The sequence below is a fragment of the Gellertiella sp. DMC107 genome (genome assembly GCF_056313605.1).
Genome location: NZ_JBQUZZ010000003.1, coordinates 566,424 through 622,299, shown reverse-complemented (window position 1 = coordinate 622,299; position 55,876 = coordinate 566,424). Strand labels below are relative to the sequence as shown.

The 55,876-nt window shown below is 60.6% G+C and carries 54 protein-coding genes, 1 tRNA gene and 1 riboswitch (2 of these 56 only partly in view); of the genes, 23 read left to right on the top strand and 32 right to left on the bottom strand.

What is annotated here, in order from left to right; translation table 11 throughout:
- From ribH to ACT54B_RS13715, 4 genes are all read left to right on the top strand, one after another.
- Positions 1–181, top strand: the final stretch of a protein-coding gene (gene ribH, locus ACT54B_RS13730) for a 6,7-dimethyl-8-ribityllumazine synthase (protein WP_476045565.1). 275 nt of this gene lie to the left of the window's left edge; 181 of the gene's 456 nt are visible here — the last part of the coding sequence; its start codon lies beyond the left edge, outside the window; its stop codon occupies positions 179–181.
- A 3-nt stretch (positions 182–184) separates the two neighbouring features.
- On the top strand, positions 185–682 hold the full coding sequence (nusB, locus tag ACT54B_RS13725; RefSeq protein ID WP_476045564.1) for a transcription antitermination factor NusB: 498 nt from the start codon (positions 185–187) through the stop codon (positions 680–682).
- 24 nt (positions 683–706) lie between these two features.
- Positions 707–1,924: an MFS transporter gene (locus ACT54B_RS13720; protein WP_476045563.1), complete on the top strand. Its 1,218-nt coding sequence runs from the start codon at positions 707–709 to the stop codon at positions 1,922–1,924.
- Between the two features lie 211 nt (positions 1,925–2,135).
- Positions 2,136–4,274, top strand: coding sequence for a sodium-translocating pyrophosphatase (locus ACT54B_RS13715; RefSeq protein WP_476045562.1), 2,139 nt, complete (start codon positions 2,136–2,138; stop codon positions 4,272–4,274).
- A 136-nt stretch (positions 4,275–4,410) separates the two neighbouring features.
- On the opposite strand, the gene ACT54B_RS13710 is transcribed toward ACT54B_RS13715, so the two are convergent.
- On the bottom strand, positions 4,411–4,917 hold the full coding sequence (locus ACT54B_RS13710) for an outer membrane protein assembly factor BamE (protein ID WP_476045561.1): 507 nt from the start codon (positions 4,915–4,917) through the stop codon (positions 4,411–4,413).
- Positions 4,918–5,159: 242 nt separating this feature from the next.
- Between ACT54B_RS13710 and ACT54B_RS13705 the strand changes: the two genes are divergently transcribed.
- From ACT54B_RS13705 to ACT54B_RS13675, 7 genes are all read left to right on the top strand, one after another.
- Positions 5,160–5,705 (top strand): ubiquinol-cytochrome C chaperone family protein, encoded by a 546-nt coding sequence (locus ACT54B_RS13705; protein ID WP_476045560.1) that lies wholly within the window; start codon positions 5,160–5,162, stop codon positions 5,703–5,705.
- Positions 5,706–5,707: 2 nt separating this feature from the next.
- Positions 5,708–6,271, top strand: a complete 564-nt coding sequence (locus tag ACT54B_RS13700; protein WP_476045559.1) for a DUF177 domain-containing protein — start codon at positions 5,708–5,710, stop codon at positions 6,269–6,271.
- A 101-nt stretch (positions 6,272–6,372) separates the two neighbouring features.
- Entirely contained in the window at positions 6,373–7,419 is a 1,047-nt protein-coding gene (plsX, locus tag ACT54B_RS13695; RefSeq protein ID WP_476045558.1) for a phosphate acyltransferase PlsX, read from the top strand.
- Positions 7,420–7,438: 19 nt separating this feature from the next.
- The gene (locus ACT54B_RS13690) at positions 7,439–8,410 is read left to right on the top strand and encodes a beta-ketoacyl-ACP synthase III (protein ID WP_476045557.1); all 972 of its coding nucleotides are present in this window, start codon (positions 7,439–7,441) and stop codon (positions 8,408–8,410) included.
- 109 nt (positions 8,411–8,519) lie between these two features.
- Complete coding sequence (locus ACT54B_RS13685; RefSeq protein ID WP_476045556.1) at positions 8,520–8,858, top strand: integration host factor subunit alpha; 339 nt, start codon at positions 8,520–8,522, stop codon at positions 8,856–8,858.
- Positions 8,859–9,037: 179 nt separating this feature from the next.
- Entirely contained in the window at positions 9,038–9,574 is a 537-nt protein-coding gene (locus ACT54B_RS13680; protein WP_476045554.1) for a MerR family transcriptional regulator, read from the top strand.
- Positions 9,574–10,065: a GNAT family N-acetyltransferase gene (locus tag ACT54B_RS13675; protein ID WP_476045552.1), complete on the top strand. Its 492-nt coding sequence runs from the start codon at positions 9,574–9,576 to the stop codon at positions 10,063–10,065. Before ACT54B_RS13680 ends, ACT54B_RS13675 begins: the two co-directional genes overlap by 1 nt.
- Before the next feature lie 129 nt (positions 10,066–10,194).
- On the opposite strand, the gene ACT54B_RS13670 is transcribed toward ACT54B_RS13675, so the two are convergent.
- The 7 genes from ACT54B_RS13670 to ACT54B_RS13640 form a co-directional block, all read right to left on the bottom strand.
- Positions 10,195–11,313 (bottom strand): ABC transporter substrate-binding protein, encoded by a 1,119-nt coding sequence (locus ACT54B_RS13670; protein WP_476045551.1) that lies wholly within the window; start codon positions 11,311–11,313, stop codon positions 10,195–10,197.
- A gap of 123 nt (positions 11,314–11,436) precedes the next feature.
- A complete protein-coding gene (locus ACT54B_RS13665; protein WP_476045550.1) occupies positions 11,437–13,587 on the bottom strand; it encodes a bifunctional diguanylate cyclase/phosphodiesterase in 2,151 nt (716 codons plus the stop codon).
- 211 nt (positions 13,588–13,798) lie between these two features.
- Positions 13,799–13,875 (bottom strand) — tRNA-Pro (locus tag ACT54B_RS13660).
- 96 nt (positions 13,876–13,971) lie between these two features.
- Positions 13,972–15,213: an O-antigen ligase family protein gene (locus ACT54B_RS13655; RefSeq protein WP_476045548.1), complete on the bottom strand. Its 1,242-nt coding sequence runs from the start codon at positions 15,211–15,213 to the stop codon at positions 13,972–13,974.
- Positions 15,210–16,760, bottom strand: a complete 1,551-nt coding sequence (locus ACT54B_RS13650; protein ID WP_476045546.1) for an undecaprenyl-phosphate glucose phosphotransferase — start codon at positions 16,758–16,760, stop codon at positions 15,210–15,212. The genes ACT54B_RS13655 and ACT54B_RS13650 overlap by 4 nt, the downstream gene beginning before the upstream one ends.
- A gap of 122 nt (positions 16,761–16,882) precedes the next feature.
- On the bottom strand, positions 16,883–18,019 hold the full coding sequence (locus ACT54B_RS13645) for a glycosyltransferase family 4 protein (protein ID WP_476045544.1): 1,137 nt from the start codon (positions 18,017–18,019) through the stop codon (positions 16,883–16,885).
- A gap of 6 nt (positions 18,020–18,025) precedes the next feature.
- Positions 18,026–18,601, bottom strand: a complete 576-nt coding sequence (locus ACT54B_RS13640) for a polysaccharide biosynthesis/export family protein (protein WP_476045542.1) — start codon at positions 18,599–18,601, stop codon at positions 18,026–18,028.
- A gap of 163 nt (positions 18,602–18,764) precedes the next feature.
- Between ACT54B_RS13640 and ACT54B_RS13635 the strand changes: the two genes are divergently transcribed.
- A complete protein-coding gene (locus ACT54B_RS13635; RefSeq protein ID WP_476045540.1) occupies positions 18,765–20,960 on the top strand; it encodes a GumC family protein in 2,196 nt (731 codons plus the stop codon).
- 26 nt (positions 20,961–20,986) lie between these two features.
- Here the strand turns inward: ACT54B_RS13635 and ACT54B_RS13630 are convergent, their stop codons facing one another.
- Positions 20,987–22,204 carry a GNAT family N-acetyltransferase gene (locus tag ACT54B_RS13630; protein ID WP_476045539.1) on the bottom strand — a complete coding sequence of 406 codons (1,218 nt, stop codon included), beginning with the start codon at positions 22,202–22,204 and terminating at the stop codon, positions 20,987–20,989.
- An 87-nt stretch (positions 22,205–22,291) separates the two neighbouring features.
- The gene (locus ACT54B_RS13625) at positions 22,292–22,504 is read right to left on the bottom strand and encodes a DUF2842 domain-containing protein (RefSeq protein ID WP_476045537.1); all 213 of its coding nucleotides are present in this window, start codon (positions 22,502–22,504) and stop codon (positions 22,292–22,294) included.
- Between the two features lie 134 nt (positions 22,505–22,638).
- Here ACT54B_RS13625 and ACT54B_RS13620 point away from each other — a divergent pair, with 134 nt between their 5' ends.
- The gene (locus ACT54B_RS13620) at positions 22,639–23,736 is read left to right on the top strand and encodes a COX15/CtaA family protein (protein WP_476045535.1); all 1,098 of its coding nucleotides are present in this window, start codon (positions 22,639–22,641) and stop codon (positions 23,734–23,736) included.
- A gap of 63 nt (positions 23,737–23,799) precedes the next feature.
- Here ACT54B_RS13620 and ACT54B_RS13615 read toward each other — a convergent pair whose 3' ends face one another.
- The 9 genes from ACT54B_RS13615 to ACT54B_RS13575 form a co-directional block, all read right to left on the bottom strand.
- Positions 23,800–24,627, bottom strand: coding sequence for a DODA-type extradiol aromatic ring-opening family dioxygenase (locus ACT54B_RS13615; protein ID WP_476045533.1), 828 nt, complete (start codon positions 24,625–24,627; stop codon positions 23,800–23,802).
- A 99-nt stretch (positions 24,628–24,726) separates the two neighbouring features.
- Complete coding sequence (gene argC, locus ACT54B_RS13610) at positions 24,727–25,659, bottom strand: N-acetyl-gamma-glutamyl-phosphate reductase (RefSeq protein WP_476045532.1); 933 nt, start codon at positions 25,657–25,659, stop codon at positions 24,727–24,729.
- A 71-nt stretch (positions 25,660–25,730) separates the two neighbouring features.
- The gene (speB, locus tag ACT54B_RS13605) at positions 25,731–26,684 is read right to left on the bottom strand and encodes an agmatinase (RefSeq protein ID WP_476045531.1); all 954 of its coding nucleotides are present in this window, start codon (positions 26,682–26,684) and stop codon (positions 25,731–25,733) included.
- Positions 26,685–26,686: 2 nt separating this feature from the next.
- Complete coding sequence (locus ACT54B_RS13600; protein WP_476045530.1) at positions 26,687–27,040, bottom strand: antibiotic biosynthesis monooxygenase family protein; 354 nt, start codon at positions 27,038–27,040, stop codon at positions 26,687–26,689.
- A 53-nt stretch (positions 27,041–27,093) separates the two neighbouring features.
- Positions 27,094–27,888, bottom strand: coding sequence for a glycosyltransferase family 25 protein (locus tag ACT54B_RS13595; protein ID WP_476045529.1), 795 nt, complete (start codon positions 27,886–27,888; stop codon positions 27,094–27,096).
- Positions 27,889–28,045: 157 nt separating this feature from the next.
- Positions 28,046–28,798 (bottom strand): SDR family NAD(P)-dependent oxidoreductase, encoded by a 753-nt coding sequence (locus ACT54B_RS13590; protein ID WP_476045528.1) that lies wholly within the window; start codon positions 28,796–28,798, stop codon positions 28,046–28,048.
- 186 nt (positions 28,799–28,984) lie between these two features.
- Positions 28,985–29,449 carry a 30S ribosomal protein S9 gene (gene rpsI, locus ACT54B_RS13585; RefSeq protein WP_476045527.1) on the bottom strand — a complete coding sequence of 155 codons (465 nt, stop codon included), beginning with the start codon at positions 29,447–29,449 and terminating at the stop codon, positions 28,985–28,987.
- Between the two features lie 2 nt (positions 29,450–29,451).
- Positions 29,452–29,916 carry a 50S ribosomal protein L13 gene (gene rplM, locus ACT54B_RS13580; protein ID WP_476045526.1) on the bottom strand — a complete coding sequence of 155 codons (465 nt, stop codon included), beginning with the start codon at positions 29,914–29,916 and terminating at the stop codon, positions 29,452–29,454.
- A 200-nt stretch (positions 29,917–30,116) separates the two neighbouring features.
- The gene (locus ACT54B_RS13575) at positions 30,117–30,542 is read right to left on the bottom strand and encodes a PaaI family thioesterase (protein ID WP_476045525.1); all 426 of its coding nucleotides are present in this window, start codon (positions 30,540–30,542) and stop codon (positions 30,117–30,119) included.
- A 103-nt stretch (positions 30,543–30,645) separates the two neighbouring features.
- On the opposite strand from ACT54B_RS13575, the gene ACT54B_RS13570 reads away from it, so the two are divergent.
- Entirely contained in the window at positions 30,646–31,473 is an 828-nt protein-coding gene (locus ACT54B_RS13570; RefSeq protein WP_476045523.1) for an enoyl-CoA hydratase, read from the top strand.
- Between the two features lie 13 nt (positions 31,474–31,486).
- Here the strand turns inward: ACT54B_RS13570 and ACT54B_RS13565 are convergent, their stop codons facing one another.
- Both ACT54B_RS13565 and ACT54B_RS13560 read right to left on the bottom strand, forming a co-directional pair.
- Entirely contained in the window at positions 31,487–32,323 is an 837-nt protein-coding gene (locus tag ACT54B_RS13565; protein WP_476045521.1) for an EamA family transporter, read from the bottom strand.
- A 457-nt stretch (positions 32,324–32,780) separates the two neighbouring features.
- Positions 32,781–33,089: a hypothetical protein gene (locus ACT54B_RS13560; protein WP_476045519.1), complete on the bottom strand. Its 309-nt coding sequence runs from the start codon at positions 33,087–33,089 to the stop codon at positions 32,781–32,783.
- A 178-nt stretch (positions 33,090–33,267) separates the two neighbouring features.
- Between ACT54B_RS13560 and ACT54B_RS13555 the strand changes: the two genes are divergently transcribed.
- The gene (locus ACT54B_RS13555; RefSeq protein WP_476045517.1) at positions 33,268–33,696 is read left to right on the top strand and encodes a CoA-binding protein; all 429 of its coding nucleotides are present in this window, start codon (positions 33,268–33,270) and stop codon (positions 33,694–33,696) included.
- A 4-nt stretch (positions 33,697–33,700) separates the two neighbouring features.
- On the opposite strand, the gene ACT54B_RS13550 is transcribed toward ACT54B_RS13555, so the two are convergent.
- The gene (locus ACT54B_RS13550) at positions 33,701–33,982 is read right to left on the bottom strand and encodes a DUF6455 family protein (RefSeq protein WP_476045516.1); all 282 of its coding nucleotides are present in this window, start codon (positions 33,980–33,982) and stop codon (positions 33,701–33,703) included.
- Positions 33,983–34,258: 276 nt separating this feature from the next.
- On the opposite strand from ACT54B_RS13550, the gene ACT54B_RS13545 reads away from it, so the two are divergent.
- Both ACT54B_RS13545 and ACT54B_RS13540 read left to right on the top strand, forming a co-directional pair.
- A complete protein-coding gene (locus ACT54B_RS13545; RefSeq protein ID WP_476045514.1) occupies positions 34,259–35,542 on the top strand; it encodes an O-acetylhomoserine aminocarboxypropyltransferase in 1,284 nt (427 codons plus the stop codon).
- 53 nt (positions 35,543–35,595) lie between these two features.
- The gene (locus ACT54B_RS13540; RefSeq protein WP_476045513.1) at positions 35,596–35,940 is read left to right on the top strand and encodes a cupin domain-containing protein; all 345 of its coding nucleotides are present in this window, start codon (positions 35,596–35,598) and stop codon (positions 35,938–35,940) included.
- A 195-nt stretch (positions 35,941–36,135) separates the two neighbouring features.
- Here the strand turns inward: ACT54B_RS13540 and ACT54B_RS13535 are convergent, their stop codons facing one another.
- Complete coding sequence (locus ACT54B_RS13535) at positions 36,136–37,383, bottom strand: cytochrome P450 (RefSeq protein ID WP_476045511.1); 1,248 nt, start codon at positions 37,381–37,383, stop codon at positions 36,136–36,138.
- Between the two features lie 358 nt (positions 37,384–37,741).
- Here ACT54B_RS13535 and ACT54B_RS13530 point away from each other — a divergent pair, with 358 nt between their 5' ends.
- From ACT54B_RS13530 to ACT54B_RS13510, 5 genes are all read left to right on the top strand, one after another.
- Complete coding sequence (locus tag ACT54B_RS13530; RefSeq protein ID WP_476045509.1) at positions 37,742–38,371, top strand: ATP-dependent Clp protease proteolytic subunit; 630 nt, start codon at positions 37,742–37,744, stop codon at positions 38,369–38,371.
- 296 nt (positions 38,372–38,667) lie between these two features.
- The gene (clpX, locus tag ACT54B_RS13525) at positions 38,668–39,945 is read left to right on the top strand and encodes an ATP-dependent Clp protease ATP-binding subunit ClpX (RefSeq protein WP_476045507.1); all 1,278 of its coding nucleotides are present in this window, start codon (positions 38,668–38,670) and stop codon (positions 39,943–39,945) included.
- Between the two features lie 449 nt (positions 39,946–40,394).
- Positions 40,395–42,815 (top strand): endopeptidase La, encoded by a 2,421-nt coding sequence (gene lon, locus ACT54B_RS13520; RefSeq protein WP_476045618.1) that lies wholly within the window; start codon positions 40,395–40,397, stop codon positions 42,813–42,815.
- Between the two features lie 194 nt (positions 42,816–43,009).
- Positions 43,010–43,285, top strand: a complete 276-nt coding sequence (hupB, locus tag ACT54B_RS13515; RefSeq protein ID WP_183368382.1) for a DNA-binding protein HupB — start codon at positions 43,010–43,012, stop codon at positions 43,283–43,285.
- Between the two features lie 177 nt (positions 43,286–43,462).
- A riboswitch (FMN riboswitch) is annotated at positions 43,463–43,611 on the top strand.
- Positions 43,612–43,749: 138 nt separating this feature from the next.
- Complete coding sequence (locus ACT54B_RS13510; protein WP_476045505.1) at positions 43,750–44,658, top strand: DMT family transporter; 909 nt, start codon at positions 43,750–43,752, stop codon at positions 44,656–44,658.
- Positions 44,659–44,676: 18 nt separating this feature from the next.
- Here ACT54B_RS13510 and ACT54B_RS13505 read toward each other — a convergent pair whose 3' ends face one another.
- Complete coding sequence (locus tag ACT54B_RS13505) at positions 44,677–45,663, bottom strand: aldo/keto reductase (RefSeq protein ID WP_476045504.1); 987 nt, start codon at positions 45,661–45,663, stop codon at positions 44,677–44,679.
- Positions 45,664–45,806: 143 nt separating this feature from the next.
- Positions 45,807–46,760 (bottom strand): hypothetical protein, encoded by a 954-nt coding sequence (locus ACT54B_RS13500; protein WP_476045503.1) that lies wholly within the window; start codon positions 46,758–46,760, stop codon positions 45,807–45,809.
- A gap of 164 nt (positions 46,761–46,924) precedes the next feature.
- Here ACT54B_RS13500 and ACT54B_RS13495 point away from each other — a divergent pair, with 164 nt between their 5' ends.
- Complete coding sequence (locus ACT54B_RS13495) at positions 46,925–48,646, top strand: calcium-binding protein (RefSeq protein WP_476045502.1); 1,722 nt, start codon at positions 46,925–46,927, stop codon at positions 48,644–48,646.
- Between the two features lie 60 nt (positions 48,647–48,706).
- Here ACT54B_RS13495 and ACT54B_RS13490 read toward each other — a convergent pair whose 3' ends face one another.
- The 7 genes from ACT54B_RS13490 to ACT54B_RS13460 form a co-directional block, all read right to left on the bottom strand.
- A complete protein-coding gene (locus ACT54B_RS13490; RefSeq protein WP_476045500.1) occupies positions 48,707–49,738 on the bottom strand; it encodes a histone deacetylase family protein in 1,032 nt (343 codons plus the stop codon).
- 228 nt (positions 49,739–49,966) lie between these two features.
- A complete protein-coding gene (locus tag ACT54B_RS13485) occupies positions 49,967–51,001 on the bottom strand; it encodes an ABC transporter substrate-binding protein (protein ID WP_476045498.1) in 1,035 nt (344 codons plus the stop codon).
- Positions 51,002–51,024: 23 nt separating this feature from the next.
- Positions 51,025–51,828 carry an ABC transporter permease gene (locus ACT54B_RS13480; RefSeq protein ID WP_476045496.1) on the bottom strand — a complete coding sequence of 268 codons (804 nt, stop codon included), beginning with the start codon at positions 51,826–51,828 and terminating at the stop codon, positions 51,025–51,027.
- Positions 51,821–52,744, bottom strand: coding sequence for an ABC transporter permease (locus ACT54B_RS13475; RefSeq protein ID WP_476045495.1), 924 nt, complete (start codon positions 52,742–52,744; stop codon positions 51,821–51,823). Before ACT54B_RS13475 ends, ACT54B_RS13480 begins: the two co-directional genes overlap by 8 nt.
- 3 nt (positions 52,745–52,747) lie before the next feature.
- Positions 52,748–53,845, bottom strand: a complete 1,098-nt coding sequence (locus tag ACT54B_RS13470) for an ABC transporter ATP-binding protein (protein ID WP_476045493.1) — start codon at positions 53,843–53,845, stop codon at positions 52,748–52,750.
- A 113-nt stretch (positions 53,846–53,958) separates the two neighbouring features.
- Positions 53,959–55,638 (bottom strand): amidohydrolase, encoded by a 1,680-nt coding sequence (locus tag ACT54B_RS13465; RefSeq protein ID WP_476045492.1) that lies wholly within the window; start codon positions 55,636–55,638, stop codon positions 53,959–53,961.
- Between the two features lie 123 nt (positions 55,639–55,761).
- On the bottom strand, positions 55,762–55,876 hold the end of the coding sequence (locus ACT54B_RS13460) for a DUF2293 domain-containing protein (RefSeq protein ID WP_476045491.1). Its footprint extends 167 nt past the window's final position; only the last 115 of its 282 coding nucleotides appear in the window; its start codon lies off the right edge, out of view; its stop codon occupies positions 55,762–55,764.

Genomic DNA, 55,876 nt, shown 5'->3' with positions numbered 1-55,876 from the left:
CTCCCGCGCTCTGATGGATCTGGCCGTCGGCGAGAGCCTCGCCATCGGCAACGGCATCATGACGGTCGAGAACGAGGCGCAGGCCTGGGCGCGCGTCAAGCGCAGCGAGAAGGACAAGGGCGGTTTCGCCGCCCGTGCCGCGCTTTCCATGATTGCGCTGAAGAAGAAGCTGGGAGCCTGACCGATGACCGGCAACGACGATCGGACGCCCGCAGAAAAGCCTGCCGTAAAGCCTGCGAACCAGCGAGGCGCAGCCCGGCTTGCCGCCGTACAGGCGCTTTATCAGATGGAAATCGGCGGCGGCGGCGTGCTCGAAGTGGTGGCCGAATATGAAGCGCACCGGCTCGGCCAGGAGCTGGATGGAGACACCTACCTCAAGGCCGATCCCTCCTGGTTCCGTTCCATCGTCTCGGGCGTGGTCCGCGACCAGCTCAAGCTCGATCCGCTGATCAAGAGCGCGCTTCAGGATGACTGGGCTCTCTCCCGCATGGACAGCACTGTGCGTGCCATCCTGCGCGCCGGCGTGTTCGAGCTCCTCGAGCGCAAGGATGTGCCCGTTGCCGTCATCGTGACGGAGTATATGGAGATTGCGAAGGCTTTCTTCGAGGACGAAGAGCCCAAACTCGTCAATGCGGTGCTCGATCGCATTGCCAAGCAGGTTCGCGAGCCCGGCCGCAAATAAGTCACGCCAAGGAGAATTGAGGCCATGGACAGCGGTTCGAACGCCTTTGACGCCCAGTTTCGCACCGCCCGCTTCAATGTCTATGTCCTGACAGCCGCCCAGGCCGTGCTCGGCGCTGCAGGTCCCATCAGTTTCGCTGTCGGAAGTCTGGCCGGGCACCAGTTGCTCGGACTGGACAAGTCCTTGGCGACCGCCCCGCTCACCGGATACAATGTCGGCGTTGCCCTCGGTGCCGTGGCGATTGCGGCTGTCAGCCGCCGCTTCGGCCGGCAGGCGAGCTTCATGCTCGGCGGCCTGGCGCTCGCGACGGGGGGCGCCCTCGCGGCTCTGGCGCTCTACCGCACCGATTTCTGGATGTTCGCAGCCGCACTGGCCATGATCGGCCTCTCCTCGGGCTTCACCCAGAAAATCCGCTTTGCCGCTGCCGACGCGTCGCCATCGAACTACAAGGCGCGGGCGATTTCCTGGATCCTTGCCGGGGGGATTGTTTCCGCCGTCGTCGGATCGCAACTGGCTATTCTCGCCAAGAACCTGCTCGAACCGGTTCTCTTTGCCGGGTCTTTCGTGGCTCTCGTGCCGCTCGGGCTCATCGCGGTGGGCATTCTGTCTTTGCTGAAGCTGCCCCCGCTCGTTTCCGGTAACAGGAACGAAGCGCTGCCCAGTCGATCGCTCCGCGAGATCATTCTGACCCAGCGGTTCCTGACCGGCATGATCTGCGGCATTTCCAGCTATGCGCTGATGACCTTCATGATGACGGGCGCGCCGCTCGCCATGGTGATCGGCTGCGGCTTCTCGCCGGATCTCGCCACACTCGGCATCCAGTGGCACGTACTGGCCATGTTCGCTCCGAGCTTCGTGACGGGCATGCTGATCAGCCGTTTCGGAACGGAAAAGATCGTGGCTGCCGGCCTCGTGATTCTGCTCGGCTGTGCAATCGTCGCCCATATGGGCATCGAGCTCTGGAATTTCTGGGGCGCGCTGATCCTGCTCGGACTTGGCTGGAACTTCGGCTTCATCGGTTCCACCGCCATCGTCGCCTCGAGCTACAGGCCCGAGGAAGCGGATAAGGTGCAGGGTTTCCACGATATCATTCTGTTCGGCACCGTCGCGCTCTCATCCTTTGCTTCGGGCAAGATTTTCGCGGCTTTCGGTTGGACGGCGATGAACCTCGTCATCTGGCCGGTTGCCTTGTTGTGCCTTGTGCTTCTGGCTGCACTGGTGCTGCGCGAACGGCGCGCCTGAACCCGCCGTTCCCCTTCATTCGATCAGCGTCCCCACGGGGCTTGCGGAACGGCAAGCCCCGTATTTCCATGTTGTTAACGGGACTTGACGCCGCGTTAACCAGCACGCAATCTCACCGGCGACAGGGGGGCTTGGCTATCGCAGGCCAAGGCGGCACCTGACATTCACAGCCGGACAAGAACAGACCGGCGCTATGGGAGGACAATGCGAAATGACCATTCTATTTGGCGTTATCGCATGCGGGTTGCTTTCGGTGGTCTATGCCATCTGGGCAACGCGGTCGGTGCTTGCCGCCGACCAGGGCAACGCCCGCATGCAAGAGATCGCAGGCTATATCCGGGAGGGGGCGCAGGCTTATCTCACGCGCCAGTACAAAACCATCGCCATCGTTGGCGTTCTCGTCTTTATCCTCGCCTGGCTGCTGCTGTCGGGTGAAGCCGCTGTCGGCTTCCTGATCGGTGCGGTCCTGTCCGGCGTCGCCGGCTTCATCGGCATGCACGTCTCGGTCCGCGCCAATGTGCGCACCGCGCAGGCATCGGCAAACAGCCTGGCCGCCGGCCTCGAAATCGCTTTCAAATCGGGCGCCATCACCGGGATGCTCGTCGCAGGCCTCGCCCTGCTCGGCGTCTCGATCTACTATTACATCCTGACGGCCGTTCTCGGCCATGCAGGCGGTTCGCGGGAAGTCACGGATGCGCTGGTCGCACTCGGCTTCGGCGCCTCGCTGATCTCGATCTTTGCCCGTCTCGGCGGCGGTATCTTCACCAAGGGTGCGGATGTCGGCGGCGATCTCGTCGGCAAGGTCGAAGCCGGCATTCCGGAAGACGATCCGCGCAATCCCGCAACCATTGCCGACAATGTGGGGGACAATGTCGGCGACTGCGCAGGCATGGCGGCCGACCTGTTCGAAACCTATGCGGTCTCGGTGGTTGCAACCATGGTGCTGGCCTCGATCTTCTTCGCCGGCACGCCGGTTATCGATCAGGTCATGCTCTATCCGCTGCTGATCTGCGGCTTCTCGATCCTGACCTCGATCGTCGGCACCTTCTTCGTGAAGCTCGGATCCGACAATTCGATCATGGGTGCGCTTTACCGTGGCCTGATCGTAACCGGCGCGCTTTCCGTTATCGGCCTGGGGGGAGCAACCTCGCTCACCATCGGCTGGGGTGACATCCAGACCGCAACGGCCGGCTCGGTGGTCAACGGTACCTCGCTCTTCATCTGCGGCCTGATCGGTCTCGTCGTGACCGCCCTGATCGTGGTGATTACCGAATATTACACCGGTACCAACAAGCGCCCGGTGAACTCCATCGCCCAGGCTTCGGTCACCGGCCATGGCACCAATGTGATCCAGGGTCTGGCCGTCTCGCTCGAATCGACGGCGCTTCCGGCCATCGTCATCGTTGCGGGCATCATCGCAACCTTCCAGCTCGGTGGCCTGTTCGGCACCGGTATCGCAGTGACCGCCATGCTCGGCCTTGCCGGCATGATCGTCGCCCTCGACGCTTTCGGTCCGGTAACGGACAATGCCGGCGGCATCGCCGAAATGTCCCATCTGCCGCCCGAGGTCCGCAAGGTCACCGACGCGCTCGATGCGGTGGGCAACACCACCAAGGCCGTGACGAAGGGCTATGCCATCGGCTCCGCGGGTCTCGGCGCACTGGTCCTCTTCGCTGCCTATTCGTACGACCTCAAGTACTATGTGGCGAATTCCGCGCAGTTCCCCTATTTCGCGGATGTGAAGGAAGTCTCCTTCGATCTGTCCAACCCCTATGTGGTGGCTGGCCTGATCTTCGGCGGCCTCATTCCCTACCTCTTCGGCGGCATCGCCATGACCGCCGTCGGCCGGGCCGGCGGTGCGGTGGTCGAGGAGGTGCGCAGGCAGTTCCGCGAAAAGCCGGGTATCATGGAAGGCAAGGATAAGCCGGATTATGGCCGTGCTGTCGACATGCTCACCCGCGCCGCCATCCGGGAAATGATCATTCCTTCCCTGCTGCCGGTTCTGGCGCCCATCGTCGTCTATTTCGGCGTGCTCCTCATTTCGGGCTCCAAGGCTTCCGCCTTTGCGGCGCTCGGCGCATCGCTGCTCGGCGTGATCGTGAATGGCCTTTTCGTGGCGATTTCGATGACCTCTGGCGGTGGCGCCTGGGACAATGCCAAGAAGAGCTTCGAGGATGGCTTTGTCGACAAGGACGGCGTCCGCCACCTGAAGGGCTCGGATGCGCACAAGGCATCCGTGACGGGTGATACCGTCGGCGATCCTTACAAGGATACGGCAGGTCCTGCCGTCAACCCCGCCATCAAGATCACCAACATCGTCGCGCTGCTGCTGCTCGCAATCCTCGCCTGACGGTCAGGACGGTTGGCAATGAAATGAAGGGGCATGCCGGCAAACCCGGCATGCCCCTTTTCCATGCCCTGAAAGATGCATCAAAAACAAAGGGGAGCCGAAGCTCCCCTTTCGAATGTCAGGACCTCAAACCCGGTTACTGGGTCTGGAGACCGTTGATGGCGTTGCGCGCGGCAGCTGCGCCGGCGCCGCCTGCCAGCAGCTGCTGCAGGAAGGTCAGATCCTTGCCGCCCGTTGGCGTGGTGCGGCTGATCATGTCGAAGACCTTGCCGTCCTTCAGGGTGTAGTTGGAGCGCTGCTGCACCACCCCGTCCTTGTCGAAATAGATGGCCAGAACGCTCTGGTCCACCAGGGTCGGCTTCATGAAGGCCGCGACACGCTTGCGCTTCTGGGAAATGTAATAGAACACTTCATTGTCGAATGTGGCCGTGGTCGAGGGCGTGCCGAGCGACAGCAGAACCTGCTCGCGGCTCGACCCTTCCGGCGCCAGAGCGAGCGACTGTTCGTCGACCACGTAGCCATTGTTCATGACTTCGCCGACGGAGGAGCAGCTCTGAAGCCCCGTTGCCGCAATGGTCAGCGCAAGCACCGCCGTACCGAACCACTTCCTGTCAGTCCCGAAATACCGTCGCACGAACGACATCTCCCTTGTAAACGTAACACCGGCCCTTGCGGACGGCAGCCAGAAGTCCTCAATCACAGCAATGTGGCGTTTCGGCGATGCTTCGCCCCCATACCCTTGCCGCACACGGAACGCATCCGTCTTCCGCCTGGGGCAGAAACCGCATTGCAATTCATGCCTGCTTCGGTAAACCAGCTTTTCGGTTCATGCAACACGGGCTCCGCGCTGCAGGGATAAATGATGCTGCAAATTCGGGAAATTCCATGATTTTCGGACTGTTCCGCAACAGGAAACACAATCAGGCGATCATGAAGCGTCAGTACGACCTGCTGACCGCCGCATCCCGCAATCCCGCTTTCTTTCTCGACTACGGGGTCCCCGACACGGTCATGGGCCGTTTCGAGATGGTCTCGATCGTCATGATCCTGTTTTTCCGCCGCACCCGCACTTCCGATACCTCCGGCCAGGAACTGGCGCAGGAAATCGTCGACGCCTTTTTTCAGGACCTCGACCACGCGATTCGCGAGATCGGGATCGGCGATGTCGCGGTGCCGAAGCGCATGAAGAAATTTGCCGCCATGTTCTATGGAAGGCTGGAATCCTACGCCAAGGCGCTGGATGGCGGCGATGTGGATGCCCTTTCCGAAGCCCTTCGCCGGAATATTCATCCGCAGGCGACTGCTGGCCCCGACATGCAGGCGCTGGCGCGCTATATGGTGGAGACGGAAGCGGCGCTCGCCGCCCAGCCGGAAGACATGCTCAAGACGGGTAGCCTCGCGTTCCCCGTGCCGGGCAAGAAGGAAGACTGATCATGAAGAAGCCGCAGCATCCCGAGATGGACGTGCCCTTTTCTTACGTCGTGAAGGTAGGCCACATCTCCGCCAATCCGGTCACGGTAACGCTGTCCGCCGATGAGCGAGAACGCGGCGGGCTCGCCCGCCTCTGGCAGGTGGAGAAAGTGGAAAGCCTTTCCGCCGAGCTGCAGATCGCCCGCTGGAAGAAAGATGGCGTGCGGATCAAGGGCAGGGTGACAGCGGATATCGTCCAGGCCTGCGTGGTCACGATGGAGCCGATTGCCGCCCACATCGACGAGGCTCTCGATCAGATCTTCATTCCCGAAGGCTCGAAGCTGGCGCGGATCACGCTGGACGGGCAGGGGGAGATGGTCGTCGATCCCGATGGACCGGATGCACCGGAGCTTTTCCACGGCGATTCCATTGATGCCGGAACCGTGGTCGCGGAATTTGCGGCGCTCGCCATCGATCCCTATCCGCGCAAGGAGGGCATCGAATTCAAGGATCATATCGAGGACGATGGCGCCAATGACCGGCGGCCCTCGGCCTTTTCCGTGTTGAAGGACTGGAAAAAGGATTGATCTGGCTTTGAGTTCCGACACAATTTTGTTGTAAGGACTTCTCAGACGGCTATTTTGGCCCCATGGCGCCGGAATTGGCGGCGAACAAGGATCGGGACAGCGTGATCAGAATTTCTCTGGATGTCATGGGTGGGGATTTTGGTCCTGATGTGGTGATTCCCGGAGCGGCATTCGCGCTCGACAGGCACCCGGATATCGAATTCCTCCTGTATGGAGCGGAAGCGCAGATCGCGCCGCTGCTCGACAGATTTCCCAAGCTGAAAGCCAAAAGCACCATTCACGACTGCGAGATTGCAATCGGCATGGACGAAAAGCCCAGCCAGGCATTGCGCCGCGGCCGTTATGTCTCGTCCATGTGGCGTGCCATCGAAGCCGTTAAGACCGGAAGCGCGGATGTCGCGGTTTCCGCCGGCAATACCGGTGCGCTGATGGCTATGGCAAAATTTTGCCTGCGCACCATGGCCAATATCGAGCGCCCGGCCATTGCGGCCATCTGGCCGACGGCCAAGGGCGAAAGCGTGGTGCTGGATGTCGGCGCTTCCATCGGAGCCGACAGCCAGCAGCTCATCGACTTTGCCATCATGGGCAGCGCCATGGCCCGCGCCCTCTTCGAGGTGAACCGCCCGACGGTCGGTTTGCTGAATGTGGGCGTAGAGGAGGTGAAGGGGCAGGAAGAGGTCCGCGAAGCCGGCCGCCTGCTTCGCGAAGCGCAGCTTGAAACGCTGGACTACCAGGGTTTTGTCGAGGGCGACGATCTCGGCAAGGGCACGGTCGATGTGGTGGTGACCGAAGGTTACAGCGGCAATATCGCCCTGAAAACCGCCGAAGGCACGGCCCGCCAGATCGCCACCTATCTGCGGGCAGCCATGTCGCGCACCTGGCTTTCGCGGCTCGGATATGTGCTCGCCAAGGGTGCCTTCGACATGCTGCGCGAGAAGCTCGATCCGCGAAAGGTCAATGGCGGCGTGTTCCTCGGCCTTAATGGTGTCGTGATCAAGAGCCACGGTGGAACGGATGCGGAAGGTTTCGCAGCTGCCATCGATGTGGGCTACGACATGGTGCGCAACGGGCTGAACCAGAAGATCGAAAACGATTTGAAAATCTATCATGCAAAATACCCGCCGCGTGCCGGCCAGGGCGTGGCATGACCGGCGGAGACAGACAGGAATGATCCGGGCAGTAGTACGGGGTTTTGGCGCGGCCTTGCCGAAGCAGGTGGTGACCAATCAAGACCTCGAAAAGCGTGTTGAAACCTCCGACGAGTGGATCGTCCAGCGCACCGGAATCCGGCAGCGCTACATTGCGGGCGAGGGCGAGACCACGGCTTCGCTCGGGGCGGACGCCGCACGAGCCGCGCTCGAGAATGCCGGCATGACGCCTGCCGATATCGATCTCATCATCGTGGCGACGTCCACGCCGGATAACACCTTCCCGGCCACCGCCGTCAACATCCAGAACCGTCTCGGCATGCACCATGGCTTTGCCTTCGACATGCAGGCGGTCTGCTCGGGCTTCGTCTTTGCCGTGGCGACTGCCGATGGCTATATCCGTGGCGGCATGGCGAAGCGCGTGCTCGTCATCGGGGCGGAAACCTTCTCGCGCATCCTCGACTGGAACGACCGCACGACCTGCGTGCTGTTCGGCGATGGCGCGGGTGCGCTGGTGCTGGAGGCCGAAGAGCAGCCCGGCAACAACACCGATCGCGGCGTGTTGACCTCCAGCCTGCGTTCGGACGGCTCCCACAAGGAAAAGCTCTATGTCGATGGCGGACCTTCGACGACCGGCACGGTCGGCCATCTCCGGATGGAAGGACGCGAGGTCTTCAAGCATGCCGTCGGCATGATCACCGACGTGATCGTTTCCGCCTTCGATGCCACGGGAACCACGGCCGAGGATCTCGACTGGCTGGTGCCGCACCAGGCCAACCGGCGCATCATCGAAGGCTCTGCCAAGAAGCTTGGCATTCCGATGGAGAAGGTCGTGGTGACCGTGGATCTGCACGGCAATACATCGGCCGCCTCCATCCCGCTCGCCCTTGCGACCGCCGCTGCCGACGGACGCATCAAGAAGGGCGATCTGGTCATGCTGGAGGCAATGGGCGGTGGCTTCACCTGGGGGGCTGTCCTGCTCCGCTGGTAAGGGGTCGTGTTCATTACCCTAATACGAACAAGCGCTTGACCATGGATTGCAAGGGCAATAATCTTGCCACCGGTTTCACAATCAAAAGAACGAAACTGGGCGGGGAATCATGGCTGGAAAGACAGTAACACGGGCAGATCTTGCGGAATCGGTGTTCCGGAAGGTCGGTTTGTCCCGGACGGAATCGGCTGAGCTCGTGGAGACGGTTCTCGACGAAATTTGCGCGGCCATCGTGCGGGGAGAAACCGTCAAGCTGTCTTCCTTCGCAACCTTCCAGGTCCGCGACAAGAACGAGCGCATCGGCCGCAATCCGAAGACCGGCGAGGAAGTGCCGATCTCTCCGCGGCGCGTCATGACCTTCAAGGCGTCAAACGTCCTGAAGCAGCGCATCCTCAAGGCCCACGCCCAGCGCAAGGCCAAGCAAAAGCCGCAAAATCCGGCGGCCTGAACTCTCTTTGCCATCCATCGTCCGCTGTCTCGGCCACTGGCCGATACGGGCCGGTCGAGAATATTTGTCGAAACTCACGCAGCGTAAATCGTATTCCGCTTGAATTTTCGGCGGCAAACCGTTGAAATCAGTTCGATTCGACGGGATGCTTCGACATCCCCGCAGGCAGGGAGTGGGTGTTGGACAAGAGCCCGGATGCTTTTCGCACGATCAGTGAGGTGGCCGACGATCTCGACCTGCCCCAGCATGTGCTGCGTTTCTGGGAAACCCGTTTCCCGCAGATCAAGCCCCTGAAGCGGGGCGGGGGGCGTCGCTATTATCGCCCTGAGGATGTGGATCTCCTCAAGGGAATCCGCCATCTCCTCTACGATCACGGCTATACGATCAAGGGCGTTCAGAAGCTCCTGAAAACCAATGGCAACAAGTTCGTCGCGGCAATCGCCACCGGCGATCTGGCCACCGTCGAGGCGCTCGCTGCCGCCGGCGAGGAGCCGGCCGTGGCCGAACCGAAGGTGCATCTGCCGGAAGAGGATCAGATTGTCGGCCGCGCCAAGGCGCCGATTACCCGTCGCTTTTTCGGTTTCGGCGGTGGCGATGATGACGCGCCAGAAATCTCCGTTGGCAAGGGCAGCGTGAGCAAGGAAGACCGCGCCTTGCTCCAGGAGGCCCTTTATGACCTTCTGGAATGCAAGCGCCTTCTCGATCAGGTCCGGTAATGGTGATCGAGCTTCGAAGAGCCACGGCAGCCGATATCCCCTACATCCTGCAGGTGGAGCGGATGCCCGGCTACGAGAAACTGGTCGGTCGATGGGACGCGGGACAACACGAAGAAGCGCTGACGGATCCGGCCTACAGGACCTTCGTCGCCATGGATGGGGAAATCGCGCTCGGCTTCGTTCTCGTCAAGGGGTGGGATGCTGCCGACCATGTCACGCTCATCAAGCGCGTCGTGGTCGAGAAGCCCGGCCAAGGGGCGGGCCACCGCATGGTTTCGGCCGTCCTTGCCGAGATCTTCAGCCAGACATCAGCCTATCGGGTCTGGATCGGCTGCTTCCCGAGCAATCTCCGGGCGCGCCGCGCCTATGAAAAGGCCGGCTTCACCGTGGAAGGCATCGCCCGGGGCAATGCCTATTTTTACGGTGAGCATCATGACGAACTGATCCTCTCCATCCTCCGGCCCGAATGGGAGGCCCGACACCGGCTCTGAGGTGTCGTGCCGCACCCTCCGCTGGCGCGCTTGCGGCACGCATTCTTTGTCTCGTGCCGGACACGATCGAAATCCCGGATCAGGGCAGGGGCAGGCTTGCAGCCGACCCCTGCCGCTTGCTGAGAGGTCTTACTTGACCTCGGCGCCCACAACCGTGTCCCAGCCTTCGGAAACCATCTTCTTGTTGGCTTCCTGCTGTTCCACCGTGGGGAATACGGCCTTTTCGTAAAATTCGGCCGGGGGCAGTTTGGCGAGCAGATCGGCGGGGATCTTGCCAGCCTTGGACATGGCGTTGAAGCGGGCGGGATGGCAATAGCCCTTGAGCCAGCCGAGCTGGCCTTCGTCGGAATAGAGATATTCCATCCAGAGCTTGGCAGCGTTCGGATGCGGGGCATAGGCGGAAATGGCCTGGACATAGACGCCCGCGAGCGAGGTGGAGGCGGGGATCACCACTTCCATATCCGGATTACCCTTCAGATTGTCGCGCCAGGCCAGAAGGTTGTAGTCCCAGGCGGCGACGATCGGCGTTTGGCCCTGGGCGATGGTGGCGGTCTTGGCGGCTACGGGCACGAAGTTGCCCTTCTCGTTCAGCTCCTTGAAGAACTGCAGACCCTTCTCGCCCGAGGCCTGGCCCAATTCGCCACCACGGGCCGCGCCCGCGGACATGATCGCAAGGATCGCCTGGTTGGAGCTGCGGGGGTCGCCCGTCAGACCGAAAGCATTGGCGTAATCCGCCTTCAGCAGGTCTTCCCAGTCCTTGGGGCTTTCCTTGACCAGGTCCTTGTTGATTCCGAAGGCCATGACGCCGTAGTAGTCGGCATACCAGTAGCCGTCTGCATCCTTCACGTCGGCGGGAATTTCCTCCCAGGTCGCCACCTTGTACGGCTGGATCAGACCGTCAGCCTTGGCTTGCGGGCCAAAGGCAAGGCCCACATCGATCACGTCGGGAGCTTGCGGGCCCGTATTGCCCTTGTTGGCCTTGATGGCCTCGATTTCGTCGCCGGAGCCCGCATCCGGGTTCAGCCCGTTGATCTTGATCTCGGGATACTTGGCTTTGAAACCCTCGATCACGCCGCCATAGCCGCACCAGTCATGCGGAAGCGCGATGACGGTCAGCTCGCCTTCCTTTTTGGCTGCAGCAGCCAGTTCGTCCAGGGACTCGGCGCTGGCAGCGGGCGCAAGGGCGGTGGTGGCGAGCATGGCGGCGAGAAGCGCGGCAGTGCTTCTGGTGATGTCGGTCGGGGTCATGGAACATCCTCGGGGAGGGGAAAGGGAAGCGCGCCTTGAGGCAGCGCCTTGCCCCTATATCGAGGGTTCATAACAGGCACGTGACGGCCTGAGCGGATGGCAAAGCGGCAGCCTGTCCGCGGCTCAGGATGCCCGCGCCATGGAGGATTTGTCGGTCCCGTTTTCAAGAGCCCGCATGATCTGGGCGGGGGCCGCCGGGCGTCCGAGGAGATAGCCCTGCAACTGGTCGCAACCGTTCTGGGTGAGGAAATCCGCCTGTTCCTGCCGTTCGACACCCTCCGCCGTCACGGGCACATCCAGGGCCCGTGCGAGCGCAATGGTCGCCTTGATGACGGCCGCGCCGCTATCGGTCTCGTCCGCCGCAACCAGCAGAGACCGGTCGATCTTGATCCGGTCGAAGCCGAACTGACGCAGCACGCCGATGCTGGCATAGCCGCTTCCGAAGTCGTCCAGTGCAAAGGTCACGCCCATCAGCTTGAGGGCGTGGATGGCTTGCCGGGCCTGTTCCGGATGGGCGATCAGCGCCCCTTCCGTCACTTCCATGGAAAGCCGCGAAGGGTTGAAGCCGGTTTTCGCAAGAGCGGAGCAGACCTGCTCCGGAAAACGGGGATTGCAGAGCTGGAGTGGCGATACATTGACGGACAGCGTATAGGCCGGCCATTTTGCCGCTTCGAAAAGGCTCTGTTCCAGCAGGCTTTCGCCCAGCTGGTCCATGAGGCCCGCCCGCTCGGCCAGGGCGATGAAGCGGTCCGGCGAGACCGGGTTCTCCGGACGATTCCAGCGGGCAAGAGCCTCGAAGCCGACGACCTGGCGGCTCCGGGCATCGATCAGCGGCTGAAAATGCGGCACGATCGCTCCGTCCAGAATGGCCTGTCGCAGGTCCCGCTCCAGCCGCAGTTCGGCAGCCTTCTGCTCGCCAAGCACCGCATCGTAAAGGACGGCGCGTTCCTTGCCCTGTTCCTTCGCCTCATAGAGCGCAATATCGGCACGACGAACCATTTCATCCGTGCCAATCCCGTCGGCGGTATCGGCAACGCCAATGCTGACGCCCACCTTGATGGTGAGGCCGCGTATCGAAAACGGCTTGTGAAACAGCGCGAGGACCTTGTCCGCAATGGCTGCGGCCCGGTCCGCGCGGGAGGTGAAGAGCGCGAACTCGTCGCCGCCGAAGCGCCCGATCAGATCGATATCGGGGTCGCATTCTCCGAGTTCCGCAGCCACGACCCGGATCAGCGCATCGCCGACCGGATGGCCCCAATTGTCGTTCACCGCCTTGAAACCATCGAGATCGAGAAGCAGCAGGGCTCCAGGCGATGTCAGGCGATGCTCGCGCCTGCGCTCGACCATCTGCAAAAATCCACCGCGGTTGAAGAGACCGCTCAGCGTATCATGGGTGGCCAGAGCCCAGGCTTTCCGGGCGGACCGCCGTTGCATCCGCACTTCGTCATAGGCCAGATAGGCACCGCCGCCGGCAAAAAGCACCAGAACCAGGATGGTGAGCGCAATCAGCGGCTTTTCCCGTTCGTAAAGTCGTTCGCCGGGATCGGCGCTTTTCCAGGAAAGCGTCGCCACAGTCTTGCCGGTGGCGTCTGAGATCGGGACATGCAGCAGACCGGGCTCGATCCGGTCCCGGATGGAAAGACCGGTCAGATTTTGCTGGTGCTGGATTTCTGCAAGGACCTCGGCATCGATGCGCTTGAACAGGACCAAAGCCTTACGCTCTTCGAAGGGGTCCAGTGCGTCTTCCCTCTGAATGACCTGCATGGCGACCACCGTGACGCCATCGGGCGTTTCGGCAAAGGCGGAATGGGCCTTTTCGGGCGTATCCAGTGTCTGCTGAAGCAGCGACTGCAGCGGGGTACGGAAATAGGTGCTGGGTGCGAATGCCTTGCCCTTGCGCAGGCCGGCAAACACCGTCCCATCCGCGTTCAGCACGATCGTGCCGTCATACAGAGCATAGTTTGCCGAAGTGGCGCCCCATGTATTGTAGATCCAGCCGTACGGGTTCGGCCCCTTGATCGCCTCATGGGCATCGGTCCAGACCGCATTGTCCTGAACGGTCGCTGCGAGATGTTCGCGGAAGCCCGTCAGCGAGGTGCGGGCCGCAACGACGGCCCGGTTATCATCGATGCTGGTTGCCGTGCGGATGATGTCGGAGAACATCATGATGCCGATCGCGGTCAGCGCCAGAACGAAGGCAAAAAACATCGCGAGGCCAAACGCTATGCGCTTGAACCGCGGTCTTGGCCCCTCGTGGAAATCGCTGATCGCCATCCTGCTTTCCGACATTCACACAACCAGTCATGCGCTAAACTCTGCACGACTGGCGTATATTTCCATGAAAAGCATAACCCAGAGACGAAAACTCTAAATGAACAAGCGCGGTTAACGAGGCGTGAAAGCCAGTGATCTGCAGATCGCAGCCGCGAAGGGACATTTTGGAGAAAGGGACGGCGAGCTGGGGGCTCGCTCCGTCGGTATTTTTTGGTCGGGGTGGCCGGATTTGAACCGACGACCCCTTGACCCCCAGTCAAGTGCGCTACCGGGCTGCGCTACACCCCGACCCGCCTAAAAGGCTTGCATGCTTTAAGAGTTTGGCGATGGGAGTGCAAGCCCAAAATGCGATCTGCGGGCAAGAAAGACGTTGAAGACGGATCTTCAAACCATGGCCCGCGCGTGCTGCCGCTGCCAGCGGTTTTCCAGCGCAATGCTGCCCCAGATAATGCCCAGCAGGAGGTAGAAATGCCGCCAGTGATCGATATCGATCACGTTGCCGATGATCACATGCCCCAGGACCACGGTCCAGGCGATCATCAGATAGGGCTGCCACGGCCGCTCCCGCAAGAGAAGCCGATACCCCATGAGCAGGGAGGCAAGCAGCGTCGTAATGAAGGTCACGAAGCCGAGCCAGCCATAGGTCGTCAGCGTTTTCAGCCAGATATTGTGCTCGTCTTCGCCTAGGGTCTTGCCGAAAATCAACGGTCCTATGCCGAGCGGATGTTCGAGAGACAGCCTGAAGCCGATTCGGTGCCGCTCGAATCGCCCGAGATGCCCGCCATCGTAATCCTGCACCAGCTTGGTGCGGTTGGAGAAGAGTTCGGACACCTGCTTGAATTGCAGCGCAACGGCGAGGCCCCCCGCCATCAGCATGGCGGCCATCAGCGCGAGCGTAAGGATCTTCAGCCGGAAGGCCGTGGAGCGCTGCTTCATCAGCATGATGAAGACCAGCATCACGGCGCAGAACAGGAACAGGATCCAGGCGGCGCGGGAAAAGGACAGGAAGATGCCGAGCGCCAGAATGAGCAGGGAGCCGGCCCGCAACGGGATCATGGCCGCACGGCCGTTCAGCAATCCATAGATCAGATAGAGGGCAGGGGAGACCAGGAAGGGACCGAACACGTTCGGATCCTGAAAGGCACCCTTCGCGCGATCGTACAGCGTGAACTGCTCTGCCCCCGGGAAAGCATGGAAATAGCCGAGAATCCCGAGGATGGACGTGCCCAGCGCCGCCAGAACCCAGCCGGTAAACATGATATGCAGCCGCTGATGTCGATCCTCGATCACCGCGGCATAGAAGACGGAGGTCAAGGCCAGAAAGATCGAGACGGCCATGTAGATCGGACCGTCGGTCAGGTCTTTCAGCTGCGTCAGCGAGACGAGGCCACCGACGTTGAAAATGAGAAGGGCAGCGAGAAGCAAGGCAACGGTGCGCGAGATCTTGAGCCCGCTGAGGAAGAACACTGCAATCAGTGCCACCATCATCAGCTCATAGGGGGCCGGCTCGGAAATCACGAATCCGGAAAGAAACACGCCGAATGCCGTGAAGAAGGAGGCGATCTTCTGCCACGCCGCACGTTGCGGATGGAAAACGGCCGGCGAGGAGTTGGCAATCGCGCTCAATAGGCGTTTTCCGTGTTGAGCAGACGAATTGGCGTGAGCAGCAGGATCTTCAGATCGAACAGCAACGACCAGTTCTCGATATAGTAGAGGTCGTAGGCAGTCCGGAACTTGATCTTGTCGTCATTATCGATCTCGCCACGCCATCCGTTGATCTGCGCCCAGCCGGTCACTCCCGGCTTGACGCGGTGGCGGGCGAAATAGCCCTCGGCCACTTCGCTGAACCGGCGGTCCCGCGTCTGGGCTTCGACCGCATGCGGACGCGGGCCGACAAGCGAAAGATCGCCGCGCAGCACGTTGAACAGCTGGGGAAGCTCGTCGATCGACGTCTTGCGGATGAAACGTCCCACTTTCGTGACCCGAGGGTCGCCCTTGGTAACCGCCAGTTTCGCGCTGGGATCGCTCATGTTCGTATACATAGAGCGGAACTTGAGGACGTTGATGACCTCGTTGTTGAAGCCGTGGCGCTTCTGAACGAAAAGAACCGGGCCAGGGGAGTTCACCTTGATGGCAATCGCGGTCGCCAGCATGACCGGCCACAAAAGGGTAAGGGCGATCAGGCTGAACACGATGTCGAAAACGCGCTTGGCTACGGAATCCCAGTCCCGGATCGGCTTGTCGATAATGTCGAGCATCGGCACGTTGCCGACATGGGAATAGGCGCGCGGCCGGAAATGCAGCTTGTTGGCATGGGCGGCAAGGCGGATGTCGAGCGGCAGGATCCAGAGCTTCTTCAGCAGATGCAGAATGCGGCCTTCGGCAGACAGGGGCAGCGAAATGATCAGCATGTCCAGCCGGGCCAGACGGGAGAATTCCACGAGCTCGTCGACCGTGCCGAGCTTCGGATAACCGGCAACGATGACCGGCGAGCGGCTGTCGTCGCGGTCATCGAAGATGCCGCAGATGCGGATATCGTTTTCCGGCTGCTGTTCCAGCGAGCGGATCAGCTGCTTTGCGGGCTCGCCGCCGCCGACGATGACGGCCCGGCGCTCCATCGTTCCGTCGCGCGCCCAGTGCTTGATGGCGAAGGCAATGGCAAGGCGCTCGATGGTGAGGAAGATCATTCCGGCCGAGAACCAGGTGAGCAGGAACGCCCGGTCCGGCAGATTGCCGGAGCTTGAAAAATAGAAGGCGATGGCCACGAGCCCCATGACGATCAGCCATGTGGTCATGACGCGCGGCAAGGTGCGCCGCGCCGCGCGCATCGACGGTACCTGATAGGCATCGATGATCTGCAGGAGGAACACGATGATGGACGGCACGAGCAGCAACGTGCCGAGAATATGGGGTGTGAAAATCGATCCGTGGGTGCCGGAGAAAAACTGGGATATGGACCCGATCGCCAGAAGCGACACGCCTTCGAACAGGCGGATTTCGCCGAGCAGCAGGCTGGGCGAATGGCTGTGTTCGCGGAACTGTTCGGCGATCTGGCGGGCAAACGGATTGAGTTCGACACGGACGCGTTCTGTGTTGCCGGAAGCCTGGGCTTCGGACATGGAACGTCGGATCTGATCGATGTCGATCGAACTCTTGGGTTGCGGCTGGCTCATATCATGGACCCTTGAAAGTGGTCCGAAACTAGCAGCAAGCCCCTAAGAAACGTTTACGGAAATGGTTCAATCGCCTCATCATTCGAGGCACTTGCGGCCGGTTCTGGCACAGATGGGCTATTTCAGGAGGTCAGACGCCGGTAGAGCTGCATGATATGACGCGCCATGGTCACAGAAGAGAAGGTTTCGCGAAAGCTGTCCGCCCGGGGCATGTTGCGGGCATGCCAGCCCGCATCGGCCAGAGCCTCCGTCATCACCCGGGCGAGATCGGCCGCGTCTCCGGGCGTGACCAGAGCGCGATTGTCTTCCCCGAGCACTTCCGGAATGCCGCCCACCCGGCTGGCGATCAGGGTCTTGCCGGCAGCAAGCGCCTCCAGCACGATGTAGGGCATCGCCTCCGCGCGGGAGGGCACCACCAGGATTCGCGAGGTGCGAAAAGCTTCCCGGGCCGGCATCGGCGGCAGCATGCCGATCCGGTTGCCGAGCCCCAGCCGGTTGATCTGTTGCTGATACTTGTCCCGATCCGGTCCATCGCCCACGATCAGTGCGACGAGGGGCCTGCCGAGCGCCCGCTCCGTGGCCGCAAAGGCTTCGATGAAGACGTCCGGCCCCTTCAGGTCCCGGAGCATGCCCACATAGAGGAAATCCACGGAATCGGACTGGGCCGGCACGGGCACGAACTCGGGCTCGCTGATGCCGTTATAGACCATCTGCCAGGGCACGCGCGGCACGCCGAGCTTGGCTTCATAGGTTCTTCGCTCGTAGTCGCAGACAAAAACGAGGGAATCGGAGAAATGCTCGAGGAACCGGTCGATGCTGAGGGAAACGAAGCCCACGGGGCTCCTGCGCGAATAATGCAGGGTGCCGCCGTGGGGTGTGTAGAGGCGGGCTACGCGATACCTGTTGGCCCGCAGGACTGAGCCGATGAGACGAGCGATAGCGCCACCCTTGGCGCCGTGCCCGTGCAGGACATCAGGCTTCAAACTTTTGATTTCTTTATAACTTCTGTACAGCGCGCCGAGGTCGCTGAAGGTAATGGACCGCTGGATCGGCATCCGCACGATGCCGAGCGAGAGATAGGGCAGGAGATCGCGGATCTGCCGCTCCTCGTATTCGCCTCCGGTGTTGTTGTCGAAAAGCAGGCCAATCTCGTGCCCAGCCTTGCTGTGCTCGATCACCAGATCGCGGACATGACGGAAGATGCCGCCTACCGGAGACCGGAAGCAATGGATGATGCGCAGCGGCTTTTCCTGTTGCATGGTTCCTCAAAACAGCCGCTCGCGCACATAGATCGTATCGCCGGCCATCACGGAATCGGTAATCGGCACCCGTCCGGTCAGGACCTGACCATTGATCTTGCGGGTGATGTCCACGTCCCGCATGGCGGCGCGCGGCGAATAGCCACCCGCAACCGCTATGGCATTCTGCACGGTCATCCCGGGTACATAGGAATATTGGCCCGCCTGACCGACCTCTCCCATGACGAAAATCGAGCGATACCGGTCGACCTCGATGGAGACATCCGGATCGCGCAGGTAGCCCTGCTGCAGTTTCTGCGCAATTGTCTTCTCGAGCTTGGGCAATGTCTGCCCGCGGGCCGGAACCTGGCCGATCAGCGGGAAGGCGACATAGCCGGCCTGATCCACCGTGTAGGTATTGGAAAGGCCTGTCTGCTCGAAAACGGTGATCCGCAGGCGGTCACCGGAATCCAGCGTATACGGCTGTATCGTCGCTTCGCTGAAGGCGCGGCTCGGCGGGCTGTAGGTCGTACAGCCGGGCAGAATTGCTGCCGCTGCCATCAGCGCGACCGCCAAACTCTTCTGTATGCCCAAGAATCCCATGCCTCTTCCCGCCTCATCGCGATTAGTGGCCTGTTATCGATCCGTTAGGGTTAATAGCCGGTAAATAGTAATGAAATTTTCCGTTTTGCTGCCGACCGGGCATTAACGGCGGATTTACTATACATCTTTACGATCCTGCGCATGTAAAGAGGCGGAGTATGCCATGCCGGATGGAACGGTCAGTCAGCAGGATGTCGATATCGACCTGAAGCAGCTTTTCGGGGCTATCTGGCAACGAAAGATGCGCATACTTGTGCTGACGGCAACGGTTTCGGCGCTGGCCTTCGTGGGCGCCAATCTGGCCACACCCAGCTACCAGAGCGAGGCGCGCATCCTGATCGAGCAGCGCGCGCCCGCATTTTCCAAGACGGAGCAGGCGGGGGGCGAGACGCAGCCGCTGCTGGACGAGCTGAATATTGCCAGCCAGGTGCAGGTCCTCAGCTCGGCCGATCTCATCAAGCGGGTGGCGCAGGAGCTCAATCTCAGCGCATTGTCCGAATTTGACAGTTCCCGGTCCACATCGACCCGCATCCTGCAGATGCTGCATCTGAAAAAGTCCAATGCCGACCAGACGCCCGAGGAGCGCGTCGTGGACAAGTTCATTGAAAAGCTGCAGGTCTACCAGGTCGAGAAATCCCGCGTGATCGGCATCCAGTTCACCTCGGAAGACCCGAAGCTGGCCGCAGCCATTCCCAATACCATGATGAAGATCTACTCGCAGATGCAAAGCGATGCGAAGATCGATTCGAACTTCGAGGCCACCCAGTGGCTGGAACCCGAAATAGCCAATCTCCGCAAGAAAGTGGAGGAGGCCGAAAAGAAGGTGGCGGATTACCGCGCCAAAAAGGACATTCCCCAATCCGGCGATACGGGTTCCTTTGCGGCGCAGCAGCTAAAGGACATCTCGACGGAAATTGCCCGCGTTCGTTCCGATGGCGCCAGCGCGACGGCGCGCGCCGCCGCGGTTCGCAACGCCCTGTCGAATGGCGGTTCGGCCGATACGCTGGCCGACATCGCCAACTCCGCGATGATGCAGAAGCTCAAGGAAACCGAGTCGGGTCTCAAGGGTCAGATTGCGGATTTGTCCACGACGCTCATGAACAATCATCCGCGCCTGAAGGCCCTGCGCTCCCAGCTTGGCGGCATCCAGGTGCAAATCCGGCAGGAAACGACGAAAATCCTGTCTTCGATCGAGAACGAGGCAAAGGTTGCCCGCCTGCGAGAGGAAGAGCTCGCCCGGCAGCTGGATGCGGCCAAGGTCGATGCGGCGCGGTCGTCGGAGCAGGAAGTCGGTCTGAAGGCCCTGGATCGCGAAGCCGCAGCCCAGCGCCAGTTGCTCGAAACCTATCTGGCCCGCTATCGCGAGGCGGCCTCACGCTCCGGCAAGAACTCGAGCCCGGCCGATGCCCGCGTGATTTCAAATGCCATCGAGGCACGGGAGCCGACATTTCCGAAGATTCTGCCGATCACCATCATCGCCGCCTTGGCCACGATCATCCTGAGCGCGGTGACGATCCTGTTGATGGAACTGTTTTCCGGCCGAGCGCTGAAGCCCGCAACGCCGCTTATCCCCCAGGATGAAGCAGCCGAGCCGCGGGTGGTTCGCGAGCCGGAGGCGAAATCGATACCCCGCGCAAAGTCCGAAGCAAACACCGGCGCCATCGAAAGGGCCGTTGCCGCCCTGTCCCGCGCCGAGGCCGAGCCCAAACCTGCCCCGGCTGCCGCGCCGGCAATCGTCGATGAGCCGAACGATTTTTCGATCGAGTCCGTGGCGAGCCACATTCTGGGCAGCCGCATTCCCGTGGTATTCGGCCTGTCGCCGACCGGGGACGACGGCTCGACCGCCATGGTGATGCTGGCCCGTGAGATTGCCGAGGCGGGGCGTTCCGTGATCCTGATCGACATGACGGCATCCCTGCTGCCCACCCGGCTGATGGCATCGGACCGCTATCTTCCCGGTATTGCCGACTTGCTGACCGGTGACGCCGCCTTCGGCGATACGATCCATTCCGATCGGCTGTCTTCCGCGCACATCATACCCCGGGGTCGCGCTGACATGGGCGAAGCCATCAAGGGCGCAGACCGGCTGTCGATCATCATCGGCGCCCTGTCCGACGCCTATGATGCGGTCCTGGTCGAATGCGGCACGACGGATGTCGCCGGCTTGACCCGCCTGACGCGCAGCCCCTCGGAGCATGTGCTTCTGTCTCTCCCCGTCATGGACGATGCGCAGCTGACCGCTCTCATCGGCGAATGCGCCGATGCGGGATATTCCGAACTGATGCTGATGGCGGACAAGCGGGCCGTCTCGACACCCAAGGGATGGCGCGGGCGGTTGACCAGAGGTGTCGCGGCCTGAAACGGCGTTTACCCCGCAGGAGGCTCTTAATCCTGATCGGCGCTGTCCGGCGGGTCGCCGCCTTGCGTCGCAGCGCTTCGCCGCTTCTGGATCGCATTGTAAAGTGCCGGGTTTGCCTTGATCCGGGCCTTGATGCGGGTGACCAGCCGGTGAAAACCCGCCGCCAGATGGCCCTGCAGGCTGAGCGGCAGCAGGACATCATACTGGATCGTTTCGACCGTACACCAGGATCGCTTGTAGGCTTGGTCGCCGATCCCGAAATCGAAGATGGCCGCGCCGTCCTTGCAGGCTGCTTCGATCACATGCCAGAACAGGAACTCGCCCGGGCTGGCTTCCGGCAGCAGATCTTCCCGTATGGAACCAAACTGGCAGATGATGTGGTCGCCCTTCCGTGACGTGCCGGTGATGGCGAGAAACGGCTTGTCGCCGGCCACAAGGCGCAAGCCGTAGAGGCGCAACAGATAGTCCTTCGATTCCGCAGGCGCATCCAGAAGCGTATGGAAAAAGGCCTTGATCGAGGGAGATGCGAAGGCGTCCGGCAAACCCTGGCTGCGGAAACGTTCCGCTTTCTGCCGGAAGAACTCGTCGAGCAAGGCATGCCGTTCGGCAGAGGTTTGCGGTTCCACGATCTCATAGCCGCCCGCTTCTTCGAGGCGGCGCTGCTGAAGGCGGAACTTCTTGCGTCGCCGTTTCGCATTCACCTGCTTGAGTGTATCCTCGAAAGAGGAGTGAAGCGGAACCTGAAAAGCCCGGTTCTGGTTTTCCGTGAGCGGGAGAAAGGCAAGCGGCGACGTTCGCTCCCTCCACTGCAGCGCCATCCGCTCGAGACTGAGCAGATCGGCGCGCCCCTTCAAGGCCTTTGCCAGCGCCCTGCGCAGCGCGTGCGGATCGAGGTCCACCCCGCGGTCGAACACGCCGGTATTGATGTTGCTGTAATCGGACCCGACAAATCGCGCAATCCACGTGCCACGACGGTTGCGCAGGGTGAGCGGCAGAACGAAGGCGGGGTGGCCGTCGATGCGGCCTTCCAGAAACAGTGCCTTCGAAGGATTGGTCGCAAGCCATGCCCTGCACCAGCCCGCGCCATCATGCAGGGAGACATGATCGTCCGCCTCCATCTGCCGCAGGGCCGGCATGACGGCATCCAGGCTTTCATGCACGATGATCTCGATAGCCGCACCCTTTGCAGGCGGGGAGGGCAGACCCGTATCGAGGGCCTGCACGGTCATGCGGCTGGAACTCAAGGACAATCCCTAAACGTCAGAGTGATGGATGCGATGAAGATTACACATTGCACACATCCGCTTAATGGTTGTTGAATACACGCGCATTCACGATTGCGCCGGCGGACCCGCCATCCATTTGATGATCAGCATTGCCGGCAAAATCCACAGCAAGCCTGACAGGGCGAAATAGGCGAGATGCACCCAACCTGAGGATTGGCCCAGATAGGCGGAGGCCACGCTGGTGGCAATAAGCGCATAGACGATGACGAGCAGGACGATGGCGATGGTCCCGATCAGTTTCTTGAGGCGCAGGGGCATTCTCTTGCTCCACGGTGCGGTGTTCCGGTTCGCCTTTCTATAAAGGCCGCGACCGCGTGCCGCAAACCGTCCAGACTTGTTTTATGCCAGCTTGTGATGCACATCATGCCGCATCTGAAGGAGAATGCGAGATCATGGCGACAGCGGCCTTTGAAAGCCTTGTATTGAAAGGGATCGAAAAGCAGGAGAGGGATCGCCGCGCGATCCGCATCTGGCTTGGATGCGTACTCGTGGCGCTTTTCGCGCTTGTGCTGGTGGGCGGGGCAACGCGCCTGACGGATTCCGGACTTTCCATCACGGAGTGGAAGCCCGTCCATGGGGTGATCCCGCCGCTGAATGCAGCGGAGTGGCAGGAGGAATTCGATCTTTACAAGCGAATTCCGGAATATTCCCAGATCAATGCGGGCATGACGGTCGAGGAGTTCAAGCGGATTTTCTGGTGGGAATGGGCGCACCGATTGATCGCCCGCTCCATCGGGTTGATCTTCGCGCTCCCGCTCGCCTTCTTCTGGGCGACGGGACGGATCGAAAATCGTCTCAAGCTACCCCTTGTCGGTATCCTCGCTCTTGGCGGGTTCCAGGGTTTCATCGGCTGGTGGATGGTATCGTCCGGGCTTGCCGACCGTACGGATGTCAGCCAGTACCGTCTCGCCGTGCATCTGACGATGGCCTGCATCATCTTTGCGTCGACCATGTGGGTCATGCGGGCGGTCACACCGCATGAGGAATCGCCCGCCCGTTATTCGGGCTCGGTCCGGATGGCCATGGTCATCGCGATTTTTGCCCTGTTCCAGATCTATCTGGGCGCTCTTGTGGCAGGCCTCGATGCCGGTTTTTCCTACAATACCTGGCCTCTCATGGATGGGGCGATCGTGCCCGGCGATCTGTTCATCCAGCAACCCTGGTGGATCAACCTGTTTGAAAACCCGAAGACCGTTCAGTTCGTCCATCGTCTGGGCGCCTATGTTCTGTTCGGGCTGACGCTTTACCACCTCTTCCAGACCCGCCGGGAGTTGCCGGGCTCCGCCCATGCGCGGCGCTCGGTGGTTCTCTTCGGCCTCGTCTTCCTGCAGGCCTGCCTCGGCATTGCAACGCTGCTGTCGCAGGTGCAGATTCATGCGGCGCTGACCCATCAGGCGGGAGCGATCGTCATCCTGGGTTTTGCCGTCGCGCATTGGCGGGGTTTCAAGGGTGCCTATCCCCTGCAAACCGCGATTGTCGAGCGCAGCTGAAATCTCCGCACTCTTCGATCACGCGGTAAGAAGGCGGCCCCGAGCCGCCTTTTTTCTTGAAGATCAGCCAAAACGATAGGCGGAGTAGGGTTTGCCGAGAAAGTCTGTCTCGAAGATCTTCCGGCCTCGATCCAGCCCCGCCGCGCCGGCCGCGACGAAAAGCGGAACCAGATGATCGTGATCCGGCACATGGCAGGCCCGCGCATCCGGATTGTCTTCCCAGCGGGCAAGCGTGGCATTTCGTTCCGCGCTGTCGCGGGCCTCCACGGCCTGGGTCAACCATTGATCGAAGCGCCTGGCCTCTTCCACATGGGTGGGCTCGTCGGAGCGGAATTTCCGCATGTTGTGATAGCTCATGCCGGAGCCGACAATCAGGATATCGTCGTTCCGCAGCCGTTCCAGCGCCGCCCCAAGTTTCAGATGGGTCGCCGCCGAGAGGTCGTTATCCAGCGACATCATGACAAGGGGCACGTCCGCTTCCGGATAAATCAGCATGAAGGGGATGAAAACGCCATGATCATATCCCCGCTCCGCATCGGCGCGGGTTTCAATCCCCGCGTCTGCAAGGACCCTCCTGACCTGTTCCGCCACGTCGGGGGCGCCCGGCGCGGGGTACCGAAGTTCGTAGGTATGGGGCGGAAAATTATAGTAATCGAACAGCATTCCGGGCGCTGCCGCCGTGCTGACGGCCACTTTCGGTTCCTTTTCCCAATGGCCGGAAACCACCAGGACTGCCTTCGGTTTGCGTCCGATATCGGTCGAAAGGCCGCGCAGGAATGCGCCCAGATCGTCCCAGGGCCCTTTGCCTGCGACATCCTTTGGGAAATCCATGAAAGGCCACGGGCCGCCACCGTGGGGAATGAAGTAGACGGGCAGCTTCGCTCCGGTCATGACATACCTCTCGCATCTCGGATGCGGCAGGTATAGACCATCTCGATTGTTCAATCGAGATGGTTATCTTGCGACAGATCGTTCATCTATGCTCAACAGTCAGGCGGAAAGCATGAGGTCCATGTTCTGAACCGCTGCCCCGGAGGCACCCTTGCCGAGATTGTCGAGCAGGGCGACGAGATTGGCATGCTGACCTCCCGGCGTTCCGAAGACGAACAGTTTCATGCTGTCCTGGCCGGCAAGATCCACCGCATTCACGCGCGGCAACTTTGCACTATCGGCGAGCGGCATGACGGAGACGATGTCCTGACCCGCATAATGGGCGGATAGTGCCGCATGGATCGTCTGCAGCGTTGCGCCCTTTTCCAGATCGGCAAGGAACAGCGGCACCTGCACGATCATTCCTTGCGGGAATTTCCCGACCGAGGGCGAGAAGAGCGGTGCACGGGAGAGCTTTCCGTGCAACTGCATTTCCGGCACATGCTTGTGCTGCAGGGTGAGGCCATAGAGGAAGTGCGGCGCATCGATGTGCTCGGGGTGATCTGCCTGTTCCATCTGGGCGATCAACTGCTTGCCGCCGCCCGTATAGCCGGAGACCGCATTCACGCTGACGGGATAGGCGGCGGGCAGCAGGCCGGCCTCGACAAGCGGACGGATAAGGCCGATGGCGCCCGTGGGGTAGCAGCCGGGATTGGCGACATGGCGAGCATCGCGAATTTTTTCTGCCTGTCCGCGGTCCATTTCCGCAAAGCCATAGGCCCAGTCCGGATGGGTCCGGAAGGCCGTGGACGTATCGATGATCCGCACTGTCTCATTGCCGGCCAGCATGGTCACGGCCTCCTTGGAGGCATCGTCAGGCAGGCAGAGGATGGCGATATCGGCGCTGTTGAGCAGGTCCTCGCGCATGGCCGCGTTGCGGCGCTCTGCTTCCGGAATGGACAGGAGCGTTACATCGCGGCGGCCGGCCATGCGGGTGCGGATCTGCAGCCCCGTCGTGCCGTGTTCGCCATCGATGAAGATTTTCGCGCTCATGTCTTTATCCATCTTTTCAGGAGGTTGGGAGGGGCAGCGGACTCACTTTATCCGCTGCCTGAATCAATTTGTTAGCGGGCCTTCGCCAGGCGTTCAGCCCTCAGCCCGAGCATATACATGGCGACTGTCGCGCCCGCAATGGCGGTGATATCCGCATGATCATAGGCCGGCGCCACCTCCACGATGTCCGAGCCCCGGATATCGAGCGCACCGAGCTTGCGCAGCACGGACAGCATCCGCGCCGACGAAGGTCCCCCGGCAACAGGCGTTCCGGTTCCCGGCGCGAAAGCCGGATCCAGGCAGTCGATGTCGAAGGTGAGATAACAGGCTCGGTCGCCCACATGGGCCAGGATCGCATCGGCGATCGCCTGCGCGTTCATGTCCTCGACCGCATAGCCGGGGATGATGCGAATGCCGAAATCCTCCGGCGCTTCGGTGCGGATGCCGATTTGAATCGACCGGGCGGGATCGATCACGCCCTCCCGGACAGCGCGGCAGACGAAGGAGCCGTGGTCGATCCGCTTTCCGTCGTCATCCCACGTATCCTGATGCGCATCGAAATGAACCAGGGCCAGCGGACCATGTTTGGCCGCATGCGCCTTCAGCAAGGGCCATGTCACGAAGTGATCCCCGCCGAGGGAGAGCAGATAGGCACCGGACGCGATGATCTTCGCTGCTTCCTTTTCGATCTGCCCCGGCGTCTTCTGATGGTTGCCATAGTCGAGCAGCACGTCACCATAATCGATCACCGCCATAGCCTCGAACAGATCGCGCGCAAAGGGATATTGCGGATCGTTGTCGAAGATGGCGGAGGCACGACGGATGGCCTGCGGTCCGAACCGGGCGCCCGGACGGTTGGAGACCGCCGCATCGAAGGGAATGCCGAGAACCACGGCATCCACATCCTTCAGTTGTTTGGAATACTTCCGCCGCATGAAGGACAAGGCGCCCGCATAGGTGGGATCGGTCGCCGCGCCGCGGGTCGCCTTGGCGGTGAAAGCATTGTCTATGGATTTGGATGCCATGGTCAGGTCTCGCTGAGGTCGAAGGAATAGGCGCGCTCGATCTTGCCGATGCGCATTTCGAAATGGGAATACCAGCGTTCACGCCCCAGTCGCTGGGCGACCAGATGGTCTGCGACGGCCTTCCACGCCCGGATGCTCTCGAGGTCGCGCCAGTAGGAATTGGTGATGCCAAAGCCATCAGCACCACGGGTCGATTCCACGCCCAGATAGCCCGGCTGTTCGGCGGCGAGCTCCACCATCCGTTGCGCCATGGCCCCATATCCGTGATCGCCATCGCGGCGGGTGGAGGAAAAAGCAACGATGTAGTAGGGCGGTTCCGGAAGCGTGGCGAAAGTTGTATCGACAGGGTCGGACATGGCGGGATCTCCTCGAAGCCGCCATGCAAGCAGATTCCCACGGCGATTTGAATTCAAATTCCGCCTCTCGCGGCCCGAAAAAGCGCGCGATTCCCAAAGGCTGCTCGATATTCGCTCCAGGCCTGACGCTGTCGGTAGATGAAATATCGGAGCGGATCGAGGGCCCGGTGCAATTCCTTCCGGCGCCCTGCATCGTCGGTGACACTTGGAGCAGTGGTTACCAGCACCGGTGCCCGGTCGAAAGCAAGACCACTGCTTCGGGCATGGCAGAGATCGCGAATGTAGAAGTCGATCGGGGCGTGGACGGGAAGCGCCTTCGAGAGGAATGCTTCCGCCCCGTCCCTGGACCACAGCATTCCCGTCGCTGTCATTGGAAAATAATGGGAGGCGCTGAGCATATATGTGCCCATGGCCGAGCGGATCGGCGCGATCTCCGTCCAGACCCGCTTTACACCCCGACTGAGATTGACCACATCCCAATGGCCGGCATAGCTGCTTAGAAATTCCACGCTTGCCTGAAGGAACCCGGCAAAGCCTTCCGGCAACAGCAGATCGTCCTCGAACAGCAGCAGATAGCGGCTGTCACTGTCGAGGAAGGTCTGCAAGGCGAGCCGGTGACTGAGAAAACAGGCAATTTCTCCGGCGGACATTGATCGGGCCATGCGCTGGTGGGTGCGCGCCTCGTCATATTCGGCAAAGGAATGGGGCGTCCGCTTCCGTCCGTCCACCGCAGAAAGCCGGGTGAACTCCAGCCCCTCCCGATTCAGAAAAGCCGTCGAGCTTTCCAGCCGATCCCTGCAGTCATCCAGATTGATCAGCAGGACGAGAACGTCCTTGTGGCTCGGCATCGGCTTCATCCTCGAATGGCACTGCCGCCCACCTTAACGGTGAGGGGCGATGGCGGCAGGAGTCCATCCCTCATAAATCGATATACTCCACAACTAGTATGCGTCCGATCATGGGCGTGGGCCGGCGACGCACGCGGCTATGCCCCACAGGCGGGTGTCACGATTTCCCTGCCGTAAAGCCGCCATCGACCATCAGGTTGGTACCGGTAATGAAGCTTGCCTCGTCGCTCATGAGGAAAAGGGCCGCATGGGCAACCTCGTCTGGCCGACCGAGCCGACCGAGGGGGTGGAGGGCGATCAGCGCCTTCATGGTCTCCTCATCGACTGCGGACAGGAGCGGCGTATCGATGTAGCCCGGGCCGATGGCATTCACGCGAACGCCATGGGGTGCAGCCTCCAGGGAAAGGGTTCGGGTGAGGTTGACCACACCGCCCTTGGCTGCCGAATAAGCGGCGGTCATCGACTGGCCGAAGACGCCGAGGATGGAGGCGCAGTTGACGATGCTGCCGCGACCTTGCCCATACATGACCTTGAGCGCTGCCCTGGCCACCCGGAACACGCCGTTCAGGTTGATGTCGATGATGCGGAGAAAGTCCTCGTCCGTGTAGTCGATGGCGGGGCTCATGCCGCCGATGCCGGCATTGTTGAAGACACCGTCCAGCCGGCCGAAATGCTGAAGAGCCGTGCCGATCATGGCATCAACATCCGCGGTCGAGGAGACGTCGACGGCGATGAAGCGGCATTTCCCGGGGTGAAGCGAATCCAGATGCGCGGCACGCGCAGCGCCTTCGGAACTGGCGAGATCCGCCATGACGACGCTTGCCCCTTCTTCCAGAGCGCGTTTGACCGTGGCAAGGCCGATGCCGCTGGCTCCGCCTGTCACGAGAATGACCTGTCCCTGCATGCGCATGTTCAAACCTCCGCTGTCCGTTGCGTTGTTGCCGCTCAGGCACGGGCAAACTGCGTGTTCATGGAGGTCGGCACCTTGCGCTAGGTCAAGCGGCCCCTGTTTTCATGCCGGTGTCATGAACGGAAGGCCAGAACGAAAACGGCCGCCCGAAGGCGGCCGTTCCGAAATCGAAGGCAGGGCCAGCGATTAACGCTTGGAGAACTGGAAGGACCGGCGGGCCTTGGCCTTGCCGTACTTCTTGCGCTCGACCACGCGGCTGTCGCGGGTCAGGAAGCCACCCTTCTTCAGCACCGAGCGCAGGCCCGGTTCGAAGTAGGTCAGCGCCTTGGAGATGCCATGACGAACCGCACCGGCCTGGCCGGAGAGACCGCCGCCTGCAACCGTTGCAACGATGTCGAACTGGCCGTCACGGGCAGCAGCGACGATCGGCTGGCGCAGGATCATCTGCAGAACCGGACGGGCGAAGTAAGCGTTGAATTCCTTGCCGTTGACGGTGATCTTGCCGGAACCCGGCTTGACCCAGACGCGGGCTACGGCGTTCTTGCGCTTGCCGGTCGCGTAGGAGCGGCCGAGCGAGTCAACCTTGCGAACGTGCGACGGAGCTGCGTCCTGTGCCGGGGCAAGGTCCTTCAGGGAAGAAAGATCGGCCATGATCAGGCGCTCCTTGTGTTCTTGCTGTTCAGCTTGGCGACGTCGAGAGCGACGGGCTGCTGTGCTTCATGCGGATGGTTCGAGCCGGCGTATACGCGCAGGTTCTTCATCTGACGACGGCCGAGCGGGCCGCGCGGAATCATGCGTTCGACGGCCTTCTCGATGACGCGCTCCGGGAAGCGGCCTTCGATGATCTGGCGAGCCGTACGCTCCTTGATGCCACCCGGGTAGCCGGTGTGCCAGTAGTACTTCTTGTCGGCATACTTGTTGCCGGTGAAGGCGACCTTCTCGGCGTTGATCACGATGACATTGTCACCATCGTCAACGTGAGGGGTGTAGGTGGCCTTGTGCTTGCCGCGCAGGCGCATGGCGATCAGGGTGGCGAGGCGACCGACAACGAGGCCTTCGGCATCGATGAGGATCCACTTCTTCTCCACCTCGGCGGGCTTCTGAACGAAGGTAGACATGAGTTTGAACTCTCTCTTGAGATCCCCGAATTCGTCCGGGGACGAATGGGGCGTTTCTTGTTGCTTGGCGGTGAACGAACACCGTGGCGGCTTATACGGCGGCTCGATCCGCGGGTCAAGCAGACGAAATTCAGCGGCAGGAAAAATTGATGACAAAAAACAAAGGCTTAGATGTGTGGTAAAATGTTACCACAACAAATTCAGCGCGGAGGGATGGAATAGGTGGCCACGGCGTGGCAGACGGGCTCCTCCGGATCGTTCTGGAACAGGCAGGCCTCCACCACGGCGAGGCGCTTTCCGAGTTTCAGCAACCGCGCGCGGCAGGTTATGCGGGCTGGCTCCGGTTTGCGCAGGAAATTGATGTTGAGATTGGTGGTGACCGCCAGGGCCACCGGCCCGATATGGGCAAGGATCGCGACATAGCAGGCGACATCCGCAAGCGTGAACATTGCGGGGCCGGAAACGGTTCCGCCCGGCCGCAGATGTCTGTCCGCCGGGTCGAGCGCCATGTCGATTTCGCCGGGCCGCACGGCGGTCACCGCAAACACCCGTCCATCCGTGTGGATCTGGGGGAAGTCCGTATCCAGGAAGGCTTCGATGTCCGCAATGTTCATGACCGGCTGCATGTTTTTCCCCTGAAATCGGAAGCCGGCCTTGCAAGCGGCTGGCGGCGTCACCCCGTTGTGTGGCAAGGATTGAGGCGAAGCAAGCCCATCGAAAGGAGAAGCCATGGCCGATATCGTTTCGCTCTCGAGGGATGGGGCGCCGCCGGAAACACCCTTGGCCGTGTCGCTGGAGGGGGGCGTTCTGAGGCTGACCCTCCACAATCCGCCCGCCAATGTGCTGTCACTGGCCTTGCTCCGGCGTTTGCACGAGACGCTGGACGCCGCTGCGGAGAACCGGGACGTGCGGGTGCTGATCATCGCCGCCCATGGCAAGCTCTTCTCTGCGGGTCACGACCTCAAGGAAATGACGGCCCGCCGGGTCGATGCCGACAAGGGCAGGGCGTTTTTCGAGCAGACCATGCGGCTGTGCGCCGATCTGATGCTGAAGATCCAGCGTCTGCCGAAGCCCGTGATCGCCGAGGTGGATGGGCTGGCAACGGCTGCCGGTTGCCAGTTGGTGGCCAGCTGCGATCTGGCAATCTGTACGGACACGTCCACCTTCTGCACGCCGGGTGTGAACATCGGTCTCTTCTGCTCCACGCCCATGGTCGCCCTGACCCGCGCGGCGCACCGCAAGCAGGCGATGGAAATGCTGCTGACCGGAGAGACGGTCGATGCCTCGACCGCAAAGGACTTCGGGATCGTCAACCGCATCGTTCCGAAGCAATACCTCACGCAAGTGGTCAACAAATACGCCTCGGTCATCGCGGCAAAGTCGCCGCTGACGTTGAAGATCGGCAAGGAAGCCTTCTATGCCCAGGCGGATCTGCCGACGGACGAAGCCTATGATTACACCATCCGCGTCATGGTCGAAAACATGATGGCCCGTGATGCGGAGGAGGGGATCGGCGCTTTCCTGGACAAGCGCCACGCCGTCTGGACCGGGGAGTGATCCCCGGCCGCACTTAGCCCATTTTCAGGATCAGCCCGCCGATCGCGATGATGGCGCCGGCGAGGTAGCGCCATGGGCTGGCTTTTTCCTTGAGGATCACGACCGAGATGACCAGAGCGAACAGGATGGCCGTCTCCCGCAATGCCGCGACCGAGGCGACCGGCGCCTTGGTCATGGCCCAGAGTGCGAGACCGTAGGAGGCGATCGATCCGGCGCCTCCGAACCATCCGCGCCACCACTCCCGTCGCACATAGGAAACGACCGGCGCCACGCCCCTGTTGTAGATGGCCCAGGCGAACAGCAATACCGGCGGCAGCAGCGCCATCCACAGCGTGTAGGAGATCGCATTGCCTGCCTTTCGCGCCCCAACGCCGTCCACAAATGTGTAGGTCGCGATAACGGCCGCATTCATGAGCGCCAGCACGATGGCCTTGCCGCTTCCCTTGCGCGCTTCGAGGGCCATGGTGAGGATACCGGCAGAGATGGTGGCAACGCCGAGCGTGGCGCCTCCACTCAGATGCTCGCCGATCACCAGGCTACTGGTCAGGGCGACCAGCAGCGGCGCTACGCCCCGCATCAAAGGATAGACAAGCCCGATATCTCCGGCCCGATAGGCACCCGCAACCAGCTGGTAATAGGTGAACTGGAGGATGGCCGAAGCGCCGATGTAGGGCCAGGCCTCCGCCAGAGGCAGCGGTAGAAAAGGCAGGAAGGGCAGGGCGGTCAGCGCGCCGCCGGCAGAAACCATGGCCGCGCCCAGCTGCTTGTCCGATCCGGCTTTGACTATGGCATTCCAGCACGCATGCAAAAGCGCACCCAGCAGGACCAGCGCTATGACATCCACAGGCATGAGACGGCTCTTTCGAGGAAAGCGGCAGACGCAGCGCGAACCGCCGCAAGGCAGGTGATTCCAGTATCAACCTGATCTTGGTAGCGGGGAAGCGTCAGCCTGCAAACCGAAATTTCCTGAGAAGAAAAAATCTAGCAACGGTTGATGCCGGGTGGGAGGACATTTCATAAAATTGACCTGTCTCCGGTAGCGAAAGTGAAAAATATCGTAAATAACTGAAATTGTTGTATTAAATAAATGCAAGAATGGGTCAGGTGGCCTGTTTTGAGATACTTTCTGGAACTCGAAATGTTCTCAAGTAAGGGATCGTTAAATTAAATAATACTAATTCTATTAATACAAACTGCGACTGCACATGGAACGGAAATGGACCACTCCAAGAACATCGAGCCGGAGCTTTCCGGTTGCGTCCCAGAATGAATGCAACCGGATGCAAGGGGGACCCTGTCCCGAAATGTCAATCGTTCAGCAACCAGGGCATGATGCGATGGCGCTCAATCTCGCGATGCTCGCAAACCTTCACGGGGCACCGGTCCCGGTCCAGCGTCGGAACGCTGGCAGATACCGCCACCTCGGTCATGTCGCAGAACGAGGAATTTCGCACATAGCGGTTGTAAAGTGGGAGGTTCTTGACGCGGGTCGACGTGTATCGCAACGTCACGGCGCCATGCGCACGGATCGTGTCCTGCACCGCCTCGCAGCTCATCTTGCGCGGATTATAGCGCGGCTCGGCATAGGCCTGGGCGGAAGCGCCCAGAAGGAGCATGCTCAAGATCCCAATTCGAAAGACTGTTCTCATCTCGTCGATTCCGTTCCTGTGTACCGGGGGATGTTAGTCACCCCCGATATCGATTGCTCTTTTCATCCATGAGACGCAAAATGGGCGGAAATCACATTTGAAAAGTGTATTTCACGCAAATGTGTTGCCAGATGGGAGAAAACGCATGAGTGCCGATGGATTGTCCGACGACGATATCCGCCACATCCTGACCTCGGTAAAGACCATAGCGCTCGTTGGCGCTTCGCCCAATCCCGAGCGGCCCAGCAATCGCGTCCTGCGCTTTTTGCTCTCCCGTGGCTATGACGTGGTTCCTGTCAATCCCGGTCAGGCCGGCAAGACGATCCATGGTCAGACGGTCGTTGCACGCCTGGCGGATGTTCCGCATCCGGTCGATATGGTCGACGTGTTCCGGGCAGCGGATGCGCTCCCGGAGGTGGTCGAGGAAGCGCTTGCGCTTTCCAGTCGCCCCAAGGTCATTTGGGGTCAGCTGGAGGTCGTGCATGCCGCTGCAGCGGAAACGGCGCGCAAGGGCGGCCTGACCGTCGTGATGGATCGTTGCCCCGCTATCGAAATTCCTAGGCTCGGCCTCTGAGGCCTCAGTCCCGCGCCAGTTCCGGACGGCTGGCCAGCAGGCTCAACGTCGCTGCGTTGCCGCAATACTCCGTGAAATGGTCTGCGGCCGTTTCACGCGACAGATCGTGCCGGCATTGATCTTTCGAAGCGCAGCCGGCGCACACGCTTTCCATGCCGGTGTAAAGCGCTGGATGGTCCAGCCGGAGCAGGGCAGGCTCGATGCCGAGAGACAGCATCATGTCGGGCATCTCGCGGCTGAGTTCGGATGCGGGTCGCTCCGAGGGAAGGGCGTCACTGGCAAGCATGGCTCACTCCTGTTGGCGTTTCCGGCAGGATTGTCTTTTCAGGGCCGGCGTGCCTTGATCCCGATCAAACGTGTATGAGCGGGATATTCTTTCGCCAATTGTCCGGAATCACGAAAGGAAACGCGCGCCGCCGGGAAGGAAAGGCTGCTTCCATTCCGCGCTGTCGGACATTCGCGCCAAGGCATTGTTTTTTCGCACGGAAGCCCATCGGCGCGCTTCGCAACCGCAATGATGTTGGTCTATGATCCCCACCAACAATCAAGAGGAGGTTTCTCGATGTCCAGCAACAATCCCGGTTTCAATACGCTCGCCGTCCATGCCGGTGCCCAGCCCGATCCGACGACGGGCGCCCGCGCCACGCCGATCTATCAGACCACGGCCTTCGTCTTCAACGATGCGGACCATGCCGCGGCCCTCTTCGGCTTGCAGCAGTTTGGCAACATCTACACCCGCATCATGAACCCGACCCAGGCTGTCCTGGAAGAACGCGTGGCCGCGCTGGAAGGCGGCACTGCGGCTCTTGCCGTTTCGTCCGGCCATGCTGCCCAGCTGATCGTCTTCCACACCCTCATGCAGCCGGGCGACAATTTCGTCGCTGCCAAACGCCTCTATGGCGGCTCCATCAATCAGTTCGGCAATGCCTTCAAGTCCTTCGGCTGGCAGGTTCGCTGGGCGGATCCCGCTGATCCGGCCTCCTTCGAAGCACAAATCGACGACCGCACCCGCGCGATCTTCATCGAAAGCCTGGCCAATCCGGGCGGCACCTTCGTGGACATCGCAGCCGTTGCAGCCGTTGCCAAGAAGCACGGCTTGCCGCTGATCGTCGACAATACCATGGCGAGCCCCTATCTCATCCGCCCGCTGGAGCATGGTGCCGACATCGTCGTGCATTCGCTGACCAAGTTCATGGGTGGTCATGGCAATTCCATGGGCGGCGTCATCGTCGACGGCGGCACCTTCGACTGGTCCAAGACCGACAAGTTCCCGATGCTCTCTGCGCCCCGGCCGGAATATGCCGGCATGGTGCTGCATTCCACCTTCGGCAATTTTGCTTTCGCCATCGCCTGCCGCGTGCTCGGACTGCGCGACTTCGGCCCGGCAATCTCGCCCTTCAATGCCTTCCTGATCCTGACCGGCATCGAAACGCTGCCGCTGCGCATGCAGCGTCATTGCGACAATGCACTGGCTGTAGCCAAGTGGCTGAAAAGCCATGACAAGGTAGCCTGGGTCTCCTATGCCGGCCTTGACGACGACCCGAACAACGGCCTGCAGAAGAAGTATTCTCCGAAGGGTGCCGGTGCGGTTTTCACGTTTGGCGTGAAGGGCGGCTATGAAGCCGGCAAGAACCTCGTGCAGAACCTCAAGCTCTTCTCCCACCTTGCCAATATTGGCGACACCCGTTCGCTGGTCATCCATCCGGCATCGACCACCCATCGCCAGCTCACCGAGACGCAGCAGGTTGCCGCTGGCGCTGGCCCGGATGTGGTGCGCCTTTCGGTCGGTATCGAGGATGTCTCCGACATCATCGGTGATCTCGAACAGGCTCTGGCATCGGTATAAGGTCTTCGAGGGGGAGCGGCCTGGCCGCTCCCGAATCGAGACAGCGAGGCAAGATGAGCCATTTTCTCAAATTTGCGCCAGAAGGCGTACCTCCGGAAAAGGGGGCTCCGGCCCCCGAACGCCTGATTTCAGGCAGCCCGGAATTCACGACCTGGAACCTTGAGGAGGCCCCCGGCGGGCTCTATGCCGGGCTATGGCAATCGACGCCGGGCAAGTGGCGGATCAGCTATGACGAGTGGGAATATTTCCACATTCTTTCCGGCCATTCGATCGTGACGGAGGACGGCGGCGAGGCAATCGTGCTCAAGGCGGGCGATCGCCTGATCCTGAGACCCGGCTTCAAAGGAACCTGGGAAGTGATTGAAACGACTCTCAAGGACTATGTCATCCGCACCTGAGGGGTGGGCCTGAAATTTGCAAGCCGCGCCTAGCAGGGAGCCCGTCAGGAGCTGCGAACTCCGGGTGCTTCCCTGCTGCAATCCGGGACGCCCGATCGCCCGGATTGCGCCGCTGGTCCGGCGCTGGCGGCGTCTCTCTTCGACGCGCTCAGCATAGCGCGATTTGGAGCACGACAAAAAAGAGCGACCGCCCGGTCAGTTCCACGCGAGATGGAGAGCTTCCAGTCCATGGAAGTGATAGACATCCTTCACGACCGGAGGCCGGGCGATCCGAATTCCGGGCAGGCGCTTGAACAGCAGCGGCAGAACCACGTTGAGCTCAAGCCGGGCAAGCGGCGCGCCGATACAGAAGTGAATGCCGGCGCCGAAGGAAAGATTGGGCGCTTCCGCGCGATCCGGGCGGAAGGTGAGGGGCTCCTCGAACTTGCATGGATCGAGATTTGCCGCCGCCAAAATGAGGCTGATGACGTCTCCACGCTTGAGCGAAACGCCGTCCACCTCCGTGTCCTCGAGTGCGAAGCGCTGGAAGATGTGAACCGGAGCGCAGATGCGCAGACATTCTTCCACCGTCCGTTCCGTCGTCTTCTCGTCGACGAAAAGGCTCGCGGGATCGCAACCGCTTTCCAGAATGACCCGCACCGAGTTGCCGATCTGGTGCACCGTTGCCTCGTGACCCGCGTTGAGCAGCACGATCGTGGTCGAAATCAGCTCCTCTTCGGTGAGGTGCTGCCCCTTGTGCTCGGTGGTGATCATGTGTGTCAGCAGATCGTCGCGCGGATTGGCGCGCCGTTCGGCAATGACGGTCCGGACATAGTCTGCGAATTCTTTCGAGGCCCGGTCAGCCGCCAGCTCGTCCTCATGGGTACGACCGAACATGTACATCTTCACATAATCGTGAGACCAGGCCAGCAATTGCGGGCCCATTTCTTCGGGAATGCCGATCATGCGGGCAATGATCGTGACGGGGATGATGTCCGCAAAGGCGGACAGCAGCTCCACATCGCCCTTCGATGCGAAATCGTCGATCAACCGGTTGGCGAGCGTTTCGATCTCCGGCTTCAGGCGCTCCACGTGGCGAGACACGAAGGCGCGGTTCACCATGGTGCGGAGGCGTGTGTGTTCCGGTGGCTCCAGCTCGAGCAGAGACTTCGATTCCGCGAGATCGAAGTGGCGCGTATGGGCAAGGGGCTCCGGCATCCCCAATTCCTCGCGTGAGGCGATGTGCAGGATCTGCCGACCGAAACGGCGGTCTCTCAGAAGGCTGTTCACCAGGTCGTACCCGGTGAAAAACCAGCGTTTTTGCTCCGTCCAGTAGAAGGTGGGGCATTGGGCATGCAAGGTTGCATACGCCCGGTTCGGATCACGGAAAAAGGCCGGATCGGCAGAATCGAGCGACACGGTGCGGGCGGCGGGATCGATGCGGAGATAGGAAGGCTGTGTCATAGCCGACTCCTAGCGGAGTTTGGGGCGCCGGAAAAGAGATCCTGTGCCATCCCCTGGCGCAGCGTCGTTTCCGGACGGGATTGGGTGCAATCTCCGCACTGGCGTTCATGCACCCTTTACCTACCGCTCCAAAAATCGGGGGAGGCCCCGCAGCGTAACGCGCCATTAATGGGGAATCATGCAATGAGGAAGACGAGCGGACGGGTGTCATGCCGGGTTTCCCGCGAGGGAACGGGCGAAGGTTGTCCTTCGTCGCTTCTCTTGAAGTCGGGGGGCGTCACACTCTATGTATGGGATAGGACATCTTTTTGATTCCCTGCCGTCGCGGGCGTCGGGGAACGCATGACAAAGGATCGATATGAGAAATCCAGTTGATACTGCCATGGCCCTCATTCCCATGGTCGTTGAGCAGACCAACCGCGGCGAAAGATCCTACGACATCTATTCGCGGCTGCTCAAGGAACGCATCATCTTCATGACCGGTCCGGTCGAAGATCATATGGCGACCCTGGTTTGCGCCCAGCTCCTTTTCCTCGAGGCTGAAAATCCGAAGAAGGAAATTGCGCTCTATATTAACTCGCCGGGTGGTGTGGTCACCGCCGGCATGGCCATCTACGACACGATGCAGTTCATCAAGCCGGCCGTATCGACGCTCTGCGTCGGCCAGGCGGCGTCGATGGGTTCGCTGCTTCTGGCAGCCGGCCACAAGGACATGCGCTTTGCCACGCCGAACGCGCGCATCATGGTTCATCAGCCCTCGGGCGGGTTCCAGGGTCAGGCCTCGGATATCGAGCGCCATGCCCGCGATATCCTCAAGATGAAGCGCCGGCTGAACGAAGTCTACGTCAAGCATTGCGGACGGACCTACGAAGAAGTGGAGCAGACCCTCGACCGCGACCATTTCATGGCTGCGGACGAGGCGCTCGGCTGGGGCATCATCGACCGGGTCCTGACCTCGCGTGACGAGATCGAGGGCAGCGCTGGCTGATGCCGGCAGGGTGGGTGGCCGTCGCCCGTATGGCCGCCGCGCCCGGGCAAGTTAGGGGAATCCCTTGCTTGTCGTGTTTGGAATTTCGATTAATGCTATGTTGAGTGATGTGGCATAGCATGATCCGAAAGGGCCCCCACGGCCAGGAGCTCAGTGTTCCAGGTTAACGGTCAAGGCTTTTGTCGGGTTTCTGTCCTGAAGTGGCGGCAGGATGCCGCACCGACAGGACGGGCCAAGAAAGACCGTAATCCGTCGTTTTATGTCGGATCCTCGGCGTGCTGGAAGGAACGTTAAACATGAGCAAAGTCAGCGGCAACAACGGTGGGGATAGCAAAAACACCCTCTATTGTTCTTTCTGCGGCAAGAGCCAGCACGAAGTCCGGAAACTGATTGCCGGACCGACCGTCTTCATCTGCGATGAATGCGTCGAATTGTGCATGGATATCATCCGTGAGGAAAACAAGTCCTCGATGGTGAAGTCGCGGGAGGGTGTTCCCACCCCTCAGGACATCATCAAGGTGCTGGATGAGTATGTCATCGGCCAGAAGCAGGCCAAGCGCATCCTCTCCGTCGCCGTGCATAACCATTACAAGCGCCTCGCGCACGCCTCCAAGGGGGGCGATGTGGAACTGGCGAAGTCGAACATCATGCTTGTCGGCCCGACCGGCTGCGGCAAGACCTATCTGGCCCAGACGCTTGCCCGCATCATCGATGTGCCCTTCACCATGGCCGATGCGACGACGCTGACGGAAGCCGGCTATGTGGGCGAGGATGTCGAAAACATCATCCTGAAACTGCTCCAGGCCGCCGATTACAATGTCGAACGCGCCCAGCGCGGCATCGTCTACATCGACGAAGTGGACAAGATCAGCCGCAAGTCGGACAACCCGTCCATCACGCGTGACGTCTCGGGTGAAGGCGTGCAGCAGGCTCTGCTGAAGATCATGGAAGGCACCGTCGCTTCGGTCCCGCCGCAGGGCGGCCGCAAGCATCCGCAGCAGGAATTCCTGCAGGTGGATACGACGAACATCCTGTTCATCTGCGGTGGCGCCTTTGCGGGTCTGGACAAGATCATCTCGGCGCGCGGCGAGAAGACGTCGATCGGCTTTGCCGCGACCGTCAAGGCCCCGGAAGACCGGCGCGTTGGCGAAGTGCTGCGCGACCTCGAGCCGGAAGATCTGGTGAAATTCGGCCTCATTCCGGAATTCATCGGCCGTCTGCCGATTCTGGCCACGCTGGAAGACCTGGATGAGGATGCCCTGATCCAGATCCTGTCCGAGCCGAAGAACGCGCTCGTCAAGCAGTACCAGCGCCTGTTCGAGATGGAAGATGTGGAACTGACCTTCCACGAGGACGCGCTGCGCGAAATCGCTCGCCGCGCCATCGTGCGCAAGACCGGTGCCCGCGGCCTTCGTTCGATCATGGAAAAGATCCTGCTGGACACCATGTTCGATCTGCCGGAACTGGATGGTGTGCGCGAGGTGGTCATCTCCGACGAGGTGGTCCGTGGCGCGGCCCGTCCGCTCTACATCTACGCCGACCGCGTGGAAGAAAAGGCGAATGCCTCGGCGTGAGCCGGCATGTTGCGTAATATTGGAAAAGGCCCGCACGCGCGGGCCTTTTTTCGTTCAGCCACTGTCCTATCTCGCTCCGAGGGGGAGCCGGATGCTTCGCCGGCAGGGACGGTCTTGTGCGGCACGACGTAACGCTTTGATGTCCGGTCCGCTTTTGATTGTTTGCGTGGCGTGCGACAACGGTTAAAAAGGTGACTCGGATATGTTCGCGCCCGCGCGGCGTTTCTGCCAGAGCGCTCGGCTTGGCAAGCTACACGTTAGTTAGCCCCCCTAGTTTGCGGTCATGGCATGGCGTGACCGGGTATGAGTCAAGGACATCCGGCTTGGGTCGGAGCACCTTGAAAATGTGAGTATCGATCTCCACTTGTGGAGCATTCAGAGCATGCCCGCCGCCCGTTTCCCGGTGCCGGCGGAAAGAAGCCCCGGCGGGGCTTTGGAAAGGAACAATGATGACGAAAAAAACCTCTGCTGCAGGTGAGCGCGCCTCGTATCCGGTTCTGCCGCTCCGCGACATCGTGGTTTTCCCGCATATGATCGTGCCGCTTTTCGTGGGTCGCGAGAAATCCATCCGCGCGCTCGAAGAGGTCATGGGATCCGACAAGCAGATCATGCTCGCGACCCAGATGAATGCCGGCGATGACGATCCGTCGCCGGAAGGCATCTACAAGGTGGGTACGGTCGCCAACGTCTTGCAGCTCCTGAAGCTCCCCGACGGCACCGTCAAGGTGCTGGTGGAAGGCCGCGCCCGTGCGAAGATCCATAGCTATTCCGATCGTGAGGAATTCTATGAGGCGCTGGCCGACATTCTCGAAGAGCCGAAGGACGATCCGGTCGAGGTCGAGGCGCTCAGCCGCTCGGTCGTGTCCGAATTCGAAAGCTATGTGAAGCTCAACAAGAAGATCTCCCCGGAGGTCGTCGGTGCGGCGAGCCAGATCGAGGACTACTCGAAACTGGCCGATACGGTCGCTTCGCATCTCTCCATCAAGATCACCGAGAAGCAGGAGATGCTGGAAACCACCAGCGTCAAGACCCGCCTCGAAAAGGCGCTCGGCTTCATGGAAGGCGAGATTTCGGTTCTTCAGGTCGAGAAGCGCATTCGCTCGCGCGTCAAGCGCCAGATGGAAAAGACACAGCGCGAATATTACCTGAACGAGCAGATGAAGGCGATCCAGAAGGAGCTCGGCGACGGCGAGGATGGCCGCGACGAGATGGCCGAACTGGAAGAACGCATCAGCAAGACCAAGCTTTCCAAGGAAGGTCGCGAGAAGGCTGAAGCCGAAATGCGCAAGCTGCGCCAGATGAGCCCGATGTCGGCGGAAGCCACCGTCGTGCGCAATTATCTGGATTGGCTGCTGGGCCTGCCCTGGGGCAAACGCTCGAAGATCAAGACCAACCTTCACAATGCCGAGAAGATCCTGGAAGAGGATCATTTCGGTCTGGACAAGGTCAAGGAGCGCATCATCGAGTATCTCGCCGTGCAGGCGCGTTCCTCGAAGATGAAGGGCCCGATCCTTTGCCTCGTCGGCCCGCCCGGCGTGGGCAAGACCTCGCTTGCCCGCTCCATCGCCAAGGCCACCGGCCGCGAATACGTGCGCATGGCGCTTGGCGGCGTACGGGATGAGGCAGAAATCCGCGGTCACCGCCGCACCTATATCGGCTCCATGCCGGGCAAGGTGCTGCAGTCCATGAAGAAGGCCAAGAAGTCCAACCCGCTCTTCCTGCTCGACGAGATCGACAAGATGGGGATGGATTTCCGCGGCGATCCGTCCTCGGCCCTGCTCGAAGTGCTGGATCCGGAACAGAACAGCACCTTCATGGATCACTATCTCGAGGTGGAATACGATCTGTCGGACGTGATGTTCATCACCACGGCCAACACGCTCAACATTCCGGCCCCGTTGATGGACCGCATGGAAATCATCCGCATTGCCGGTTACACCGAGGAAGAAAAGCTGGAGATCTGCAAGCGTCACCTTCTGCCGAAGGCGATCCGCGAGCATGCCTTGCAGCCTAAGGAGTTCTCGGTCACCGACGAGGCGCTTCGCGAGGTGGTTCAGTCCTACACGCGGGAAGCCGGCGTGCGCAGCCTGGAGCGCGAGCTGATGAAGCTCGGTCGAAAGGCTGTGACCGAGATCATCAAGGGCAACACCAAGTCGGTCGAAGTCACGGCTGAGAACGTCAAGGATTTCCTCGGCGTTCCGCGCTATCGCCATGGCGAGGCCGAAGGCGAGGATCAGGTCGGTATCGTCACCGGTCTTGCCTGGACGGAAGTGGGCGGCGAATTGCTGACCATCGAAGGCGTGATGATGCCGGGCAAGGGCCGTATGACCGTCACCGGCAACCTGAAGGACGTGATGAAGGAATCGATTTCCGCGGCGGCTTCCTATGTCCGTTCGCGCGCCGTCGATTTCGGCATCGAGCCGCCGCGCTTCGACAAGTCGGACATCCACGTGCACGTGCCGGAAGGTGCGACGCCCAAGGATGGTCCGTCCGCAGGGGTCGCCATGGCCACGGCTATCGTGTCGGTCATGACCGGCATACCGGTTCGCCATGATGTTGCCATGACGGGTGAAATCACCCTGCGTGGCCGTGTATTGCCCATCGGCGGCCTCAAGGAAAAGCTGCTCGCGGCGCTTCGCGGCGGCATCAAGAAGGTGCTGATTCCCGAGCAGAACGCCAAGGATCTTGCCGAGATCCCTGATAATGTGAAGAACAGCCTGGAGATCGTCCCGGTCTCGCGCATGGGCGAGGTTATCAGCCACGCCCTGGCCCGCGTGCCGGAGCCGATCGAATGGGACGGCACCGTCGAAACGCCCGTGATCGCAACGGTCGAGGGTGTGGACGACGCCGGTCAGACCATCGCTCATTGACGGTCAAATCGGTTCGAAATCGATAAAAACAGTGAAAAGGCCAGCGCCATGCTGGCCTTTTTTGTGAAAAAATGGCTGGAAACGCTTGCATTTCCGGGTATTGCAGGGCTTTTGAGTTGCGGCTGACAGGAGCTTTCGTATTCTGCGCCCGAAGCATAATTGAGTCGTTTCAAACCATTGAAAGGGGTGGAAACATGAACAAGAATGAACTCGTCTCCGCGGTCGCCGAAAAGGCTGGGCTGACCAAGGCCGATGCAGCGTCTGCCGTTGACGCTGTATTCGAAACCGTACAGTCCGCTCTGAAGGCTGGTGGTGACGTCCGCCTCGCCGGTTTTGGCAGCTTCACCGTATCTCGCCGCGAAGCTTCGAAGGGCCGTAACCCTTCCACCGGCGCTGAAGTCGATATTCCGGCTCGCAACGTTCCGAAGTTCACCGCAGGCAAGGGCCTGAAGGATGCCGTGAACAGCTGATTGGCTGGCACGGGCTGAAGCTTTGCTTCAACTAGGATCAAGGCACGCATTCCTTTCCGGAAAGCGTGCCTTTCTTTTTGGGCCGGGATCCGCGATCGCTCCGGCGAAACCCTGTGCCTCTTGCGGGGAGGGGGCGAAGGGCGGCCTTGTATCGGCAAAATCTTTGCTTTACCTATGAACCGTTCTCAGGGCGGGGTGAAACTCCCCACCGGCGGTAAGGAGCCTGCTCCAAGCCCGCGAGCGCTTGTCTTCTGGGGAAGACAGGGTCAGCAGATCCGGTGTGAATCCGGAGCCGACGGTCACAGTCCGGATGAAAGAGAACGGGAAACAGCGCCGCTTTGCGAGCCCCTTGCCTGGCTCGCAGGCGGTATCGATGCCCGCGCCGCACCCCTGGGGAAGGCGTGGAACTCTGCCTTTGCCCGTGCGTCCTGATTTGTGTCAACCGGTTCCGAGGGGGAACGAACATGAATCAGAACCTGACATCCGCCGGCGCATCGCCGGCCGTTCGTGGCGCGGCCTTCATGATCCTTGCGGGGGTCGCCTTTGCCGCGCTCAACACCATCACGCAGCATCTCACCATGAATCTCGGCCTGAGCTCCACGTCGGATGCCTTCTGGCAGTATTTCCTGGCGCTGGTTTTCTCCGTGCCGCTTCTGGCCCGTTCCGGGTTGAAGGCGCTGAGAACGGCCCATCCCTACACCCATATTGCCCGCGTGGCGCTGTCCGTGCTCGGCGTTCAGGCCTGGGTTTACGGTCTTGCCCACGGTGTGCAGATCTGGCAGGCGATTGCCCTTGTCATGACCTCGCCCTTCTTCGTGACTGCGGGCGCGGCCCTGTTCCTCGGCGAGCGGGCGGGCAAGGAGCGCTGGCTGGCGACGGCCGTCGGCTTTTCAGGGGCGATGATCATCCTGCGGCCCTGGGCCGACACGATCACGCTGGCAGCGATTGCCCCGGTTGCGGCGGCAGCGCTCTGGGCCGGCGCCTCCCTGTTGACGAAGAGCGTGCTGGCGAAGGACAGTTCGGCCACGGCCACCCTGTGGCTTCTGCTGATGATGTCGCCGGTCAATGCCGCCTTTGCGGTGGCAGGCGGCTTTCAGGTGCCGACGGGCGAAATTCTGGCCTGGCTGGTCGTCTCCGGCCTGCTGATGGTCGGCGCGCAATACTTCCTCGCCAAGGCCTATGAGACGGCGGATGCCGCCTATGTGCAGCCCTTCGACGACCTGAAGCTGCCGCTGAACCTGCTGGCCGGTTATCTGGCCTTCGGCTATGCGCCGGAAGGGCAGCTTTGGCTGGGCGCGGCGATGATCCTCGCCGCTTCCCTCTTCATCCTCTTCGTGGAGCGCCGGCAGGAGGCGCAGAGGGCGGCGGCCTGAGGCCATTCTCAACACGGCTTACCAGCGCTGGTGGACGTGCGGCGCCACAAGCCGGTCATAGATTTCGCGGGCGGCCGTCATCACGTCGATGTTGAGTGCCTCGAGATCCGCAGCGGCTGCATTGGCCCTGGCCTGTGCGGCGTTGCGGGCGCCCGGGATGACCACGGTAACGGCATCGTTCATCAGGATCCAGCGGAGCGCGAAGGCGGCCATGGAGGCCCCTTCCGGCACCAGCGACCGGATTTCCTCGACCGCTTCCAGACCCACCTCGAAAGGCACGCCGGCAAAGGTCTCGCCCACATCGAAATGCTCGCCATGCCGGTTGAACAGCCGGTGATCGTCGGCGGCAAAATGCGTGTCGCGGGTGATCTTGCCGGAAAGCAGGCCGCTGGCCAGCGGCACACGCACGATGACGGCGACATCGTTCATCTTCGCGCCTTCGAAGAAGAGCTGGGCGGGCCGCTGGCGGAAGAGATTGTAGATGATCTGCACGCTGGCGCAGTTCTGGTATTCGATGGCCTTCAGCGCCTCCTCGACCCGTTCGACGCTGACGCCCCAGGCCTTGATCTTGCCCGATGCCACCAGCTCGTCCATGCCGTCGAAGAGCTCCGGGCGGTAATAGACATCGGTCGGCGGGCAGTGAAGCTGCACGAGATCGAGGCAATCCATCTCGAGGTTCTGGCGGCTGCGATCGATGAAGGCCTCGATATTGGCCTTGGTGTAGCCGTCCGCCACATGCGGCGAAAGCCGCCGCCCGGCCTTGGTGGCCACCATGGGCCGTGGGCCCGAGCGGGTCTTCAGCACCTCCGCGATGATCTTCTCCGAACGCCCGTCGCCATAGACATCAGCCGTATCGATGAAGGTCATGCCGGCATCGAGCGCGGCATTCAGCGCCTCGCGCCCGTCGGCTTCGCTCACCTCACCCCAGGCGCCGCCGATCTGCCAGGCACCGAAACCCACTTCGGAGACGGTAAAGGGAAGGCGGCCAAATGCATGCTGACGCATGATGGAAACTCCTCGCTATCAAGAAAAACCCGCGGCCGAACGGCCCGGGGCCTCTTCATATCAGGAGGAGGCGAAAAAGGGGAGGGCAAAGAATTAGCCCCGCTGCGGTGATTGCGCGGGGCTCTGCGGTGCCGCAAGGTGTTTCAATAGAACATCAAGTCTTTGTCGTCCGATTTCGTCAGTGTCGAAAGCCGACCGAACGACCAGTTGCCGGTGCACATGTCCAGACACACATCGAGACGTTTTCGTTCCTTGAGCACAGAGCCATCTTCCCGATAGGTTACGAAATGGCCGTTATCCTTGAGCTCTGCGACCAGACGGCCATCGGATGCCTTGAATTGGTAGGGAGAGAGACGGTATTCACCGTTGTCGATCTTGTGAAGGGCTCCCGGCATCTTATTCAGCCAGATTTCAAAATCCAGTCGACTTTCTGCAAAACCATGTATTCCCCCGCAGTCAGCAAGGCCCTTTTGCAATGACTCACGCATATCAAAGTGAGTTAATGCCATGTATGTCGGATAATCATCGGCGATAAGCTGCTTGTTTGATTTATAGTCATTGCCCATTTTTGTTTCCCCGCCCAACGTCGGTCGGTCGAGCGTATGGAAATCCCCGTTATACTCGATGACGTCTTCTACTATGGAGCCGAACTCCTGCGTCGCTTTTTCGACTTCCGCGCTCCATGCTTCGCTGACCGGCGGATTGAGTGTTGTCGCCTCCACCAGCCTGGTCTGAAATGTGCCGCGAGGCTCGGTGGCGGCCGTTTCACCAATGACCAGAGACCGAAGCCGCCTGAAGTCAAACATCAGTGCCATTTCTTCCTTGCTGGGAGTGTATTGGACTGTGCCGTCCGGAAGTTGCGTCAATGTCCCGCGTTTGGGCCGTCGCACGTCCGTTGCAGCCTCGTTTTCCTCTGAAACCTCGTTTTCCTCAGGCACATTGGCCTCATCCAGCTTGGCCTTGCTGGCTTCGGCGAGCCTTTCTGTCCTGGCATTGTTGGCAATACGGGTGATTTCATCCACCTCGTTTGAGGCGACCTGCCGTTCTGGCAGTGACGGCCGGAGAATCTGCAAAGCGCTGCTGATCGACATGGTCATGGTCATAGTCCTAAAATTAGATTGACATAAAAGTCGGAAAAACTAAAACATAGTATGGTTAACAGTAAGCTAATAGCGCTGAGGCGGTTGATCATCTCTCTCAGCCAATCGGTCAATTCAACTCGGTCGCAGCTCGGCTAGCTGCTCCATGAAGGAGTAAAGCGATGTATACAAAAAATGTAGATACCGGAAGGTGGGAAGATGACTATGATATACACTTCAATTATACATATAGATTTGGATATAAATGGCCGACAAAATTTGGTTTCTGGCAAAATGTAGAAGGTACAGATGAAAAAGACAGGATATATGTATTGACAAACAGTAATACTGGATTTTTATGGACTGCCGCAAAAATATATAGTATGCATGGTATTGATTCAATTTATTGCGCGGATACGGGAGGAGATCCTATATATTTTAACGAGTTGGACTTAATGTTTTCGAATCCAATTAAATTTATGAGTGGAGTTGTTGGATTTTATGGAACATATCTGAATGATATTTTTTTGGGGTCGAATTTAGATGAAAAAGTAATCGGAAATGGAGGGCATGATATAATATACGGGAACGGAGGCGATGACGTTATTTACGGTGATATACTGTATGACAATTATAATTTGGATTTCACAAATGGATATTCAAATATAGGAAATGATTACATTTCGGGTGGGGAAGGTGATGACAAGATATATTGTGGAGCAGGTGATGATGAAGTTTATGGAGGCAGTGGTAACGACCTGATTTATGGGGGCGAGGGTAATGACCTGATATCGGGTGGGGACGGAGACGACATAATATATACTGACGGATATGATTATATAGACGGGGGCAGTGGCTACAATGTCGTTCATCTGGAAAGTTTTGCAGCTGGTGCATCGTTAAACTTGTCTGCCATGTCTTCAAAATGGAGGAATATCTCGGGTTTTTCCGGGAATGAATCGGACAATATCATAAATGGCGATAGCAACGACAACACGATCTACGGCGACCGGGGTGATGACACCATTTCCGGCGGCGATGGCAATGACAGCCTGTACGGGCAGGACGGCAATGACACGCTGAATGGCGGCAACGGCAACGATCTTATCGATGGTGGTGCCGGCAACGATACCGTTTCGTATGCTGACTCACTGGCGGGCCAAAGAATAAATCTTTCCCTGTCAGGTGCCCAGGACACGGTTGGCAGTGGTGTTGATACCCTTGTCAGCATCGAAAACATCACCGGTTCGTCCTACAATGATGTGATGGTCGGTGATGCGGGTGACAATATCATGCGCGGCGGGGCCGGTAACGACAGCATCAATGGCGGTCTTGGCAATGATATCATGGATGGCGGGGCGGGCGTTGACGGCGTCAACTTCAGCGGCTTCACCTCCGGCGTAACGGTCAACCTTTCCATCACAACGGCTCAGAATGCCGGCGCTGCGGGCATCGATACCATCACCGGCTTCGAGAATGTCGGGGGCTCCAACTATGACGACGTCCTCACGGGGGATGCCGGCGTCAACCAGCTTTTCGGCTGGTCCGGCCGCGATACGCTGAATGGCGGGTTGGGTAACGACCTGCTGACCGGGGGATATGGTGCGGACCGCTTTGTGCTTGCTGCGGGCAGCGGCACGGACAAGATCATGGATTTCTCCGCCGCCGATGGTGACCGGGTCGTGCTCGGTGCTGCCTCCTTCGGCCTTTCTGCCGGGGCCGTCATGGCCGATTACCTCGTTCTCGGTTCCGCAGCCGTCAAATCCGATCACGGCTATTTCATCGCCAATGCCAATGGCGTGTGGTGGGATGCCGATGGCAGCGGCGCAGGGGCGGCCCAGCAGCTGGCGCAGTTTACGGCCCTCGCAAACGGCCTCACGGCCTCGAATTTCCTCTTTGCCTGAATCCGGTAACGAAAAAGGCTCCGTCGGTGCGGAGCCTTGCGGGTTTCGGGGGAAGGGGGCTCACGCCCCCTCGAAGCCCTGCAGCACGCCCACCGCATTGACGGCGATTTCCGCCACCGCATAGCCGCCTTCCATGACGAAGAGGGTCGGCAGGCCAAGCTCGGCGATGCGGGCGCCGATCAGCGGGTAGTGTTCCGTCTTCAGCTTGAACTTGCTGATCGGGTCCTTCTCGAACGTATCCACACCCAGCGAGACGACCACCACATCGGGCGCGTAGTCCGCGAGCTTGCGGCAACCGTCGTCCAACGCTTCCGACCAGAGATCCCAGCCCGTGCCATGGCGCATCGGATAATTGATGTTGAAGCCTTCGCCGGCGCCTTCGCCGCGCTCTTCCCGGAAACCCAGGAAATAGGGATATTCGTCATTCGGATCGCCATGCAGGTTGATGACCTGCACATCGGAACGTCGATAGAAGATTTCCTGCGTGCCATTGCCGTGGTGATAGTCCACGTCGAGGATCGACACGCGTTTGGCGCCCCGGTCGAGGAACCATTGGGCGGCCACGGCCGCATTGTTGATGAAGCAGTAGCCCGCCATGAAATCGGAGCCCGCATGGTGGCCCGGCGGCCGGCAAAGCGCGAAGGCCGCCCGTTCGCCCGCATTCACCAGACCTGCCGCCGTCAGCGCCACATCGTGGGAAGACTTGATCGCGTCCCACGTGCCTTTCACGAAGCCGATGCCGGCATCGAAGGAGTAATAGCCGAGCTGTGCATCGAGATGTTCGGGAATGACATCCTGCCGGAGCCCGCGCGTGGGCCAGGTATAAGGCAGGGCGGTTCCGTCGCGCCCGAGCGCCGTCCAGCGGTCCCAGACGGTGGGCAGGAAATCGAGATAATTCTGCTTGTGTACTTTGGCGGCGGTGGAAAGATCGTGCTCCTCCGGCGCAAGGATCGGCCCGAGACCGGTCTCCTTCAGTCGCTCATGAATGAACTCCGCCCGCGAGGGCATTTCGAAGGCGGGCACGATCGCCCCGGCCACCAGCTCCACATTGCCGGAATGGCCCTTGTGGCGCGGAGAATAGACTGACTTCATGTTTGCTCCCAATCGATGGAAAAATGGGCAGCTCCTCATCCGCTTGGCCCGCACCTTCTCCCCTCGGGAGAAGAGATCCGGAGCGGCGGCTGCTGTCTCCCTCCTCTCCCCGGCGGGGAGAGGGTGGCGCGCAAGCGCCGGGTGAGGGGCGCGCACGGAAATGGCTTGCTTCCGAAACGACAATTCCCCTCCCCACAAGGGGGAGGGGAAGGAGGTCCGATCTTTCCCTTACTTCTGCAGTTCGGTCCAGATCTTGGTGTAGATCTCCTGGGTGGCCGGGTCGCACATCTTCATCAGGTCGACCTTGTCCTTCATGTCCTCAGGCACGTTCAGCTCCGGCGCGCCCTTCATGTCTTCGGGCATGAACTTGTCCGAACCGGCAATGCCGTTCGCATAACGGGCAAAGGCGGAAATCATCGCCGCATTTTCCGGGTCCATGATGAAGTTCTGGAAAAGCTTGGCATTTTCCACGTTCTTCGCATCCTTCAGGACAACCACGTTATCCGACCAGGAGTTGATGCCTTCCTTCGGATAGCCGTATTTGATCGAGGGCTTGGCCAGGCGCTGGCGAAGGGCCGAGCCGTTCCAGTCGGATGTCGCGGCATAGTCGCCGGCCGTCATCTTCTCCACGGTCGAATATTCCATGGCGATCCAGTTCGGCTTGGAATTGACAAGCGTGTCGCGGACCTTCTTCAGCAGCTCCTTGTCATTGTCGCAGATCTTGCCGCCGTTCCACTTGATCGCCGCATAGATGACGTCGTTCATTTCCGGAACCACGTTCACCTTGCCCTTCAGCTCCTCGGGCGTATCGAAGATGATGCCCCAGGTATTGATGTCGCCCTTGTAGACATCGGTATTAACGGAAACGCCCACCGTGCCGAGCTGCCACGGAACGGAATATTTGCGGCCGGGATCGAAATCGGGGTTCTGCCACTCGGGCGCGATGTTCTTGGCGTTTTCCATCTGGCCGGGATTGGTTTCCAGCAGAAGCCCTTCATTGATCCAGGTGGGAATGAAGGACTGGGACGGAACGGCGATATCGAAGCCATGGCCGCCGGCGCGCACCTTGGCAAGCGCGGTATCGTTCGAATCGTAGTCGGTGACGGTCACCTTCACATTGTATTTCTCTTCGAACTTCTTGATCATCTCGGGGCTGGTATAGTTGCCCCAGTTATAGATGTTCAGTTCGCCATCGGCCGCCGCGAATGTGGCGGAGCCCATCAGGGCCGCCAGGGCCAGCGCAATCGATCCGGTCTTTCTCATGGTTCTGTTCCTCTCTGTTATGATCAGGCTTGTTTTCGGTTCACGAAGAAAAAGATGGTCACCACCGCGATGGACAGCAGCAGGAAGACCGTGGAGATGGCGTTCATCTCCGGTGTGATGGCGCGGCGCAACTGGCCGAGCATGTAGGTCGGCAGCGTATCCTGCCCCGCCATCTTGACGAACTGGGTGATCACCACGTCATCCAGCGAGATGACGAAGGCGAGCATCATGCCGGCGAGAATGCCGGGCCAGAGGAGCGGCAGCGTGACGTAGCGGAACGCCTTGAAGGGCGTGGCATAGAGATCTGCCGCTGCCCGCTCGAGCGTCTCGTCCATGTTTTCGAGGCGCGCCCGGATCGGCAGATAGGCGAAGGGCACGCAAAACGCCGTGTGGGCGGCGATCAGGTAGCCCATGCCCGCATAGCCGGTCCATTGCTTGATCTGCGCGAAGAAGATCAGCAGCGCCACGGCGGTCACGATTTCCGGCACCATCAGCGGCAGGTTGATGAAGGCATATTTGAAGGTCAGGCCACGATAGGCTTCGGTGCGTGTGGTGGCGATCGCCGCCAGTGTGGCCGCCGCGGTGGAAATGATCGCCGCCGTTACCGCAATCTGCAGCGAACGGATGGACGTATCAATGACGAGCTGATTTTCCGCCGCCTTGGCGAACCAGCGCAGCGATACGCCCTGCCAGTCCGACAGCGAATTGCCGGCATTGAAGGCGAACACCACCAGAACCGCAATCGGCAGATAGAGCGCGAAGAAGCAGAACAGCGCGATGAAGGTAAAGCCGCTCTGGTGGCGGACCGAAAAGGACGACTTAGCCATGGGCGCCTCCCTTCTGGCTGCCGGCATTGCGCACATAGGCCAGCATGGCGATCATCACGATGGCCATGAGAGTGATGGAGAGGGCGGAGCCGAGCGGCCAGTTGCGCCCCTGGCCGAACTGCAGTTCGATGAGGTTGCCGAGCATCATGTTCTTGCCGCCGCCGAGAATCGACGGCGTCACATAGGCGCCGAGCGACGGGATGAAGACGAGGATGGAGCCGGCGATAATGCCGGGCTTCACCAGCGGCACGATGATCTTCCACAGCACCTGCCGGGGCGTGGCATAGAGGTCGTAACCGGCCTCCACGAGACGAAAATCGATCTTCTCCATGCTGGCATAGAGCGGCAGCACCATCAGCGGCAGATAGACATAGACCATGCCCGCCAGGATCGCCCCATCGGTGAACAGCATCTGGATTGGCGCGGAAATGACGCCGAGGCGCATCAGGACCGTGTTGATCAGGCCCTCGTTGCGGATGATCTCCAGCATCGCGAAGGTGCGGATGAGGATGTTCGTCCAGAAGGGAATGGTGATCAGGAACAGCCAAAGCTCGCGGGTCCGCTCCGGCCGGGTCGCGATGAAATAGGCCGTCGGAAACCCGAAGAAGAGTGTCACGAGTGTGGTGACCAGAGACAGTCCGACCGACCGGTTGAAGATGGTGAGATGGGCGCTCGCGATCGAGACGGTGTCGTCGAAGATATCCCGCTCGAAGGGCACGCTGAACCACGCTTCCGTGGAGAAGATCCACTTCACATTGCCGTAGTCGCCGGGGGTGAGGAAGGAATAGACCACCACGATCAGCAGCGGACCGGTGGCCGCGAGCAGGATGATCAGAAGGGCAGGGGCCGACAGCAGCCAGCGATTGCGTATCCGCCGCTGCCGTTCACTTTCGATGAGATCGGTTCCGGCGCTCATGGGTCAGTTCCTCAGGACCCGGGCCGCGCCCGGTTCGAAGCGGAGGCCGACCCGGGCACCCTTTTCGAGCCCGAAACTCTGGCTCGGCTTGTTCTGCGCGCGCACCTTGAAGACGCCGCGGCCTTCCCCGAGATCCACATCGAAGAACGTATCCGTTCCGAAATAGATGATATCAGCGAGCGTTCCAGAAAGGACAGCGTCCGGGCTGTCGGCTGCAGTCAGTGCCGCATGTTCCGGCCGCAACATCAGCGTCACGTCGCCGGAGGCGTCGAAATCGCCCGGCAGCGAGGCGCTGACCATCTTTCCACCCGGCAGTTCCGTCTGCGCGGTCGTGCCATCCCGGGTCACGACGCGGCCCGTGATGAAGTTCGATTCGCCGATGAAGTCCGCCACGAAGCGCACGACCGGCTGGTCGTAGATTTCGCGCGGACGCCCCACCTGAAGAAGATTGCCGGTTTCCATGACCGCGATGCGGTCCGACATGGTCAGCGCCTCTTCCTGGTCATGGGTCACGAAGACGAAGGTAATGCCGGTTTCCGCCTGCAGACGCTTCAGCTCCACCTGCATTTCCTTGCGCAGCTTGTAATCGAGCGCCGAAAGCGGCTCATCGAGCAACAGCACCTTAGGCTTCGGGGCGAGCGCCCGGGCAAGGGCGACGCGCTGCTGCTGTCCGCCGGAGAGCTGGCTGGTCTTGCGTCCACCGAACTTTTCCATCCGCACAAGCTTCAGCATCTCCGCGACCCGGGCCTCGATCTCCGCCTTCGGCCGGCCGAGCATTTTGAGGCCGAAGCCGAGATTCTCCGAAACGGTCATGTGCGGGAAGAGCGCATAGTTCTGGAAAACCGTATTGATCGGCCGCTTGTAGGGCGGCATCGCGCCGATCTCGTTGCCATCGAGCAAAATCTCGCCCGTGGATGGAAATTCGAATCCGGCAATCAGCCGTAACAGCGTGGTCTTGCCGCAACCGGAGGGACCGAGCAGCGTGAAGAATTCATTCTGCCGGATGGAAAGGCTGGCACTGCGGACGGCGGTGACCGCCCCTTCGCCGGCACCGTAGGTCTTGGAGACGCCACGGATGTCGATGGCATTGGATGCAGGCATGATTGGTTTTCAACCCTGTTTTTTGGTTCCCCATTAAGGGGCAGAAGATCACGCTGCCCCTTGTTTGACAATGCGATTTTTCCCTCCGGACCCCAAATTGGACGCTATCCGTTTTACCAATGGGAGGGATCGGAAAAACCTGTTCTTCCGCCGATCAGGGTGCCCGCGATTGCGAGTGTGTGAAGGTCGGAGGGCAGTGTCGAATCGATATCGCCTGTCAGGAACACGAGATCGGCCAGGTATCCCGGCCGGATCCGTCCCTTCCGGTCTTCGGCAAATTCCGCATAGGCGCCCTCGACCATATAGGCGGCAATGGCCTCGTCTAGCGTGAAGGCGTGATCGATATCCTCCGGTCCCCACGGCTTGCGGTTGACGGCGGCTTCGATGCCGAGAACGGGGGCGATGGGCGATACCGGCCAATCCGAGGCAAAAGGAATGTGCGCGCCTGCCTCCTTGAGCGTCCGCCAGGCATAGGAATAGCGCCAGCGGTGGCGTCCGATCTTGGAGACCGTCGGCTCGAGCGGCAGGCCCTGCGCGCCCGGCGGATGGGGTGGCTGCATGGAGGCGATGACGCCCAGCTCCGCAAAGCGGTGGATATCGTCCGGATGGATGACTTCGATATGCTCGATGCGGTGGCGGCTGTCGCGTTTGCCATTGGCCTTCTGCGCCGCTTCATAGGCATCGAGCACCGCCCGCACGGCGCCGTCGCCGATGGCGTGCACGGCGATCTGCAGGCCGCGACGGTCTGCCTCGATGATGGCGGCGCGAAATTTTTCGTCCGTAAACAGCGGCTCGCCGTTCTTGCCATCATCCGCATAGGGTTCGACCATCACAGCCGTGCCGCTGTCAATCACGCCGTCGTGGAAGAATTTCACCAGCCCGGAAGAGAGATAGTCGTTATTGTAGCGCGTGGCCATGTCGCTCGCCCGCTCCAGGGCGGACAGTTCCATGAAGGGCTTGAAGTGGAAAGGCACCTTGATGCGGCAGGGCAGAAAACCATCCTCGTTCAGCACCGCCTCCAGCAGTTCCAGCTGATAGCGGTTGCCATCCATATTGTGGATCGAGGTGATTCCATGCGCCGCGCAGTAGGCAAGGCCCCGCCGCATCACGTCCATGTCCCGGCGGAACGTGGCCTCGTCGGGGTAGGGGTCGGGTTCGAGACCTGTTGCAAGGCCCTGGCGGTAGCGGTCGAAACCGGAAATCACCAGCAGTGGATTGAAGGCTTCCATCTCCCGCAGTTCGCCGGCGGCGGTTCCATCATCCGCCATGACGATTTCGTTTCCGGGTGGCACGGTGCCGCCATGAAGAAGGCCGGCCATGGTCAGCGCCCGCGTATTGGCCCAGGCGGTATGATGGTCATGCGCGAAGATGACCAGCGGACGATCCGGCATCATCCGGTCGAGATCCTGCCGGGTCACGGCGACTCCTTGGCCCAGCAGCGTGTAGTCCGCCCCCTGGGCATACAGCACCTTTTCGTCCGGCTTGCCGGCGGCATAGGCGCGGATCTTCTCGGTCAGGGCAGTTTCTCCGGAAATGCCGGCGAGCTGCAGATGGTCGAGCTCCGCCGAACCCGAAAAGATATGCATGTGATTCTCGGAAAAGCCCGGAAGGACGGAGCCACCACGGGCATCAATCACCCTTGTGTCCGGTCCCATATGCGCCTCGATCTCCGCCCGTTTGCCCACCTTCAGGAAGCGCCCGCCGGAGATGGCAACCGCCTCTGCATGGGGATTGTCAGGGTCCATGGTCCGGACCTTGCCATTGACGACGATGACCTCTGCGAAATCAGACATGATGCAAGCCCTGCTGTTGACGATCAGCCACAGGCTAAGCGGACAAGAAGGCCGCTGGCAATGGAGGAAATTATACACGCACATAATTAGCCGATCTGCCGTCCGGCAGGGGGTGGAATCGACTCAAGGGGCGCGCTTCTTCCAGGTGGCAATCATCGCATTGACCTTGGGCTGAACCCGACGGCGGGCCTCCTCCCGCTCGACCCCGCAAAGCAGCATCTGATCGTAATCGGTCATG

What these genes read in the sequence shown, in the direction of transcription:
- ACT54B_RS13670 (WP_476045551.1), bottom strand. Translation starts at nt 11,313, where the DNA reads ATGACCCCGACCGACATCACCAGAAGCACTGCCGCGCTTCTCGCCGCC.
- clpX (WP_476045507.1), top strand. Translation starts at nt 38,668, where the DNA reads ATGAGCAAAGTCAGCGGCAACAACGGTGGGGATAGCAAAAACACCCTC.
- ACT54B_RS13465 (WP_476045492.1), bottom strand. Translation starts at nt 55,638, where the DNA reads ATGTCTGATTTCGCAGAGGTCATCGTCGTCAATGGCAAGGTCCGGACC.
- ACT54B_RS13505 (WP_476045504.1), bottom strand. Translation starts at nt 45,663, where the DNA reads ATGCGTCAGCATGCATTTGGCCGCCTTCCCTTTACCGTCTCCGAAGTG.
- argC (WP_476045532.1), bottom strand. Translation starts at nt 25,659, where the DNA reads ATGAGCGCGAAAATCTTCATCGATGGCGAACACGGCACGACGGGGCTG.
- nusB (WP_476045564.1), top strand. Translation starts at nt 185, where the DNA reads ATGACCGGCAACGACGATCGGACGCCCGCAGAAAAGCCTGCCGTAAAG.
- ACT54B_RS13710 (WP_476045561.1), bottom strand. Translation starts at nt 4,917, where the DNA reads ATGTCGTTCGTGCGACGGTATTTCGGGACTGACAGGAAGTGGTTCGGT.
- ACT54B_RS13490 (WP_476045500.1), bottom strand. Translation starts at nt 49,738, where the DNA reads ATGAAGTCAGTCTATTCTCCGCGCCACAAGGGCCATTCCGGCAATGTG.
- ACT54B_RS13480 (WP_476045496.1), bottom strand. Translation starts at nt 51,828, where the DNA reads ATGGCTAAGTCGTCCTTTTCGGTCCGCCACCAGAGCGGCTTTACCTTC.
- ACT54B_RS13500 (WP_476045503.1), bottom strand. Translation starts at nt 46,760, where the DNA reads ATGACCATGTCGATCAGCAGCGCTTTGCAGATTCTCCGGCCGTCACTG.
- ACT54B_RS13565 (WP_476045521.1), bottom strand. Translation starts at nt 32,323, where the DNA reads ATGCCTGTGGATGTCATAGCGCTGGTCCTGCTGGGTGCGCTTTTGCAT.
- ACT54B_RS13560 (WP_476045519.1), bottom strand. Translation starts at nt 33,089, where the DNA reads ATGCTCCTTCTGGGCGCTTCCGCCCAGGCCTATGCCGAGCCGCGCTAT.
- ACT54B_RS13540 (WP_476045513.1), top strand. Translation starts at nt 35,596, where the DNA reads ATGAGCCATTTTCTCAAATTTGCGCCAGAAGGCGTACCTCCGGAAAAG.
- ACT54B_RS13700 (WP_476045559.1), top strand. Translation starts at nt 5,708, where the DNA reads ATGAAGAAGCCGCAGCATCCCGAGATGGACGTGCCCTTTTCTTACGTC.
- ACT54B_RS13620 (WP_476045535.1), top strand. Translation starts at nt 22,639, where the DNA reads ATGGCGACAGCGGCCTTTGAAAGCCTTGTATTGAAAGGGATCGAAAAG.
- ACT54B_RS13665 (WP_476045550.1), bottom strand. Translation starts at nt 13,587, where the DNA reads ATGGCGATCAGCGATTTCCACGAGGGGCCAAGACCGCGGTTCAAGCGC.
- ACT54B_RS13590 (WP_476045528.1), bottom strand. Translation starts at nt 28,798, where the DNA reads ATGCGCATGCAGGGACAGGTCATTCTCGTGACAGGCGGAGCCAGCGGC.
- ACT54B_RS13510 (WP_476045505.1), top strand. Translation starts at nt 43,750, where the DNA reads ATGAATCAGAACCTGACATCCGCCGGCGCATCGCCGGCCGTTCGTGGC.
- ACT54B_RS13715 (WP_476045562.1), top strand. Translation starts at nt 2,136, where the DNA reads ATGACCATTCTATTTGGCGTTATCGCATGCGGGTTGCTTTCGGTGGTC.
- ACT54B_RS13595 (WP_476045529.1), bottom strand. Translation starts at nt 27,888, where the DNA reads ATGCCGAGCCACAAGGACGTTCTCGTCCTGCTGATCAATCTGGATGAC.
- ACT54B_RS13600 (WP_476045530.1), bottom strand. Translation starts at nt 27,040, where the DNA reads ATGTCCGACCCTGTCGATACAACTTTCGCCACGCTTCCGGAACCGCCC.
- ACT54B_RS13650 (WP_476045546.1), bottom strand. Translation starts at nt 16,760, where the DNA reads ATGAGCCAGCCGCAACCCAAGAGTTCGATCGACATCGATCAGATCCGA.
- rplM (WP_476045526.1), bottom strand. Translation starts at nt 29,916, where the DNA reads ATGTCTACCTTCGTTCAGAAGCCCGCCGAGGTGGAGAAGAAGTGGATC.
- ACT54B_RS13645 (WP_476045544.1), bottom strand. Translation starts at nt 18,019, where the DNA reads ATGCAACAGGAAAAGCCGCTGCGCATCATCCATTGCTTCCGGTCTCCG.
- ACT54B_RS13550 (WP_476045516.1), bottom strand. Translation starts at nt 33,982, where the DNA reads ATGCTTGCCAGTGACGCCCTTCCCTCGGAGCGACCCGCATCCGAACTC.
- ACT54B_RS13705 (WP_476045560.1), top strand. Translation starts at nt 5,160, where the DNA reads ATGATTTTCGGACTGTTCCGCAACAGGAAACACAATCAGGCGATCATG.
- ACT54B_RS13685 (WP_476045556.1), top strand. Translation starts at nt 8,520, where the DNA reads ATGGCTGGAAAGACAGTAACACGGGCAGATCTTGCGGAATCGGTGTTC.
- ACT54B_RS13545 (WP_476045514.1), top strand. Translation starts at nt 34,259, where the DNA reads ATGTCCAGCAACAATCCCGGTTTCAATACGCTCGCCGTCCATGCCGGT.
- rpsI (WP_476045527.1), bottom strand. Translation starts at nt 29,449, where the DNA reads ATGGCCGATCTTTCTTCCCTGAAGGACCTTGCCCCGGCACAGGACGCA.
- speB (WP_476045531.1), bottom strand. Translation starts at nt 26,684, where the DNA reads ATGGCATCCAAATCCATAGACAATGCTTTCACCGCCAAGGCGACCCGC.
- ACT54B_RS13555 (WP_476045517.1), top strand. Translation starts at nt 33,268, where the DNA reads ATGAGTGCCGATGGATTGTCCGACGACGATATCCGCCACATCCTGACC.
- ACT54B_RS13615 (WP_476045533.1), bottom strand. Translation starts at nt 24,627, where the DNA reads ATGACCGGAGCGAAGCTGCCCGTCTACTTCATTCCCCACGGTGGCGGC.
- ACT54B_RS13485 (WP_476045498.1), bottom strand. Translation starts at nt 51,001, where the DNA reads ATGAGAAAGACCGGATCGATTGCGCTGGCCCTGGCGGCCCTGATGGGC.
- ACT54B_RS13530 (WP_476045509.1), top strand. Translation starts at nt 37,742, where the DNA reads ATGAGAAATCCAGTTGATACTGCCATGGCCCTCATTCCCATGGTCGTT.
- ACT54B_RS13535 (WP_476045511.1), bottom strand. Translation starts at nt 37,383, where the DNA reads ATGACACAGCCTTCCTATCTCCGCATCGATCCCGCCGCCCGCACCGTG.
- ACT54B_RS13475 (WP_476045495.1), bottom strand. Translation starts at nt 52,744, where the DNA reads ATGAGCGCCGGAACCGATCTCATCGAAAGTGAACGGCAGCGGCGGATA.
- ACT54B_RS13575 (WP_476045525.1), bottom strand. Translation starts at nt 30,542, where the DNA reads ATGCAGCCGGTCATGAACATTGCGGACATCGAAGCCTTCCTGGATACG.
- ACT54B_RS13720 (WP_476045563.1), top strand. Translation starts at nt 707, where the DNA reads ATGGACAGCGGTTCGAACGCCTTTGACGCCCAGTTTCGCACCGCCCGC.
- ACT54B_RS13635 (WP_476045540.1), top strand. Translation starts at nt 18,765, where the DNA reads ATGCCGGATGGAACGGTCAGTCAGCAGGATGTCGATATCGACCTGAAG.
- ACT54B_RS13495 (WP_476045502.1), top strand. Translation starts at nt 46,925, where the DNA reads ATGTATACAAAAAATGTAGATACCGGAAGGTGGGAAGATGACTATGAT.
- hupB (WP_183368382.1), top strand. Translation starts at nt 43,010, where the DNA reads ATGAACAAGAATGAACTCGTCTCCGCGGTCGCCGAAAAGGCTGGGCTG.
- lon (WP_476045618.1), top strand. Translation starts at nt 40,395, where the DNA reads ATGACGAAAAAAACCTCTGCTGCAGGTGAGCGCGCCTCGTATCCGGTT.
- ACT54B_RS13570 (WP_476045523.1), top strand. Translation starts at nt 30,646, where the DNA reads ATGGCCGATATCGTTTCGCTCTCGAGGGATGGGGCGCCGCCGGAAACA.
- ACT54B_RS13625 (WP_476045537.1), bottom strand. Translation starts at nt 22,504, where the DNA reads ATGCCCCTGCGCCTCAAGAAACTGATCGGGACCATCGCCATCGTCCTG.
- ACT54B_RS13640 (WP_476045542.1), bottom strand. Translation starts at nt 18,601, where the DNA reads ATGGGATTCTTGGGCATACAGAAGAGTTTGGCGGTCGCGCTGATGGCA.
- ACT54B_RS13690 (WP_476045557.1), top strand. Translation starts at nt 7,439, where the DNA reads ATGATCCGGGCAGTAGTACGGGGTTTTGGCGCGGCCTTGCCGAAGCAG.
- ACT54B_RS13675 (WP_476045552.1), top strand. Translation starts at nt 9,574, where the DNA reads ATGGTGATCGAGCTTCGAAGAGCCACGGCAGCCGATATCCCCTACATC.
- ACT54B_RS13470 (WP_476045493.1), bottom strand. Translation starts at nt 53,845, where the DNA reads ATGCCTGCATCCAATGCCATCGACATCCGTGGCGTCTCCAAGACCTAC.